The 56,361-nt window shown below is 67.1% G+C and carries 53 protein-coding genes and 1 pseudogene (1 of these 54 cut by a window edge); 38 read left to right on the plus strand and 16 right to left on the minus strand.

Translation table 11 applies throughout. The annotated features are described in order from the left end of the window. The 8 genes from rocD to gshB all read left to right on the plus strand — a co-directional run. Positions 1-1,654: the 3' portion of an ornithine--oxo-acid transaminase gene (rocD, locus tag B0E49_RS21005; RefSeq protein ID WP_077561844.1), read on the plus strand. 572 nt of this gene lie to the left of the window's left edge; 1,654 of the gene's 2,226 nt are visible here — the last part of the coding sequence; the start codon falls outside the window, past its left edge; the stop codon is at positions 1,652-1,654. A 12-nt stretch (positions 1,655-1,666) separates the two neighbouring features. Then, complete coding sequence (holA, locus tag B0E49_RS08940; protein ID WP_077561845.1) at positions 1,667-2,764, plus strand: DNA polymerase III subunit delta; 1,098 nt, start codon at positions 1,667-1,669, stop codon at positions 2,762-2,764. Further along, positions 2,761-4,152 (plus strand): glutamate-5-semialdehyde dehydrogenase, encoded by a 1,392-nt coding sequence (locus B0E49_RS08945; protein WP_077561846.1) that lies wholly within the window; start codon positions 2,761-2,763, stop codon positions 4,150-4,152. Before holA ends, B0E49_RS08945 begins: the two co-directional genes overlap by 4 nt. 77 nt (positions 4,153-4,229) lie before the next feature. Continuing rightward, positions 4,230-5,519 carry an MFS transporter gene (locus B0E49_RS08950; protein ID WP_077561847.1) on the plus strand — a complete coding sequence of 430 codons (1,290 nt, stop codon included), beginning with the start codon at positions 4,230-4,232 and terminating at the stop codon, positions 5,517-5,519. Between the two features lie 116 nt (positions 5,520-5,635). Further along, complete coding sequence (gshA, locus tag B0E49_RS08955) at positions 5,636-6,928, plus strand: glutamate--cysteine ligase (RefSeq protein WP_077561848.1); 1,293 nt, start codon at positions 5,636-5,638, stop codon at positions 6,926-6,928. Between the two features lie 164 nt (positions 6,929-7,092). Next, positions 7,093-8,961 (plus strand): potassium transporter Kup, encoded by a 1,869-nt coding sequence (locus B0E49_RS08960; RefSeq protein WP_077561849.1) that lies wholly within the window; start codon positions 7,093-7,095, stop codon positions 8,959-8,961. Between the two features lie 700 nt (positions 8,962-9,661). Further along, a complete protein-coding gene (locus B0E49_RS08965; protein WP_077561850.1) occupies positions 9,662-10,849 on the plus strand; it encodes a benzoate/H(+) symporter BenE family transporter in 1,188 nt (395 codons plus the stop codon). 29 nt (positions 10,850-10,878) lie between these two features. Beyond that, a complete protein-coding gene (gshB, locus tag B0E49_RS08970; protein WP_077561851.1) occupies positions 10,879-11,820 on the plus strand; it encodes a glutathione synthase in 942 nt (313 codons plus the stop codon). Between the two features lie 14 nt (positions 11,821-11,834). Here gshB and B0E49_RS08975 read toward each other — a convergent pair whose 3' ends face one another. Next, on the minus strand, positions 11,835-12,602 hold the full coding sequence (locus B0E49_RS08975; protein ID WP_077561852.1) for a class II glutamine amidotransferase: 768 nt from the start codon (positions 12,600-12,602) through the stop codon (positions 11,835-11,837). Between the two features lie 172 nt (positions 12,603-12,774). Between B0E49_RS08975 and B0E49_RS08980 the strand changes: the two genes are divergently transcribed. Further along, entirely contained in the window at positions 12,775-13,986 is a 1,212-nt protein-coding gene (locus tag B0E49_RS08980) for a zinc-binding metallopeptidase family protein (RefSeq protein ID WP_077561853.1), read from the plus strand. Between the two features lie 15 nt (positions 13,987-14,001). Here the strand turns inward: B0E49_RS08980 and B0E49_RS08985 are convergent, their stop codons facing one another. Continuing rightward, the gene (locus B0E49_RS08985; RefSeq protein WP_077561854.1) at positions 14,002-14,244 is read right to left on the minus strand and encodes a cysteine-rich CWC family protein; all 243 of its coding nucleotides are present in this window, start codon (positions 14,242-14,244) and stop codon (positions 14,002-14,004) included. A gap of 179 nt (positions 14,245-14,423) precedes the next feature. On the opposite strand from B0E49_RS08985, the gene B0E49_RS08990 reads away from it, so the two are divergent. The 13 genes and pseudogenes from B0E49_RS08990 (at position 14,424) to B0E49_RS09055 (ending at position 27,283) form a co-directional block, all read left to right on the plus strand. Beyond that, positions 14,424-14,738, plus strand: coding sequence for a phosphopantetheine-binding protein (locus B0E49_RS08990; protein WP_077561855.1), 315 nt, complete (start codon positions 14,424-14,426; stop codon positions 14,736-14,738). Next, a complete protein-coding gene (locus B0E49_RS08995; RefSeq protein ID WP_077561856.1) occupies positions 14,735-15,406 on the plus strand; it encodes a COG4648 family protein in 672 nt (223 codons plus the stop codon). The genes B0E49_RS08990 and B0E49_RS08995 overlap by 4 nt, the downstream gene beginning before the upstream one ends. Before the next feature lie 35 nt (positions 15,407-15,441). Beyond that, positions 15,442-17,098, plus strand: a pseudogene (locus tag B0E49_RS09000) (AMP-binding protein). Then, the gene (locus B0E49_RS09010; protein ID WP_077561859.1) at positions 17,095-18,066 is read left to right on the plus strand and encodes a lysophospholipid acyltransferase family protein; all 972 of its coding nucleotides are present in this window, start codon (positions 17,095-17,097) and stop codon (positions 18,064-18,066) included. Before B0E49_RS09000 ends, B0E49_RS09010 begins: the two are co-directional and overlap by 4 nt. After that, a complete protein-coding gene (locus B0E49_RS09015) occupies positions 18,059-18,664 on the plus strand; it encodes a LolA-related protein (protein ID WP_077561860.1) in 606 nt (201 codons plus the stop codon). The genes B0E49_RS09010 and B0E49_RS09015 overlap by 8 nt, the downstream gene beginning before the upstream one ends. Further along, positions 18,661-21,168 (plus strand): MMPL family transporter, encoded by a 2,508-nt coding sequence (locus B0E49_RS09020; RefSeq protein WP_077561861.1) that lies wholly within the window; start codon positions 18,661-18,663, stop codon positions 21,166-21,168. The genes B0E49_RS09015 and B0E49_RS09020 overlap by 4 nt, the downstream gene beginning before the upstream one ends. 3 nt (positions 21,169-21,171) lie before the next feature. After that, positions 21,172-21,987: a polysaccharide deacetylase family protein gene (locus B0E49_RS09025; RefSeq protein WP_077561862.1), complete on the plus strand. Its 816-nt coding sequence runs from the start codon at positions 21,172-21,174 to the stop codon at positions 21,985-21,987. 63 nt (positions 21,988-22,050) lie between these two features. After that, entirely contained in the window at positions 22,051-23,247 is a 1,197-nt protein-coding gene (locus B0E49_RS09030; protein ID WP_077561863.1) for a beta-ketoacyl-[acyl-carrier-protein] synthase family protein, read from the plus strand. Between the two features lie 13 nt (positions 23,248-23,260). Further along, positions 23,261-24,103: a beta-ketoacyl synthase chain length factor gene (locus B0E49_RS09035; protein ID WP_077561864.1), complete on the plus strand. Its 843-nt coding sequence runs from the start codon at positions 23,261-23,263 to the stop codon at positions 24,101-24,103. A 4-nt stretch (positions 24,104-24,107) separates the two neighbouring features. Beyond that, the gene (locus B0E49_RS09040) at positions 24,108-24,620 is read left to right on the plus strand and encodes a hotdog family protein (RefSeq protein ID WP_077561865.1); all 513 of its coding nucleotides are present in this window, start codon (positions 24,108-24,110) and stop codon (positions 24,618-24,620) included. Further along, a complete protein-coding gene (gene fabG, locus B0E49_RS09045) occupies positions 24,617-25,348 on the plus strand; it encodes a 3-oxoacyl-ACP reductase FabG (protein ID WP_077561866.1) in 732 nt (243 codons plus the stop codon). Before B0E49_RS09040 ends, fabG begins: the two co-directional genes overlap by 4 nt. 7 nt (positions 25,349-25,355) lie before the next feature. Next, positions 25,356-26,417, plus strand: coding sequence for a maleylacetate reductase (locus tag B0E49_RS09050; RefSeq protein WP_077561867.1), 1,062 nt, complete (start codon positions 25,356-25,358; stop codon positions 26,415-26,417). Between the two features lie 35 nt (positions 26,418-26,452). Then, a complete protein-coding gene (locus B0E49_RS09055) occupies positions 26,453-27,283 on the plus strand; it encodes an intradiol ring-cleavage dioxygenase (RefSeq protein WP_077561868.1) in 831 nt (276 codons plus the stop codon). A gap of 18 nt (positions 27,284-27,301) precedes the next feature. Here the strand turns inward: B0E49_RS09055 and B0E49_RS09060 are convergent, their stop codons facing one another. The 5 genes from B0E49_RS09060 to B0E49_RS09080 all read right to left on the minus strand — a co-directional run bounded on the left by B0E49_RS09060 (position 27,302) and on the right by B0E49_RS09080 (position 31,359). After that, complete coding sequence (locus B0E49_RS09060; RefSeq protein ID WP_077561869.1) at positions 27,302-28,087, minus strand: glycosyltransferase family 2 protein; 786 nt, start codon at positions 28,085-28,087, stop codon at positions 27,302-27,304. After that, positions 28,084-28,905 carry a lysophospholipid acyltransferase family protein gene (locus B0E49_RS09065; protein WP_077561870.1) on the minus strand — a complete coding sequence of 274 codons (822 nt, stop codon included), beginning with the start codon at positions 28,903-28,905 and terminating at the stop codon, positions 28,084-28,086. Before B0E49_RS09065 ends, B0E49_RS09060 begins: the two co-directional genes overlap by 4 nt. Next, the gene (locus tag B0E49_RS09070) at positions 28,905-30,269 is read right to left on the minus strand and encodes an NAD(P)/FAD-dependent oxidoreductase (RefSeq protein WP_077561871.1); all 1,365 of its coding nucleotides are present in this window, start codon (positions 30,267-30,269) and stop codon (positions 28,905-28,907) included. Before B0E49_RS09070 ends, B0E49_RS09065 begins: the two co-directional genes overlap by 1 nt. A gap of 203 nt (positions 30,270-30,472) precedes the next feature. Beyond that, positions 30,473-31,054 (minus strand): GNAT family N-acetyltransferase, encoded by a 582-nt coding sequence (locus tag B0E49_RS09075; RefSeq protein ID WP_077561872.1) that lies wholly within the window; start codon positions 31,052-31,054, stop codon positions 30,473-30,475. Next, complete coding sequence (locus B0E49_RS09080) at positions 31,054-31,359, minus strand: DUF2917 domain-containing protein (RefSeq protein WP_077561922.1); 306 nt, start codon at positions 31,357-31,359, stop codon at positions 31,054-31,056. Before B0E49_RS09080 ends, B0E49_RS09075 begins: the two co-directional genes overlap by 1 nt. Before the next feature lie 166 nt (positions 31,360-31,525). On the opposite strand from B0E49_RS09080, the gene B0E49_RS09085 reads away from it, so the two are divergent. Continuing rightward, entirely contained in the window at positions 31,526-32,434 is a 909-nt protein-coding gene (locus B0E49_RS09085; protein ID WP_502688701.1) for a LysR substrate-binding domain-containing protein, read from the plus strand. Positions 32,435-32,496: 62 nt separating this feature from the next. Here B0E49_RS09085 and B0E49_RS09090 read toward each other — a convergent pair whose 3' ends face one another. The 3 genes from B0E49_RS09090 to B0E49_RS09100 form a co-directional block, all read right to left on the minus strand. Further along, positions 32,497-32,700 carry a 4-oxalocrotonate tautomerase gene (locus B0E49_RS09090; protein WP_077561874.1) on the minus strand — a complete coding sequence of 68 codons (204 nt, stop codon included), beginning with the start codon at positions 32,698-32,700 and terminating at the stop codon, positions 32,497-32,499. A gap of 52 nt (positions 32,701-32,752) precedes the next feature. Further along, positions 32,753-33,304: a DsbA family protein gene (locus B0E49_RS09095; RefSeq protein ID WP_077561875.1), complete on the minus strand. Its 552-nt coding sequence runs from the start codon at positions 33,302-33,304 to the stop codon at positions 32,753-32,755. A 74-nt stretch (positions 33,305-33,378) separates the two neighbouring features. Then, on the minus strand, positions 33,379-35,895 hold the full coding sequence (locus B0E49_RS09100; protein WP_077561876.1) for a DEAD/DEAH box helicase: 2,517 nt from the start codon (positions 35,893-35,895) through the stop codon (positions 33,379-33,381). A 157-nt stretch (positions 35,896-36,052) separates the two neighbouring features. On the opposite strand from B0E49_RS09100, the gene B0E49_RS09105 reads away from it, so the two are divergent. Together B0E49_RS09105 and B0E49_RS09110 are read left to right on the plus strand one after the other, a co-directional pair. Continuing rightward, entirely contained in the window at positions 36,053-36,349 is a 297-nt protein-coding gene (locus B0E49_RS09105) for a toxin-antitoxin system TumE family protein (RefSeq protein WP_077561877.1), read from the plus strand. Further along, positions 36,330-36,674: an HVO_A0114 family putative DNA-binding protein gene (locus tag B0E49_RS09110; protein ID WP_077561878.1), complete on the plus strand. Its 345-nt coding sequence runs from the start codon at positions 36,330-36,332 to the stop codon at positions 36,672-36,674. The genes B0E49_RS09105 and B0E49_RS09110 overlap by 20 nt, the downstream gene beginning before the upstream one ends. 47 nt (positions 36,675-36,721) lie before the next feature. On the opposite strand, the gene B0E49_RS09115 is transcribed toward B0E49_RS09110, so the two are convergent. After that, positions 36,722-38,938: a malate synthase G gene (locus tag B0E49_RS09115; RefSeq protein ID WP_077561923.1), complete on the minus strand. Its 2,217-nt coding sequence runs from the start codon at positions 38,936-38,938 to the stop codon at positions 36,722-36,724. 11 nt (positions 38,939-38,949) lie between these two features. Further along, complete coding sequence (locus B0E49_RS09120; protein WP_077561879.1) at positions 38,950-39,681, minus strand: haloacid dehalogenase type II; 732 nt, start codon at positions 39,679-39,681, stop codon at positions 38,950-38,952. 173 nt (positions 39,682-39,854) lie between these two features. On the opposite strand from B0E49_RS09120, the gene B0E49_RS09125 reads away from it, so the two are divergent. The 3 genes from B0E49_RS09125 to B0E49_RS09135 are packed head-to-tail and all read left to right on the plus strand — an operon-like array spanning position 39,855 to position 43,206. Continuing rightward, the gene (locus tag B0E49_RS09125) at positions 39,855-40,790 is read left to right on the plus strand and encodes a LysR family transcriptional regulator (protein ID WP_077561880.1); all 936 of its coding nucleotides are present in this window, start codon (positions 39,855-39,857) and stop codon (positions 40,788-40,790) included. Beyond that, positions 40,787-41,617, plus strand: coding sequence for a ChbG/HpnK family deacetylase (locus B0E49_RS09130; RefSeq protein ID WP_077561881.1), 831 nt, complete (start codon positions 40,787-40,789; stop codon positions 41,615-41,617). Before B0E49_RS09125 ends, B0E49_RS09130 begins: the two co-directional genes overlap by 4 nt. Continuing rightward, positions 41,614-43,206: an ArnT family glycosyltransferase gene (locus tag B0E49_RS09135; protein WP_077561882.1), complete on the plus strand. Its 1,593-nt coding sequence runs from the start codon at positions 41,614-41,616 to the stop codon at positions 43,204-43,206. The genes B0E49_RS09130 and B0E49_RS09135 overlap by 4 nt, the downstream gene beginning before the upstream one ends. On the opposite strand, the gene B0E49_RS09140 is transcribed toward B0E49_RS09135, so the two are convergent. The 3 genes from B0E49_RS09140 to B0E49_RS09150 form a co-directional block, all read right to left on the minus strand. Next, positions 43,147-43,515, minus strand: a complete 369-nt coding sequence (locus B0E49_RS09140) for a GtrA family protein (RefSeq protein ID WP_077561883.1) — start codon at positions 43,513-43,515, stop codon at positions 43,147-43,149. The genes B0E49_RS09135 and B0E49_RS09140 overlap by 60 nt on opposite strands. 2 nt (positions 43,516-43,517) lie before the next feature. Beyond that, on the minus strand, positions 43,518-44,537 hold the full coding sequence (locus B0E49_RS09145) for a glycosyltransferase family 2 protein (RefSeq protein ID WP_077561884.1): 1,020 nt from the start codon (positions 44,535-44,537) through the stop codon (positions 43,518-43,520). 101 nt (positions 44,538-44,638) lie between these two features. Beyond that, entirely contained in the window at positions 44,639-44,941 is a 303-nt protein-coding gene (locus tag B0E49_RS09150) for a PsiF family protein (protein ID WP_077561885.1), read from the minus strand. A 148-nt stretch (positions 44,942-45,089) separates the two neighbouring features. Between B0E49_RS09150 and argS the strand changes: the two genes are divergently transcribed. The 9 genes from argS (at position 45,090) to B0E49_RS09195 (ending at position 54,147) form a co-directional block, all read left to right on the plus strand. Then, entirely contained in the window at positions 45,090-46,787 is a 1,698-nt protein-coding gene (gene argS, locus B0E49_RS09155) for an arginine--tRNA ligase (protein ID WP_077561886.1), read from the plus strand. A gap of 8 nt (positions 46,788-46,795) precedes the next feature. Then, positions 46,796-47,449 carry an SPOR domain-containing protein gene (locus tag B0E49_RS09160; protein ID WP_077561887.1) on the plus strand — a complete coding sequence of 218 codons (654 nt, stop codon included), beginning with the start codon at positions 46,796-46,798 and terminating at the stop codon, positions 47,447-47,449. Between the two features lie 88 nt (positions 47,450-47,537). Beyond that, positions 47,538-48,188: a thiol:disulfide interchange protein DsbA/DsbL gene (locus tag B0E49_RS09165; RefSeq protein ID WP_077561888.1), complete on the plus strand. Its 651-nt coding sequence runs from the start codon at positions 47,538-47,540 to the stop codon at positions 48,186-48,188. A 107-nt stretch (positions 48,189-48,295) separates the two neighbouring features. Further along, positions 48,296-48,937, plus strand: a complete 642-nt coding sequence (gene lptA, locus B0E49_RS09170; protein ID WP_077561889.1) for a lipopolysaccharide transport periplasmic protein LptA — start codon at positions 48,296-48,298, stop codon at positions 48,935-48,937. Then, positions 48,934-49,728, plus strand: a complete 795-nt coding sequence (lptB, locus tag B0E49_RS09175; protein WP_077561890.1) for an LPS export ABC transporter ATP-binding protein — start codon at positions 48,934-48,936, stop codon at positions 49,726-49,728. The genes lptA and lptB overlap by 4 nt, the downstream gene beginning before the upstream one ends. A gap of 10 nt (positions 49,729-49,738) precedes the next feature. Next, positions 49,739-51,331, plus strand: coding sequence for an RNA polymerase factor sigma-54 (locus tag B0E49_RS09180; RefSeq protein ID WP_077561891.1), 1,593 nt, complete (start codon positions 49,739-49,741; stop codon positions 51,329-51,331). Then, positions 51,328-52,692: a THUMP domain-containing class I SAM-dependent RNA methyltransferase gene (locus B0E49_RS09185; RefSeq protein WP_077561892.1), complete on the plus strand. Its 1,365-nt coding sequence runs from the start codon at positions 51,328-51,330 to the stop codon at positions 52,690-52,692. The genes B0E49_RS09180 and B0E49_RS09185 overlap by 4 nt, the downstream gene beginning before the upstream one ends. A gap of 74 nt (positions 52,693-52,766) precedes the next feature. Continuing rightward, positions 52,767-53,189, plus strand: coding sequence for a putative toxin-antitoxin system toxin component, PIN family (locus B0E49_RS09190; RefSeq protein ID WP_077561893.1), 423 nt, complete (start codon positions 52,767-52,769; stop codon positions 53,187-53,189). A 124-nt stretch (positions 53,190-53,313) separates the two neighbouring features. Then, positions 53,314-54,147 (plus strand): YecA/YgfB family protein, encoded by an 834-nt coding sequence (locus tag B0E49_RS09195; protein ID WP_077561894.1) that lies wholly within the window; start codon positions 53,314-53,316, stop codon positions 54,145-54,147. A 9-nt stretch (positions 54,148-54,156) separates the two neighbouring features. Here the strand turns inward: B0E49_RS09195 and B0E49_RS09200 are convergent, their stop codons facing one another. Further along, positions 54,157-54,546, minus strand: coding sequence for a CZB domain-containing protein (locus tag B0E49_RS09200; RefSeq protein ID WP_168175025.1), 390 nt, complete (start codon positions 54,544-54,546; stop codon positions 54,157-54,159). Positions 54,547-54,939: 393 nt separating this feature from the next. Between B0E49_RS09200 and B0E49_RS09205 the strand changes: the two genes are divergently transcribed. Then, a complete protein-coding gene (locus tag B0E49_RS09205; protein ID WP_077561896.1) occupies positions 54,940-56,349 on the plus strand; it encodes a class I SAM-dependent methyltransferase in 1,410 nt (469 codons plus the stop codon). The last annotated feature ends 12 nt before the right edge of the window (positions 56,350-56,361 follow it).

The raw sequence follows: 56,361 nt of genomic DNA on the forward strand, positions 1-56,361 counted from the left end.
CACCTGCGCCGTGCTGGTCGAGCCGATCCAGGGCGAGGCCGGCATCGTGCTGCCGCCGCCCGGCTTCTTCACCGAGCTGCGCGACTGGTGCACCGAACACAACATCCTGCTGGTCCTCGACGAGGTGCAGTCGGGCCTGGGGCGCACCGGGCGCTGGTTCGCGTTCGAGTACGAGGGCATCCGGCCCGACGCGCTGATCCTGGGCAAGGCGCTGGGCGGCGGGCTGCTGCCGGTCAGCGCGTTCCTGGCCGACCACGCGGTGATGGACGTGTTCACGCCCGGCAGCCATGGCTCCACCTTCGGCGGCAATGCGCTGGCCGCGACAGTCGGGCTGGAAGCCCTGCAGGTGATGGAAGACGAGAACCTGGTGGCGCGCAGCGCGGCGCTGGGCGGCCATTTGCTGGCGCGGCTGCAGGCGGTGCAGCTTGCGGCCGCGCCGCTGATCCACGCCGTGCGCGGCCGCGGCCTGTGGGTCGGCGTGGAGATGGACCCGGCGCTGGCCGATGCGCGCGAGGTGGTCGAGCGCATGGCGGCGCACGGCGTGCTGTCCAAGGAAACCCACGAGACGGTGATCCGTTTTGCCCCGCCGCTGACCATCGGCCGCGATCAAATCGACCGGGCCGTCGATGTTTTTACGCAGATTGTCCTTGCCATGCGTGCAAAGCTTGCTCTACATTCGGGAGCAAATGCGCCATCGCCACGGCCCTTGCAGGAGACCACCGCCATGAGCGATGCGCCGCCCGTCGCCCCAGAACCTGCCGCGGCGCCGGCGCCGCATCTGTTGATGAGTCCGCCCGACTACTTCGAAGTCAGCTACGCCATCAACCCCTGGATGGACCCGACCCGCTGGTCGCTCGACGCGCGGCGCCTGTCGCAGGACGCGCACACCGGCTGGGTCGCTCTCAAGGCCCGCTACGAAGCGCTCGGCGCCCGGGTGGTGGTCAAGCCCGCCGCCCACGGCCTGCCCGATCTGGTGTTCACGGCCAATTGCGCCGTGGTGCTGGACGGCAAGGTGGTGCTGGCGCGCTACCTGAATGACGAGCGCCGGGGCGAGGAGGCGCACGGCCAGCGCCTGTTCGAGCAATTGCTCGCGCGCGGCGAGGTCGATTCACTGCACCGCACGCCCGAGGGCGTGTTTTTCGAGGGCGCGGGCGACGCCATTTTCGATGCCGGGCGCGGCATCATGTGGATGGGCCACGGCCAGCGCTCCAGCCCGCAGGCGCGCCACACGATCGAGCAGGTGTTCGGTATCCCGACCCTCGCGCTGGAGCTGGCGGACCCGCGCTTTTACCACCTCGACACCTGCTTTTGCCTGCTCTCGGGCGGCGAAGTGCTGTACTACCCCGAGGCCTTTACCGAGGCGGGCCGCGCGCAGATCCGGGCCGTGGCGGGTGCGCAGCTGATCGAGGCCGGCGCCGACGATGCGCTGCACCTGGGCGTCAACTCGGTGTGCATCGCCCGCGATGTCGTGATGTGCCACTGCAGCGAGCCGCTGCGCGAGCTGCTCACCGCGCGCGGCTACCGCGTGCATGTGGTGCCGCTGGGATCGTTCAACCGCTCGGGCGGTGCGGCCTATTGCCTGACCCTGAAGCTGAACAATCTGTACCGGGGGCGCAGCGCGCAAGCCCACCAACGGTGGGCCAAGGCCGCGTAAACTTGCGCACTCATGCAGCTCGCTCCGGCCCAACTCCCGCAACACCTCCAGCGCGGACTCAAACCCCTGTACACCCTGCACGGCGACGAGCCGCTGCTGATCCAGGAGGCGGCCGACGCGCTGCGCGCCGCGGCCCGGAGCCAGGGCTACACCGAGCGTACGGTGCACACGGTGGCCGGCGCGAACTTCGACTGGAGCGAGGTGCTGGCGGCGGGCGGCTCGCTCAGCCTGTTTGCCGACAAGCAGATCGTCGAGGTGCGCATTCCCTCGGGCAAGCCCGGCAAGGAGGGCAGCGCGGCGCTGCAGCAACTGGCCGCGCAGGCGCAGGGCAATGACAGCACGCTGACCCTGGTGCTGCTGCCGCGGCTCGACAAGGCGACCAAATCCGGCGCCTGGTTCGCCGCGCTGGAGAGCTTTGGCGTCACGCTGCAGGTCGAACCGGTAGAGCGCGGCGCGCTGGCGCCCTGGATCGCCCAGCGCCTGCAGGCCCAGGGCCAGCGCGTTGGCGCGGGCGAGACCGGGCAGCGCACGCTGCAGTTTTTTGCCGACCGGGTGGAGGGCAATCTGCTGGCGGCGCACCAGGAAATCCAGAAGCTGGCGCTGTTGTACCCGCAGGGCGAGCTGACGTTCGAGCAGATCGAGTGCGCCGTGCTCAACGTCGCGCGCTACGACGTGTTCAAGCTGTCCGAGGCGGTGCTCGGCGGCCAGATCGCTCGCGTGGCGCGCATGCTCGACGGGCTGCAAGCCGAGGGCGAGGCCGAGGTGCTGGTGCACTACACACTGGCCGAGGACATTCGCGCCCTCAAGCGCGTGAAGGACGCGATTGGCGCAGGGCGCCCGCTGCCCATGGCGCTGCGCGAGCAGCGCATCTGGGGCCTGAAGGAGCGCCTGTTCGAGCGCGCGCTGCCGCGCCTGAGCGACACCGCGCTGGCCAATCTGTTGTACGCGGCGCACCAGGTCGACGGCATCGTCAAGGGCCTCAAGCAACCCGACTGGCCGGAGGATGGCTGGCAGGCGCTGCACCGGCTCGCGACCACGCTGTGCCGCGAGTGCGCGGTGCTGCCCGCCAGAGGGGCCGGCACGCCGCTGCGTGCCAAAATAGGGGCATGAACGCACCCAGTGACACCCCCACGCTTGCCGCTTCGCGTGCTGCGCTGCCCCCCGAGGGGGCGCTCGGGTCCAAGAGTGGCCCGTCGGCCCTCGACATCGCCGACTACACCCGGACCCTGGGTTTGCAGGCAAAAGCGGCTTCAGCCCTGATGGCACGTGCGGATACAGCTATCAAAAATGCAGCACTTCGCAAACTTGCAAGCCTGCTGCGCAGCAGCGGCCCGGCGCTGCAGGTGGAGAACGCGAAGGACATCGAGCGCGCCGTCGCGGCCGGCCTGGCCGCGCCGCTGGTGGACCGCCTTAGGCTCAGCCCCAAGGTGCTGGAGACCTGCGCTCAGGGCTGCGAGCAGCTGGCCGCCATGCCCGACATCATTGGCGAGATCACGGCGCTGCGCCAGCAGCCCAGCGGCATCCGCGTCGGCCAGATGCGCGTGCCGATCGGTGTGTTCGGCATGATTTTCGAAAGCCGCCCCAACGTGACCATCGAGGCCGCCAGCCTGTCGATCAAGAGCGGCAACGCCTGCATCCTGCGCGGCGGCTCGGAGGCGATCGAATCCAACAAGGCGCTTGCGAAACTGGTGCAGCAGGCGCTGGTCGAGAGCGGCCTGCCGGCCCACGCGGTGCAGCTGGTGCAGACCACCGACCGCGAGGTGGTCGGCCAGCTCATCACGATGCCGCAGTTTGTCGACGTGATCATTCCGCGCGGCGGCAAGGGGCTGATCGAGCGCATCTCGCGCGATGCCAGGGTGCCGGTCATCAAGCACCTGGACGGCAACTGCCATGTCTACGTCGACGATCCCTGCGACATCGACATGGCCGTCAGGGTCGCCGACAACGCCAAGACCAGCAAGTACAGCCCCTGCAACGCCAGCGAAGGGCTGCTGGTGGCGCGCGGCGTGGCGCAGGAATTTCTGCCGAAGATCGGCGCCATTTACGCGGCCAAGGGCGTGGAGATGCGCTGCGACCTGGAAGCCGCACAGATCCTGCGAGCGGCCGTTCAACCCGGCTCTGTTGAGGGCCGGCGTGCGCCGATAATCGAGGCCGCCACCGAGCAGGACTGGTACGAGGAATACCTCGCGCCCATCATCAGCGTCAAGGTGGTGGCGGGGCTGGACGAAGCCATTGCGCACATCAACCAGTACTCCAGTCACCATACCGACGCGATCCTGACGCGCGACCACATGCACGCGCAGCGCTTCCTGCGCGAGGTCGATTCGGCCAGCGTGATGGTGAATGCCAGCACGCGCTTCGCCGATGGCTTCGAGTTTGGCCTGGGCGCCGAAATCGGCATCAGCACCGACAAGTTCCATGCGCGCGGGCCGGTCGGGATCGAGGGGCTGACGTCGCTGAAGTACGTCGTATTGGGTCAGGGCGAAGTGCGCAGCTAGGGCATTTGTGTTTGTTGCTCGCGGCACATTTGTCGGGTGGTGTCGATATCCCGCCTCGGTACGAAAAAGGAAACTCTATGAGTGCAACCATGGCCAGCCCCGCGCCGCGGCCCAAGGCGACCTTCAAGACCATTGCGGCGATCACGATTGGCAACGGCCTCGAGTTCTTCGACTTCACGGTCTATGCGTTTTTCTCGGTGATTATCGGCAGCCTGTTCTTTCCCGCCAGGGACGCGATCGACAGCCTGATGCTGGCCCTGGGCAGCTATGGCATCGCGTTCCTGGCGCGGCCCATCGGGGGCCTCGTGCTGGGCCTGTATGCCGACCGGGTTGGACGCAAACCGGCCATGACCCTGACCCTGATCCTGATGGCGGCCGGCTCGCTCGGAATGGCGCTGGCGCCCACCCATGCGCAGATCGGCGTGCTCGGGCCGATCTGGCTCGTCACGGCGCGCCTGGTCCAGGGCTTTGCCCTCGGCGGCGAGGTCGGTGCCTCCACCTCATTGCTGCTGGAGTACGCCGACGACCACAGCCGCGGCTACTTCGGCAGCTGGCAGTTCGTCAGCCAGGGCCTGAGTTCGCTGCTCGGTGCGGGCGTGGCGACGCTGCTGACCAACACCTTGCCGCATGACGCGCTCTATTCGTGGGGCTGGCGTATCCCGTTTGCCATCGGCGTGCTGATGGTGCCGCTCGGCGTCTACATCCGGCGCCACCTCGACGAAACGCTGGGCCACCGGCCGCAAGCCGGTGACAGCTCCAGGGCCAAACTCAAGGAAGTCTTCCAGACCCACGCCGGACTGGTCTGGTCGGGCGTGCTGATGATCCTCGGCGGCACGGTCGCGACCTATATCACCGTCTTCTACTTTCCCACCTACGCCGCCCAGTTCCTGCACATGCCGCTGTCGCTGACGCTGTGGGCGAGCGTCACCTCGTCCGCCATCCTGGTGCCGGTATCGGTCTTTGCGGGCCGGCTGTCGGACCGGTTCGGCCGCAAGCCCGTGATCCTGTGGTCGCGCGCGGCGATGGTCGTGCTGGTGGTGCCGGGCTTCATGCTGCTGGTGGCACACCCCCAGGGCGCCGTGTTGATCGGCGTGGTCGCGGTGCTCTCGGTCCTGCTCGCGCTGCAGGCCTCGCCGGGCATCACCTTCATTACCGAGCTGTACCCGCGCCCGATCCGCGCCACCTCCCTGTCGGTCGTGTACAGCGTGGGCGTGGCGGTGTTCGGCGGCACCGCCCAGCTCATCGTGACCTGGCTCATCAAGGTCACGGGCAGCGACCTCGCCCCGGCGTGGTACATGATCGCTGCGGCCGTGATTTCGACGATTCCGCTGCTGTGGCTCAAGGAGACGGCCGGCAAGCCGATCTGATCCGAGCGTCGTCGCGGTGGGCGCGGCACCCCATTCCCTCTTGTAACCGGCCGCGGCGCCCTCAGGTTTTAGAATCCGGTGCAGTACTCCACCGGACGACAACCAAAAAGGGCCGCATGGTTCCCCATCTCATCACGGCGCTCACGGGCCCCATCAACGAACTCGAGCAGCGCGTTCTCGACTCCATGCCCGCCATCGAGCGCTGGTTCCGGCTCGAGTGGATGGAGCACACGCCGCCGTTCTACAGCGCGGTCGACATCCGCAACGCCGGCTTCAAGCTGGCGCCGGTGGACACCGACCTGTACCCGGGCGGCTGGAACTACCTGACGCCGGAGATGCTGCCGCTGGCAGTGCAGGCGGCGCAGGCGGCGATTGAAAAAATCTGCCCCGAGGCCAGGAACCTGCTGGTGATCCCGGAAAACCACACCACACGCAACACGTTCTACCTGAGCAGCGTGGCGCAGCTGCAGCGCATCTTTCACATGGCCGGGCTGAACGTGCGCGTCGGCTCGATCGACCCCGCCGTCAAGAAAACCACCACGGTCGAGCTGCCGCACGGCGAGCACGTGACGCTGGAGCCGGTGATCCGCACCCGGCGCCGCCTCGGCCTGAAGGATTTCGATCCCTGCACCATCCTGCTCAACAACGACCTGGCCGCCGGCATTCCGGGCATTCTGGAAGACATTCATGAGCAGTACCTGCTGCCGCCGCTGCACGCGGGCTGGTCGGTACGGCGCAAGAGCAACCATTTCCACAGCTACGAAGAGGTGTCCAAGCGCTTTGGCAAGCTGCTGGGCATCGACCCCTGGCTCATCAACCCGATGTTCGGCAAGTGCGGCGAGGTGAATTTTGCACAAGGGCCGGGCATGGACTGCCTGAGCAGCAACGTCGATGCGCTGCTGACCAAGATCCGGCGCAAATACAAGGAATACGGCATCAACGAAAAACCGTTCGTGGTGGTCAAGGCCGACAACGGCACCTCCGGCAAGGGCATCATGACGGTGCGCGACGCGAAAGACCTCGAGGCGCTCGGCCGCAAAAGCAGGGCGGACTTCAGCAAGGCCGGCCAGGAAGTGGGCGATCTCATCATCCAGGAAGGCGTGCTGACCAACGAGCGCATGAACGACGCGGTGGCCGAGCCGGTGGTCTACATGATGGACCGCTACGTGGTGGGCGGCTTTTACCGCGTGCATGCGCAGCGCGGCGTGGACGAGAGCCTGAATGCTCCGGGCTCCCGGTTCGTGCCGCTGGCGTTTGCCGAGAGTACGCGCTTACCTCAGCCGGGCATGAAGCCCGGCGCCAGCGCCCCCAACCGCTTCTACATGTATGGCGTGATCGGCCGGCTCGCCATGCTCGCCGCCAGCTATGAGCTCGAAGCCACCGATCCCGACGCCGAGATCTACGACTGAGGCGCTCGGGCATGCCCGGCGCGTCAGTTGTTGCATTGCAACAATTGCGTGATTTGCGGCGTGTAGACGTTTGTACTGACGGGATGTGGCGCCTTCCAAGTGCAGAATAGCCCCCTTCAAGGCAACGCAAGCCGGTCCGGCATCAAGACCGGGTGCATCAATTAGTGGCAGCATCCAAATCATCCTTCGCGGCGCTCACGCTCGGTGCCATCGGTGTTGTCTACGGTGACATCGGCACCAGCGTCCTGTACGCGTTCCAGACGGTCTTCACGACCGGCCACGTGGCCCTCACGCACGACAACATCTACGGCATCCTGTCGATGTTCTTCTGGACATTGACGATCATCGTGTCCATCAAATACGTGGTGCTGGTGCTGCGCGCCGACAATAACGGCGAAGGCGGCACGGCCTCCATGGTGGCGCTGGCCTCCAACGCGGTCGCCAACCGGCCCAAACTGCGCGGGCGCCTGCTCGTGATCGGCATGTTCGGGGCCGCCCTGTTCTACGGCGATGGCGTCATCACGCCCGCGATCTCGGTGCTGTCGGCCGTCGAGGGGCTGGAGGTGGTGTCGCCGGCGTTCAAGCAATACGTGATCCCGCTCACGCTGATGATCCTGTTTTTGCTGTTCGTCGTGCAAAAGCGGGGCACCACCGACATCGGCAAGTTTTTCGGGCCGATCATGCTCGTCTGGCTGGCCGCGATCGGTTTGCTCGGTCTCATGCAGATCGTCGGCCACCCGGCGGTCCTGAAGGCGCTGAGTCCGTATTACGCCGTGCGCTTCATGATCAACAGCCCGGGCGTGACCTTCGTGATCCTGGGCGCCATCATCCTGTGCGTCACGGGGGCCGAGGCCCTGTATGCGGACATGGGCCACTTCGGCAAAAAGCCGATCCGCGTGGCCTGGTTCAGCGTCGTCATGCCGGCCCTCGTGCTGAACTACTTCGGCCAAGGCGCGCTGGTACTCAAGAATGCGCAGGCCGTGAAGAATCCGTTCTACCTGATGGCGCCCGACTGGGCGTTGCTGCCCCTGGTGGCGCTGGCGACCATGGCCACCGTGATCGCTTCCCAGGCCCTGATCTCGGGGGCCTTCAGCGCCACCAAGCAGATCATCCTGCTCGGCTATCTGCCACGCATCCAGATCCTGCATACCAGCGTCAAGGAAACGGGGCAGATTTACCTGCCGTTCGTGAACTGGACACTGTTCGTGGCGATCGTGCTGGCGGTGGTGCTGTTCAGGTCGTCCGAGGCGCTGGCTGCGGCCTACGGCATCGCGGTCTGCGGCACGATGCTGATCACCACGATCCTGACGTTTTACGTGGTCCGCTACGCCTGGAACTACCCGCTGCCACTGTGCATCGCCGCCACCGGCTGTTTCTTCGTGGTGGACCTGGCGTTCCTGTCCTCGAACATGCTCAAGATCCTGGAGGGCGGCTGGTTCCCGATCGTGATCGCCGGAGGTGTCTTCACGCTGATGGTCACCTGGAAAGAGGGCCGCCACCTGCTCAATGCCAAGCTGCGCACCGATGCCATCGACCTGCCGAGCTTCCTCGAAGCGGTGTTCGTGAGTCCGCCGGCGCGCGTGGCCGGCACCGCCGTATTCCTGACCGCCGAGCCCGGCATGGTGCCCAATGCCCTGCTGCACAACCTCAAGCACAACAAGGTGCTGCACGAGCAGAACCTGTTCGTCACGGTGCGCAACCACGAAGTGCCGTGGATCGGCATGGAGAAGCGGCTGGAGGTCGAGGCGCTCGGGCACCACTGCTGGCAGGTGATCATCCATTACGGCTTCAAGAACGACCCCGACCTGCCGCGCGCGCTGCAGCAGACCCGCGGCCGGGGTTGCGACGTGGAGCCGATGACAACCAGCTATTTCCTGTCGCGCGACATCGTGATCCCCACCATCGGCAGCGGCATGGCGCCCTGGCGCGAAAAGCTGTTTGCGCAGATGCACCACGCCGCCAGCGGGGCCGCCGATTTCCTGAATCTGCCGAACAATTCGGTGGTGGAGCTGGGGTCGAAGATCGAGATTTGAGGGGTTTCTCCTCATGCGAGGGCGGGAGTCGGGATGTGCGCCCGACGGCGCAGTAACTTTTCTTTGAGTGCCCAAAGAAAAGTCACCAAAAGAAAGGGCAGCCGCAGACACGGCCCCTTCGGGGTGCCTTGCGCTGCTCGGGGCAGATGGGGTCTGGCTAAACTCGCCCTGCGGGCTCAGACAACGCCAGCCCTGATCCATCTGCCCCTGCGCTGCTCAGCCGTGCCAGGACGGCGGGAGCCGAATACCAATAACCAATACCAGTGCCAGAAGAATTCAATGCCGAGTACAAGGCTCCACAAGTACGCGCCATGGCGCGTACTTGTGGGCTTGGGTATTTGGTTGCCTACTCGCCGTAATGAGGAGGCGAGTAGCGCAGACTTGAGCCGATCAGGGGCGCGCGTGTTTGAGGCGAAGCCGAGTTTGCGCGCACCCGGCTCAAGCCGAGCAACGCAGCATGCCCGTAGCGAAGCGTAGGGCCGACGAATCCGGCTCGCCTTCTCTTTGCTTACTTTCTCTTGGCGAAGCAAGAGAAAGTGAGGCGACCGCCGGGGCGCCACCCGGCCAGCAGCTCTTGCACAGAAATACAGCCGAAATACGGCCCATACCCCCCACCACGCCAGCCGTGACCCGACCCGCCGGCGTGCCGAGCCGCCCCGGCATGACGCCGACGCCAAGGGCACTGTCAGAATCCCTCCTCATGCGTTTCTTCAAAGACCTCTCCCTCTCCGCCTTCACTGCCGGCTTCGTCGCCGTGCTGGTCGGCTTCACCAGTTCGGTGGCCATCGTGTTCCAGGCGGCGCAGGCCTTTCACGCCACGCCGGCCCAGATCAGCTCCTGGATGTGGGCGCTCGGCCTGGGTATGGGCCTGTGCTCGCTGCTGCCCTCACTGCTGCTGCGCATGCCGGTGATGGTGGCGTGGAGCACGCCCGGTGCGGCCGTGCTGGCCACCGCCGGGCTGACGGGCGGCTTTTCCATGGCCGAGGCGGTGGGTGCCTTCATGGTCTGCGCCGCGCTCATCACCGTGTCCGGGGCCACCGGCTGGTTTGAAAAAGTCATGAACCGCATCCCGGTGGCGATTGCGTCGGCGCTCCTGGCCGGCGTGCTGGCGCGCTTCGGCCTGGACGCCTTTGCCGCGGCGCAGACGGCGCTGCCGCTGGTGCTGCTGATGCTGGCGACTTACCTGCTCTGCCAGCGCTGGCTGCCGCGCTACGCGGTGGTTGTCACTTTCGTGATTGCTATTATTTTCGTAGCTAGTCGTGGAGAACTGGTAGGCGCTGGCGTCGGTTTTGACCTGGCACGACCGGTGTTCACGGCGCCGCGCTTCAGCTGGAGCGCCATCGTCAGCCTGGCCGTTCCCTTGTTTGTCGTGACCATGGCCTCGCAGAATCTGCCGGGCGTGGCCGTCATCCGGGCCACGGGTTATGGTGGCGCCAAAGGCATCCCGATCTCGAAGATCATCACGCTGACCGGCCTGGTCACGCTGGTGCTGGCGCCGTTCGGCGCCTATGCGCTGAACCTCGCCGCCATCACCGCCGCCATCTGCATGGGCCGCGAAGCCCACGCCGATCCCGCCAAACGCTACACGGCGGCGGTCGCGTGCGGCGCCCTGTACATCGTGATCGGCATCTTCGGCGCCGCGGTGACGGGCCTGCTCACCGCGTTCCCCAAGGAACTGGTGGCGGCGATCGCCGGGCTGGCCCTGCTCGGCACGATCGGCGCCGGCATGGCGGCCGCGATCCGGGACGAGTCGCACCGCGAAGCCGCCATCATCACCTTCCTGGTCACGCTCAGCGGCGTGGTGATTGCGGGCGTGGGTTCGGCCTTCTGGGGCGTGGTGGCCGGCGCCGTCGCGCTATTTGTGCAACAGTACGGGCGCGCCGACTAAATTCTTACCGCCCTCTTTTGTCTCTTTCCATGAACATTCTTTTCGTTGCCGACCCGCTGGAGCATTTCAAGATCTACAAGGACACCACCTTTGCGATGATGCGCGAGCTGCAAAAGCGCGGGCACCGCATTGCGGCGTGCGAGCCCAAACAGCTGTCGTGGATGCGCGGCGGCCTGATCGAGGCCGATGTGCGCGCCATCACGCTCACGGGGGACGCCTCAGACTGGTTCAAAGTTGATGGCACACAGCGTACGGCCCTCAAGGACTTCGGCGCTGTCTTGATGCGCAAGGATCCGCCGTTCGATGCCGAATACATCTACGCCACGCATCTGCTGGAGCAGGCCGAGCGCGAAGGCGCGCGCGTCTTCAACAAGCCCGCGGCACTGCGCGACCATCCCGAAAAACTTGCGATCATGGAGTTTGCGCAGTTCATCGGCCCGACGCTGGTCACCAGCAGCGCGGCCGACATCCAGCGTTTTCATGCCGTGCACAAGGACATCATCCTCAAGCCGCTCGACGGCATGGGCGGCATGGGGATTTTCCGCGTGCGCGCCGATGGCCTGAACCTGGGCAGCATCACCGAGACGCTCAACCGCAACGGCACGCAATCGGTGATGGTGCAAAAGTTCCTGCCCGAGATCGTGCGCGGCGACAAACGCGTGCTGGTGATCGGCGGCCAGCCGGTGCCGTACAGCCTGGCGCGCATTCCGCAAGGCAGCGAGGTGCGTGCCAACCTGGCCGCCGGCGGCAAGGGCGTGGCGCAGCCGCTCTCCAACCGCGACCGCGAGATCGCGCAGGCGCTCGGGCCCGTGCTGGCGGCGCGCGGCCTGCTGCTGGTGGGCATCGACGTGATTGGCGACTACGTGACCGAAATCAACGTTACCAGCCCGACCTGCTTCCAGGAAATCTTCCAGCAAACCGGCTTCGACGTGCCGGCCATGTTCGCCGATGCGCTGGAGGCTGCGCCGTAGCGCGGCGGATGGGGTCACTGCGCCAGTGGTGCCCCGTCCACAAACACCTTGAGCTCATTCGTTGCAAACGCGGTCCAGGTCTCGTTGCTGGTCAGCGGCGTGGTCACGACCACGGCGGCGCGGTCATCGGGCGAGTTGATGTCGGCAAAGTTGACCGTCAGGTCCTGGTCGGACAGCGTGGCGTGCGCAAACGGGTATTGGCGCACCAGGTAGTACAGGCTGGTGGAGGCATGCGCCCACAGCGCCTGGCCGTTGGAGAGCAGAAAGTTGAAGTTGCCAAAGCGCCTGATTTGCGGCACCAGTTCGTGCAGCGTGAGCGTCAGCTCGGCGACGCTGGGCATGCCGGCGTGCGACTTGGCCAGCTGCTGCATCAGCCAGCAAAAGGCGCGTTCGCTGTCCGTGGTGCCGACCGGGTGAAAGCTGCCGTGCAGATGGGGGTGGTAGTCCTTCAGGTCGCCGTTGTGCGCAAACACCCAGTAGTGGCCCCACAGCTCACGCACGAACGGGTGGGCGTTTTCCAGCAGCACGTCGCCCTGCGTGGCCTTGCGCACGTGCGCCACGATATTGCGGCTCTTGATCGGGTAGCGGCGGATCAGCTCGGCCACGGGCGACTCCACCGCGCTCTGGTGGTCGACGAAATGGCGTAGCCCCCGGCCTTCGAAAAACGCGATGCCCCAGCCATCGGCATGGTGGTCGGTCAGGCCCCCGCGCTGGCAAAACCCGGTGAAGCTGAAGGTTGCATCCGTCGGGGTTTTGCAGTTGAGTCCGAGCAGCTGGCACATGGTGGGTGGCGACAAGGTGGCAATGAGGTGGCAGGCTGGAGGTGGCCCGTGGCGGGGCTCCTTCGCTATTGTGTCATTGCGCGGGCACTGCCGGCGCGGACTTTGCGTACAGTTGCCACGCCGCAACGAGTACCCATGGCAAACTGCGATGACGACTCTGGAGGCTGGGCCCATGAATTTGCCGACTGACGTACGTGCCGACCCGCCGGGCAGCCTGTGGAAACGCCGCAAGACGCCCACCGCGACCCGCGCCTACCGTTGCCAGTGCGGCCGCCCCGTGTTCTTTCGCAACAGCCGCTGCCTGGCCTGCGGCACGCCGCTGGGCTACGAGGTGCAGCGTGAGCGCGTGCTGCCGCTGCAGCCGGGGCCGCAGCAGGGCAGCTGGCAACTGAGGGGCGACAACAGCGCTGCGCTGTACCACCGCTGCCGCAACTTCGAGACCGCTGCGGGCTGCAACTGGCTGGTGCCCTATACCCCCGGTGTGCCCGACGACCACGACGGCAACGGGCTGTGCGTGGCCTGCAATCTCGACCGCACCATTCCCGATCTGTCATTTGAAGACAACGGCCAGCTCTGGGCCAAGTTCGAGGCCGCCAAGCGGCGCCTCGTGGCGCAGCTGCTGGCGCTGGGCCTGCCGCTGGCGTCGCGTGTGAACCAGGACCCCGAGCGCGGGCTGGCCTTCGACTTTTTGCGCACGCCCGCGGGCGGCCCGCGCGTGATGACGGGCCATGCCGACGGCATCATCACGCTGGACATCGAGGAGGCCGATGACGCCAGGCGCGAGGCCCTGCGGGCCGCGCTGCGCGAGCCCTACCGCACCCTGCTGGGACATTGCCGCCACGAGGTCGGGCACTACTACTGGGACCGGCTGATCCGGGACACGCCGTGGCTCGGCGACTACCGCGCCCTGTTCGGTGACGAGCGGCAGGACTACGCCGGCGCCCTGCGTCGCAACTACGGGCAAGGGCCGCCTGCCGATTGGGCGCAGCGCTTCGTCAGCAGCTACGCCAGCTGCCATCCCTGGGAGGACTGGGCCGAAACCTGGGCGCACTACCTGCACATGACGGATACGCTGGACACCGCGCTGAGCTTTGGCCTCGACGCCGACGAGGTGGAGATTGACGACGAGCCTTTCGGCCTGGACGCGCTGTGGCGGCCCGATGATGCCGGCGCCGCGCCGTTCCTGGAGTTCGTCAACTCATGGATTCAGCTCACCAGCGTGCTCAACGAACTCTCGCGCAGCATGGGCCAGCCCGATTTCTACCCGTTTGTGCTGTCGCGGGCCGTGGTTGGCAAACTGCAGTTCGTCCACCTGGTGATTCGAGCGGCGCGCGCCGACAAGCATCAAAACGGGCCGCAGCCCACTCAAGGTATGCCAAAGTAGCTACAAAATTTATAGCTACAAAGTTGTTACGTTTGTTGCCTGCGCACTCGCACAGGCCCGGCATACGCAGGCTTGGGCGCGCGCCGACGCCGGCACGCGCGCCAGCACGGAGGCGGGAAACTGAACCTGCGTGCACCAGCAAGGCGGTTGCGGCTCGCCCGTGACGCGCTGGGTTTCCATGGCGCACCGGTTCGGCGTGCCGCACAGCGGGCAGCGGCTGGGGTCGGGCGCGGTGTCGGGCAGGGTCGGGAAGGGCATATGTATCAAAAGATGACGATGTTTCAGGGCGCCATGCGATGGCGTCGATGCGGTCGTTGACTCCAGGGTGCGCGCGGGCGATGGCCCCCATCGCCCGCTAAAATGACGCTCCCGCGGCGAGTCCATGCGTACATGGTAGTTATATTCGGCCTGAACGGGGTAACTCGATCTCACACACCATGTCCCTCTCCAACATCCATCCCCTGCCCGCGGCCGCATTGCCCGCCTCCAAGGCGGATCCCGCGCTGATGCGCGAGGTGGCCGAGTTGATGGTGTCCGCCCTCAACCTCGACACGGCCGCCGCCGACATCGCGCCCGACGAACCGCTGTACGGCGACGGGCTGGGCCTGGACTCGATCGACATCCTCGAGGTGGCGCTGGTGATTTCCAGGCAATACGGCCTGCAACTGCGTGCCGACCACGAAGACAACGGCCAGATCTTTCGCTCGCTGCGCTCCCTGAGCGAGCACATCGCCGCGCAAAGAACCAAGTGAAACCCGAATGGGCCGCACGGCTGGTACCGGTGTGCAAGGGCGCGGCGGCCGTCGCAGGGTGTATCGGCTACTCCCTTTTGGCGCACCTTGCGGCGGCGGCACCGGCACCCGGTCTGTTCGAGGCGGCCGTGGCCGTCGCGCCGGGCCTGACACTGGCGTTTTTGCTCGCCTGGCGCTCCGCGCGCAGGCCGCTCCTGCTGGCGCTGTGGGGGGCGGGCTGCCTCGGCCTGTACGGCGCCAGCGGCTGGCTGGTGGGGCACTACCACTGGGTATTTTTGCTGCAGGATGCGGGCCTGCAGGTGCTGCTGGGGCTGATGTTCGGTCGCACCCTGCGGCCGGGGCAGACCCCGCTGGTGTCGCAGTTCGCGGCCCTGCTGCACGGGTCGCTGTCGCCCGCCGCGGTGCGCTACACCCGGCGCGCGACCTGGGCCTGGACGCTGTTCTTTGCCGGCATGGCGACGCTGTCGCTGCTGCTGTTCTGGCTCGCGTCTATCGCCGTCTGGTCCGTCTTTGCGAATCTGCTGGGCCTGCCGCTGGTGGTCCTGATGTTCGTCGCGGAGTATGCGGTGCGCCTCTGCGTGGTCCCGCAGGCCGAGCGGGCCGGACTGTGGGAGGCGTTTGCGGCCTACCGACAGTCGTCGCCCGGCTTGCGGCGCCGCGCGCACTGATGCGCGCTGCAAGCGCCCGTGCGCTTTAGCCTGCCATGACCACCTTTCCGCTTGTCACGCATCGCGGCATGGACGAGGCGCTGGCGTACCGCCACGGCGAGGTCGTCACGGTCGGCCAGTTCCTGCACGACGCAAGGCGGCTGGCGGCCTTGTACCCACCGGGACGGCACGTGCTCAACGCCTGCACCGACCGCTATCACTTCACGGTGGGGCTGGCGGCCGCCCTGCTGGCGGGCAGAATCAGCCTGCTGCCGCCGACCCACACGCCGGAGATGGTGCGCCAGCTGCGGCTGTTGGCTCCCGATGTGTTTTGTCTGAGCGACGGCCTCACCACGATTGACCTGCCGCATGTCGCCTACCCCGACCCGGCGCCGCGCGGCGAGGGGCCCGAGGCCATGCCGGCCGAGGTCCCGCAGATCCCGGCCAACCAGACCGTGGCCCACGTGTTTACCTCGGGCTCGACCGGCGTGCCCCTGCCGCATCGCAAAACCTGGGGCGCTCTGGTTCGCAACATGCAGGCCGGCGCGGCGCGGCTCGGATTGGAGGGCGGGGCGCGCTACAGCATCGTCGGGACCGTGCCGCCGCAGCACATGTATGGCTTCGAGTCCACGGTCCTGCTGGCGCTGCAGGGCGGCGCCGCGCTGAGCGCCGGGCACCCCTTTTACCCGGCCGATATTTGCAGCGCCATCGCCGCGGTGCCGCGGCCCCGCCTGCTGGTGACCACGCCCGTGCACCTGCGCGCGCTGCTGTGCGCGGGCGTGGAGATTCCCGCGCTCGATCTGGTGCTGTCCGCGACCGCACCGATGCCTGCGCAACTGGCGCAGGCCGCCGAAGCCCGCCTGCAGGCGCCGCTGCTGGAGATTTATGGTTCCACCGAAACCGGACAGATCGCCACGCGCCGCACGGCCCAGGCGCTGCCCTGGACGCTGCTGCCGGACGTGCGGCTCGTCCCGCAGGGCGACCGCATGTGGGCGTCGGGCGGCCATGTCGAGGTGCCGGTGGCCTTGGGCGACGTGCTGGAATGCGTGGACGACCGGCATTTCCTGCTGCACGGGCGCAAGGCCGATCTGGTCAACATTGCCGGCAAACGCAATTCGCTGGCCTACCTGAACCATCAACTGAATGCCATCGAGGGCGTGCAGGACGGGGCTTTTTTCATGCCGGACGAGGACGACGCCGGCGCGGGCGTGACGCGCCTGCTGGCCTTCGCCGTGGCCCCGGGCCTGTCGCAGGCCGCGCTGCGCGCCGCGCTGCGCGAGCGCATCGACCCCGTGTTCATGCCGCGCCCGCTGCTGCTGGTGCAGCAGCTGCCGCGCAACAGCACGGGCAAACTGCCGCGCGAGGCGCTGCAGGCGCTGGCGCAGACCCACGACCAGACGGGACGCGGCCGGCATGCAGGATGAACCCCTGATGGTGCAAGCGCTGACGGTGCCGGCCGATCACCCCGCGTTTGCCGGCCACTTTCCGGGCGCTCCCATTTTGCCGGGCGTGGTGCTGCTGGACGCCGTGGTGCAGCGGGCGCCGGGCGCGTTGGCCGGCGTGCATCAAATCGCGTCCGCCAAGTTTTTCAGCCCGATCGCTCCGGGCGAGTCGTTGCTCATTGCGTATGCGCACACAGCCGCCGGCCTGCGCTGGGACATTGCGTGTGGCGCGCGCAAGGTTGCCAGCGGAACGCTGGTGCTGGTCACATGAGCGAATCGAGCGTGCACCCCGACGCCCCGGTGAACTGGAAGGACAGTCCGGAGCGCAGCAACCAGTTCCTGCTGCGCGTCATGTGCTGGATTTCCCTGCGCCTGGGGCGCCGGGTAGCGCGCTGCGTGCTATACGGGATTGCGGTGTATTTCCTGTTGTTCTCACCCAAGGCCCGGCTGGCCTCGCGCCGCTACCTGCAGCGGGTCTTGAAGCTGCCGGCCCCTGCCCGCGTGGGATGGCGCCATCTGTTGCGCCATTTCATGACCTTTGCCTCGGTCATTCACGACCGCATCTACCTGGTCAACGACCGCTTTGACCTGTTCGATATCGAACTGCACCGGCAGCAGCTGATCACCGACGTGCTGGCCGAGGGGCGCGGGGCGCTGCTGCTGGGCGCGCACCTGGGCAGTTTTGAGGTGATGCGCGCCGTCGGGCGCCAGCAGCCGGGCCTGCGGGTGGTGATGGTGATGTACGAGGAAAACGCCCGGAAAATCAATGCGCTGCTGGCCGCCATCAATCCGGCCGTGCAGCATGACATCGTCGCACTCGGTCACGTGAACTCCATGATGGCCGTGCATGCGCTGTTCGAGACGGGCGCCGTGGTCGGCATTCTGGGCGACCGCTCGCTGGGTCAGGACACCACGGTGTCGTTGCCCTTTCTGGACGCGCCGGCGCTGCTGCCCGTGGGCCCGTTTCGCATGGCGGCCATTTTGCGGCGGCCGGTGCTGTTCATGGTCGGGCTGTATGGCGGGGGCAACCGCTACGATGTTCATTTTGAAACGGTGGCGGATTTCTCCAGCGTTCCGGCCGGTGGCCGTGCGGCTGCGATTCAGGTTGCCATGAGCCGTTACGCGCAGCTGCTGGAGCAGTACTGCGAAGTGGCACCCTACAACTGGTTCAACTTCTTTGATTTCTGGCAGGGCGCGCCGGCGCCAGCCGCCGCACCTCACCGGACACGCCATGACTGATTCGCTGATCTCAAGACGACGCTGGTGGAGCTGCCTGCTGGCCGCTGCGGGCCTGGCCCTGGCGCTGCTGAGCGCGCCGGCCCATGCCGCCTGGGACGTGGACCGGCTCATGCAGGCGCTGGCGCAAAACAAATCGGGCCGCGCCACCTTCGTCGAGAAGAAATACATCGCGATGCTGGACAAGCCGGTGGAGTCCTCGGGCGAACTGCTCTATACCGCGCCCGACCGGCTGGAGAAGCGCACGGTCAAACCCAAGCCCGAATCCATGGTGCTGGAAGGCAGCACTTTGATGGTCGAGCGTGGAAACCGACGCTATGTGCTGGCCCTGCAGGACTATCCCGAACTGGGCGCTTTCACCGAGAGCATTCGCGGCACGCTCGCCGGCGACCAGAAAGCGCTGGCGCGCATCTACAACCTCACACTGGAAGGCAGCGAAGAGCGCTGGACGCTGACGCTGCGCCCGATTGAGTCCAAGATGGCCGCCGCGGTGCAGCGCGTTGTCATCCACGGCAGCCACGCCGACCTGCGCTCGATCGAGATCGAGCAGGCGGACAAGGACCGCTCGGTCATGACGATCACCTCGACCGCCCCGCCATGAAGCGGCCCTGGCTGCAGCGCCCCTTGCTGGCGGTCTGGCTCTGGCTCGCCGCCCTGCTGGTCTGCGGGGTCTTGATCAGCCGTGCCAGCTTTACCGCCGATCTGTCGGCGTTTTTGCCCAAGGCGCCGACGCCGGAGCAGCGGCTGCTGGTCGATCAGCTGCGCGACGGCGTGGTGTCGCGGCTGATTCTGGTGGGCATCGACGGGGCCGACGTGCCCACCCGTGCCGCGTTGTCCAAAGCCATGGCCCGGCAACTTCGGGCTGACAACCGTTTCAGCACCGTCAGCAATGGTGAGGCCGTGGCGCAGCAGCGCGACCAGGCCTTTTTGTTTGAGCACCGCTACCAGCTCAGCCCCGCGATGAAACCCGCGCACTTCACCGTCCAGGGGCTGCGCAGCGCGGTGGGCGACACGCTCGACCTGCTCGCGTCGCCCGCCGGTCTGCTGGTCAAATCCATCCTGCCGCGCGACCCGACCGGCGAATTTCCGCTGCTGCTGGAGCAGTTCGCCGGCGACGCGGCCGGTGGTGCGAGCCGGCCGCAGTCGGCGGGCGGCGTCTGGGCCTCGCGCGATGGCCGGCGCGCCCTGCTGCTGCTGCAAACGCGGGTATCCGGTTCGGACACCGATGGCCAGGAACAGGCCATGGCCGCCGTGCGCGCGGCCTTCGCCGCGGCGCAGCAGGAAGTCGCACGCCCTGCCTCGCCCTCAGCCGCCTCCGCGACGCTGGTCATGACCGGGCCCGGCGTGTTCGCGGTGAATGTCCGCGAGGTGATCAAGAAGGAAGTCACGCGCCTGTCCGCCATCAGCATTGCGCTGATCGTGACGCTGCTGCTGTTGATCTACCGCTCCGTGCGCACGCTGGCGCTGGGCCTGCTGCCGGTGCTGTCCGGGGCGATGGCGGGCGTGGCGGCGGTCAGTCTGGGGTTTGGTACGGTGCATGGCATCACGCTGGGGTTCGGCACCACCCTGATCGGCGAAGCCGTGGACTATTCGATTTACCTGTTCGTCCAGTCGGAGCAGACGGCCGCGTCCAATCGCCACTGGGTGCGCCGGTTCTGGCCGACGATCCGGCTCGGCGTGCTGACCTCGGTGTTCGGCTTTGCCTCGCTGCTGCTGTCGGGCTTTCCGGGGCTGGCGCAGCTGGGCCTGTACTCCATCACGGGCCTGCTGACGGCGGCCGCCGTCACGCGCTTTGTGCTCCCGGTGCTGCTGCCCCGGGATTTTCGCGTGCGCGACGTGTCCCGGCTGGGCCGGCGCCTGGCGCGCGTGGTGCAACGCGCCGGTGTGCTGCGCTGGGGCGTCGTCGGCCTGCTGGTGGCGGCGTGCGTGACCTTGGCGCTGCACCGGCAGACCTTGTGGAACAACGAGCTGTCGGCGCTCAGCCCGGTGTCTGCTGCGGACCAGGCGCTCGATGCGTCGCTGCGGGCCGACCTGGGCGCGCCCGATGTGCGCTACCTCGTGGTGGTGTCGGGTCGCACGCAGGAGGGCGTGCTGCGCGCAGCCGAGTCCGTGGTGGCGGCGTTGCAGCCGCTGGTGCAGGCGAACGCGATCGCCGGGGTGGACAGCCCCACCACCCTGTTGCCCAGCCTCGCCACCCAGCAGGCCCGGTTGGCGAGCCTGCCGGAGCCGGCGCAATTGAAGGAGCGGCTGCGCCAGGCGCTCGCGCCGCTGCCGATCCGGCCGGAGCGCCTGGCGCCCTTCCTGGCGGATGCACAGGCGGCACGGCATCTGCGCCCGCTCGAGCGCTCCGACCTCGATGGCACGTCGCTGGCGGTGGCGCTGGACGGCATGCTGCTTCAGCACGCTGCAGACAAAGATGGACCTGCCGGCTGGAGCGCGTTTCTGCCCTTGCACGCGCCGGTCGGTGCGGGCGGCACGGGTGTCGGCGCGATCGACCCGGCCCGCATTCGCCACGCGCTGGCCGCCTTGAATGAAGCAGATACCGGTACCCGCATCCTGTTCGTCGATGTCAAGGGCGAGGCCGATCAGCTCTACAGCGGTTACCTGCACGAGGCCATCGTGCTGTCGCTGGCGGGGCTCGCGGCGATCGCGCTGCTGCTGCTGGTCGCGCTACGTTCCTTCGCGGGCGCGTTGCGCGTGCTGGCGCCGCTGGCCGGCGCAGTGCTGACGGTGGCTGCCGGGCTCGCGCTCGCGGGCCAGCGCCTGACGATTTTGCATCTGGTCGGCCTGCTGCTGATCGTCGCGGTGGGCTCCAACTACGCGCTGTTTTTCAATCGACGCGCGCCATCGCACACGCGTCATTCGGGCGCTGCCGGGGACATCGAGGACGACGACTTGTCGGGCATCACGCCACGCACGCTGGCCTCGCTGCTGTTTGCCAATCTCACCACCGTGGCCGGCTTTGGCGTGCTGGCGTTTTCCAGCGTCCCGGTCCTGCAGGCGATGGGCGTCACGGTGGGACCGGGTGCCATCCTGGCACTGCTGTTCTCGGCCATTTTTGCCGGGCCGCGGCCGCCGGGGCGCCGTTTTTCGCAAGCCCTCTGAGCCATGGCGACGCAGACACCGGTCAAACACTGGCAGCCCGCCCCACTGCTATGGGCTTCGCTGGGGCTGCACGTCACGGCACTGATCGCCGTGCTGGCGCGGCCCGCGGTCTGGCCCTGGGCGATCAGCGCGCTGCTTGCCAACCATGCCGTGCTCAGTCTCGCGGGCTTGTTGCCGCGCTGCCAGTGGCTCGGCGCCAACTGGACGCGCCTGCCGGCCGCCGCGGCGGCGCGCGGCGAAATCGCCCTGACCATCGACGATGGCCCGGACCCGCAGGTCACGCCCGCGGTGCTTGACCTGCTGGAGCGCCACGGTGCGAAGGCCACCTTTTTTTGCATCGGCACGCAGGCCGCGCGCTACCCCGAACTGTGCCGCGACATCGTGCGCCGCGGCCACGCCATCGAGAACCACAGCCAGACTCATGGCTATGGCTTTGCGCTGCAGGGGCCGCGCGGCTTTTTGCGCGAACTGCAGACGGCCCAGCAAACACTCACGGCCATCACGGGCCGCCCGCCCGTCTTCTTCCGGGCCCCGGCCGGCCTGCGCAATCCGTTTCTGGACCCGGTGCTGCAGCGCCTGGGCCTGCAGCTGGCCAGCTGGAGCCGGCGCGCCTACGACACCCGCAATGGCAATGCGCAGGCCGTGCTGCGCATCCTGACCCGCTCGCTGCACGCGGGCGACATCCTGCTGCTGCACGACCGCCATGCCGCGCTCACCCCGCAAGGCACGCCGGTCATCCTGGCCGTGCTGCCGTCGCTGCTGCAGGCCGTGGCGGCCGCCCATTTGAAGTGTGTGACCCTGCGCGCGGCGCTGGCGTGAGCGCCCTTGTGCGGCCCCCCTGTTTGCTAAACTGGATTGACTGTCCAACACCGGCCCCGCCTCGTGCAACCCCTCTTGTTATCGCACTTCACCACGACCAGCTGCATCGGCCGCGGGCTGACCGCTACCCTGGCGTCGTTGCGCGAGCGGCGCAGCGGCCTGCAGCCGTGCGACTTCGAGGGCGCCGACCTGGATACCTGGACCGGTTCGGTGGCGGGGGTCGACGACGAGGTGCTGCGCGACGATTTGCGCGCCTACGACTGCCGCAACAACCGGCTGGCACAACTGAGCCTGCGCCAGGACGATTTTGAACAGGCCGTGCACCGGACCGTCGCACGGGTCGGGCGCCAGCGCATGGGCGTTTTTCTGGGCACCAGCACCGCGGGAATCCTGCAAACCGAACTGGCCTACCAGCGCCGCGATCCGCTCAGCGGCGCCTTGCCGGCTGACTTCCATTACGCCGCCACGCACAACCCGTATTCGGTGTCCGCCTTCGTGCGTCGCTTCTTCGGGCTCGAAGGTCCGGCCATGGCCGTCTCGTCGGCCTGCTCGTCCAGCGCCAAGGTGTTTGCTTCGGCGCGGCGCATGCTGGAAGCCGGCTTGATCGATGCGGCCATCGTCGGCGGCGTCGACACGCTGTGCCTGACCACGCTGTGCGGCTTCAACTCGCTCGGCCTGCTCTCCAGCCGCCCGTGCCGGCCGTTCGATGTCAACCGCGACGGCATCTCGATCGGCGAGGCGGCGGCCTTCATCCTGCTGGAGCGGGTCCCAGGCAGCCTGGATGCGAACGCGGTGCTGCTGCGCGGCGTCGGCGAGTCGAGCGACGCGTACCACATGTCGTCGCCGCACCCGCAGGGGCTGGGCGCGCGCCTGGCCATGCAGCAGGCGCTGGCGAGCGCCGGCCTGCCCGCCGCGCAGATCGACTACATCAACCTGCACGGCACGGCCACGCCGGGCAACGATGCGGCCGAGGGCCAGGCCGTGGCGGCCCTGTTCGGCGAGCTGGCGACGCCGTGCAGTTCGACCAAGGGCGCCACCGGCCATACGCTGGGCGCCGCGGGCGCGCTGGAAGCCGTCATCAGTGCCCTCGCGCTGCAACAGGGCCTGATGCCCGGCGGCGCCAACACCGAGCGGCTGGATGCGGCGATTGCCGTCAACTACCTGCTGGACAACCGCGCGCAGCCGGTGAGTAGCGTGCTGAGCAATTCCTTTGGCTTTGGCGGCACCAATTGCAGCCTCATTTTCGGCCGGGCCGGTTAGGGCTCCCTGCGTCATGACAGCGTCGTCTTCGTCCTCCGCATCGCCCGCGCCACTGGTCGTCTACATCGACGGCGTGGGCCTGCTCGGTCCGGGCATAGCCCATTGGGAAGAAGGGCGCCGGCAGCTCGCCGGCCTGGCGCCCGCGCGGCCGCAAAAGACCGTGCTTCCCGCGCCCGCCGCGCTGCCCCCCGCCGAGCGGCGCCGCGCCGGGGCGACGGTCAAGCTCGCGCTCGCGATCGGGCAGGGGGCCCTGCAGGCCGCGGGGCTGGAGGCGGCCCAGGTGCCTTCGGTCTTCGCCTCGTCGGGCGGCGATGGTCTGAACTGCCACGAGATGTGCGTGGCGCTGGCGTCTCCTGACAAATTCATCTCGCCCACGCGCTTCCACAACTCCGTGCACAACGCCGCCTCCGGCTACTGGGGCATTGCCACCGGGTCCATGGCGACCTCGTCGGTGCTGTGTGCCTACGACGGCAGCTTTGCCGCCGGCCTGCTGGAAGCCGTCGCGCAGGCCGTGGTGGACGGGGTGCCGGTGCTGCTGCTGGCCTACGACACCGACTATCCCGAGCCGCTGCGCAGTGCGCGGCCGGTTCCCGACACTTTCGGCGTCGCGCTGGTCCTGAGTCCGCAGCGCAGTGCGCGCAGCCTGGCGCGTTGCACGCTGCACGGCGACGCCTGCCTCACCGGTGACCCGGCCGACCAGTTGGTGGACCCGGTGCTGGAGCCGCTGCGTCGCAGCATTCCGGCGGCGCGCAGCCTGCCGCTGTTGCGCGCCGTCGCAACGCAGCAGGCCGGGCGCGTGGTGCTGGACTATCTGGACGGCTTGCGGCTGGCGCTCGACATCGCACCCTGTGCCTGATGCCATGCCGACGCCACCCATCCTGCAGCAGCTTGAGATTGCCCGGCGCATTCCGCACCAGGGCCGCATGTGCCTGCTCGATGCCGTGACAAAGTGGGACGCCGAGCGCATCGTCTGCCAGGCCAGCAGCCACCGGGCACCCGACAATCCCCTGCGCGCCGGGGGCCGGCTCGGCGCTGCCTGCGGCGTTGAATATGCCGCGCAGGCCATGGCGGTGCATGGCGCGCTGCTGGCCGAGTCCGTCGAAGCCACCTGCGCCGGCGCCGCGCCGCCGCGCGTCGGCTACCTGGCCAGCGTGCGCAGTGTGACCCTGCACGTGCAGCGGCTGGACACGATCGCATCGGACCTGACGGTCACGGCCGAGCGCCTGCTCGGTGACGCGAACCACATCCTGTACAGCTTCCGGCTCGAGGCCGGCCCGCAACTGCTGCTCGAGGGCCGTGCGGCCGTAGTGCTGGACGCGGCCCTGCTGCGCCCAGCTGACGCAGCGGCCTATTCATCAGGAGCAGCCCCTTGACCACCACCCGCAAACGAGCGCTTGTCACCGGCGGCAGCGGCGGCATCGGCGCCGCCATCTGCCGGCGGCTGGCCCAGGATGGCTTGCAGGTCATCGTCCATGCGAATCGGGGCCTGGCCGCGGCCCAGGCCTTGGTGGCGGCGATCCGGGCGCAGGGCGGCCAGGCCGAGGCGATCGCCTTCGACGTCACGGATGCGGCGGCGACGGCCGCCGCGCTGGAGCAACTGCTGCTCGAAGGCCCGATCCAGGTCGTCGTCAACAACGCCGGCATCCACGACGACGCGGTGTTCCCGGGCATGCAGCTGGCGCAGTGGCAGCGCGTGCTGGATGTGTCGCTGAATGGCTTCTTCCATGTGACACAGCCGTTGACGCTGCCGATGATCCGCACGCGCTGGGGCCGCATCATCAACATCACCTCGGTGGCGGCCCTGGCCGGGAACCGCGGCCAGGTCAATTATTCGGCGGCCAAGGGCGCCCTGCACGCCGCCACCAAATCGCTGGCGCTGGAGCTGGCCAGTCGCGGCATCACGGTCAACGCCGTGGCGCCGGGCATCATCGCCACCGCCATGAGCGAGGCGAGCTTCGACGCCGACGCCATTGCGCGGCTGGTACCAATGAAGCGGGCCGGCACACCCGAGGAAGTGGCCGACCTGGTGGGTTTCCTGGCCAGCGATCGCGCGGCCTACATCAGCGGCCAGGTAATCTCGATCAACGGCGGCATGATTTAGGCAACCTATGCAGGCATTTACCTATTCCTCCAACCCGGCCCGTGTGGTGTTCGGCGCGGGCAGCCTGCAGCACCTCGCACGCGAGATCGACGCCCTGGGTGCGCGCAAGGCGCTGGTGCTGTGCACCCCGGGGCAGCGGCCGCTGGCCGAGCGCGTGGCCGCGCTGCTCGCCAGGCGCTGCGCCGGCGTGTTCGACCGCGCCGTGATGCATGTGCCGATCGAGACCGCGCACGAGGCCCGCGAGGTGGCGCGCCGGTCCGGGGCCGATTGCGCCGTGGCCGTGGGCGGCGGCTCCACCACCGGGTTGGGCAAGGCGATTGCGCTGGATTCCGGCCTGCCGATCCTGGCCATTCCCACCACCTACGCCGGCTCGGAGATGACGCCAATTTACGGCATCACCGAAGCCGGCCTGAAGAAGACAGGCAAAGACTTGCGGGTACTGCCCCGGGTGGTGATCTACGACCCCGAGCTCACGACCGGCCTGCCCGTGGCGGTGAGCGTGACCAGCGGCCTCAATGCCATCGCCCATGCCGCTGAAGGCCTCTATGCCGCAGACGGCAACCCCATCATGGATTTGATGGCTCAGGAGGGCATAGCCGCCATCGGACGGGCATTGCCTGCTATCAAAATCAAAGCAAACGATAGGCAGGCGCGCAGCGACGCGCTGTACGGCGCCTGGCTGTGCGGCACGGTGCTCGGCCACGTCGGCATGGCGCTGCATCACAAGCTGTGCCACACCCTGGGCGGCAGCTTCAACCTGCCGCACGCCGAGACCCACGCCATCGTGCTGCCGCATGCGCTGGCCTACAACGCCGCCGCGGCGCCGCTGGCCATGCAGCGCATTGCGCGCGCACTGGGGGGCACGCAATGCGCGCCGCAAGCCGTGTTCGATCTGGCCCGAGACAACGGCGCGCCGGTGGCCTTGAAAGACATTGGCATGAAAGCGGCCGATCTCGACAAGGCCTGCGAGCTGGCCCTGCAAAACCAGTATCCGAACCCCCGGCCGCTGGAGCGCGCGGCCCTGCGCCAGCTGCTGCAGGACGCGTTCGACGGCACGCGGCCGGCCTGATTCGCTGAACCCCCAACTCCCCCCAGGAGACCACCATGCGCAACCTCAACCAGGACAACCTCACCGAGGCTGTCGTTGCCCGCCTGGCCGACACGCCGGACCCGCGCCTGAAGGAGATCATGACGGCGCTGGTGCAGCACCTGCATGACTTCGCGCGCGAGGTCAAGCTGACCGAGGCCGAGTGGCGAAGGGGCATCGAGTTCCTCACGGCCACCGGCCAAAAATGCACCGGCACGCGCCAGGAGTTCATCCTGCTGAGTGACGTGCTGGGCCTGTCGATGCTCACCGTCGCGATGAACAACGACAAGCCCCGAGGCTGTACCGAGGCCACGGTGTTCGGTCCGTTCTACGTGGAAGGCGCGCCGCACTACGAGAACGGCGCCGACGTGGCCAATGGCGCCAGCGGCACACCGTGCCAGGTGCGCGGCAGCGTGCGCGGTCTGGACGGGGAACCCGTGGCCCACGCCACCCTCGAGGTCTGGCAGGCCGATGAGGAGGGTTTTTACGACGTGCAGAAATCCGGCCTCGACCACGCACAGGCGCGTGGCGTGCTGCACGCGCGCGGCGACGGCAGCTTCGACTTCAGGACCATCGTGGCCGAGGCCTACCCGATCCCGACCGACGGCCCGGTGGGCGACCTGCTCAGGGCCACGAAGCGTTCCCCGTGGCGGCCCGCGCATCTGCACTTCATGATCCGGGCCGAGGGTTACGAGACGCTGGTCACCCATGTCTTTCGCAATGGCGACCCCTACCTCGATTCCGACGCGGTGTTCGGCGTGCGCCAGTCGCTGGTGGCGGATTGGGCGAAGCAACACGATGGCAGCTACCTGCTGGAATACGACTTTGTGCTGAACCCGCTCCATTGAGGCCCTCGGGGCGACCTCTTAACGGCCTCTCAGGCGCCGCACCAGCAGCCAGGGCAGGCGCAGGATAAAGCCGAGCAGCAGGCGGCTGTGCATCCAGGTCAAGAGCGCGTTGTCGCGCCAGTAGTTGAAGTGCGAGACACCGCCTTCGTCCGCGCTGAAGTACTGGACGCGGGCCGGCAGATTCACCGGCGGCACGCCACGCCAGCACAGGCGCACCACGACCTCGGGGTCGAAATCGAAGCGCCGCATCCAGCGCCGCCCGTGCATCACCTGGCGCAGCGGCGCGATCGGGTACACGCGAAAACCGAACAGCGAGTCGCCAATGCCGGCCCACAGGGTTTCCAGGTTGGCCCAGCCGTTGGAGAGCTTGCGGCCCTGCACGCGCAGGCGCGGCGCGCTGGCGTCGAACACCGGCACGCCCAGCACCATGGCCTGAAGCTGCCGGGCGGAGGCGGCCATGAAGGCCGGAATCAGTTCGGCCGGATGCTGGCCGTCCGAGTCCAGGGTCAGCACATGCGTGAAGCCCTGGGCGGCGGCGGCATCGATGCCGTGCAGCACGGCGGCGCCCTTGCCCCTGTTGCGCGGCAGTACGAGCACGCGCAAGCCGGCGTCCTGGCTGGCGAGGGCCTGCAAGCCCTGGGCGCTGCCGTCGGTGCTGCCATCGACCACGACCCACACGGGGGTCCATCGGGCGCGCGCGGCGCGCACGGTGTCGTACACCTTGGGGCCCGGGTTGTAGCTCGGAATCAGGACCAGGTGCGTGCTGGAGGGTGCTGGCGGCGTGGCGCCCAAATCATCCGTCATGCGCTGCCGCCATGCGACCAGTCGCGCGCTCGCTGCCCGTCGCGCGCGGCCGTGCCAGCCGGCCGGTCCGTGAGCGCAGCATCCGCCAGTTCGGCCTTGAAATACTGCTCCAGTTCCCGCGCGAAAGCCGCCACGTTTTTCGGCGGATCGAAGCGCTTGCCGAGTCGGACGCGGTAGCGCACCGGCATCGGCGTGCGGCGAAACAGGGCGGATTCCTTGCCCAGGAAGGCGGCATCGGTGGTTTCGATGAACACGGTCTGCACCGGGGCTCGTGCGTATTTGGCGATCAACCCGGCGGTGCCCTGCAGCCGGTTCACGGGTGCGCGCGTGGTGCGCGTGCCCTCGGGGAACAGCAGCAGATGGCTGCCGCCGCGCACCTCCGTCACGGCCCGGCGCACCATGGCGTGCAGCGAGTCGTTGCGGATATAGCGCGCCAGCCGCGCCCCTGCGCCGAACAGGATATTGCGCATGAGCTCGGCCTTCATGACGCAGGCCACATGCGGCACGCGCGAGATGACCATCAGCGCGTCGAGCAGGGAAGGATGGTTGGGCGCGATGATGCAGGCCGGCTGCTTGCGCAGCGCGTCCAGCGCGCGCAGGTCGAAGCGGCACGCGCCGATCCACGTCAGCAGCCGCAGGTACACACGAAAGGTCAGGCCGGCGCTGTAGCGGCCCAGCCGCAGCCCTGGCGCGCGGGGCAACAGGTAACTCAGCGGCAGCGCCAGCAGCGACCAGGCCAGGCCCATCACCGCCAGCAGGCCCAGGCCCAGGCGCAGCCGGACGGCGTCAACCAGCACGCGCCAGTGGGCCGGTCGCATCAGGGGGTCCCGGGCCCGGCCACGGCCGCGGCTTCATCCAGGGTGCGGATGTTGGCGCGGCGACGGCGCAGGGCCTGCCAGCTGCGCTTGAAGTGGCGTGCGCAGGCGGCGTAGTAAATGCCCTTGAGGACCAGCAGCGAGCCCCAGATCGGCGTCTTGCCGAAAATATCACCCGCCAGCATCGACAACAGCGCCTCCTTGACGCGCAGCACATTGCGCGGGCCCATGAACAGGTCGCGCATGCTTGGGTTGGTGACCCGATAGATGAACCAGGAAAACTCCTTCGGGCCCAGCCGGGCCTGCCGGTCGAAGTGTTTGAGCGCGGCGCGTGCGCGCGCCGGCTCGCGCAGGCAGACATCCACCGTGTCGGCCGCGCAAAAGCCGTTCTGCATGGCCAGCATCACGCCGGACGAAAACACCGGGTCGATAAAGGCAAACGCGTCGCCCAGCAACAGGTAATTGGGGCCGTGGGTCTGGTCGCAGGCGTAGGAGAAATTCCCCGTGGCCTCGACCGGCGTGACGCGCGCGGCCTCCACCAGCCGCCCGGCCAGCGCCGGGCACAGGGCGATCGTGTCGAGAAAGAAATCATCGAGCGGCTTGTCGCGCGTTTTCAGGTAGTACGGCCAGACCACCGCGCCCACGCTGGTGGCGCCATCGGCCAGCGGGATGAACCAGAACCAGCCATGCTCGAACCAGAACACCGTGATGTTGCCGGCGGCTTTGCCCGGCTGGCGCCGCGCCCCGCTGAAGTGGGCATACAGCGCCGCGCTGTTGTGCTTGGGGTTGCGCCGTTTGGTGTCGAACTTTTTACCCAGAAAGGTGTCGCGCCCCGACGCATCGAGCACGAAGCGCGCGCGCCAGGTCTGGCGGCGCCCGTTGTCGTGCTGGGCCTCGACGGTGGCGCCCCGGTGGTCCGCATCGAACGCGACGGCCTGCACCCGGCAACCCTCGATCACCTCGGCGCCCTTGCGGGCGGCGTTGCGGATCAGGATGTCATCGAACTCGGAGCGCCGCACCTCGTACGAATGCGGCATGGATTTGTCCCAGGCCTCGGCAAACTGGAAGGTCTGCGATGATGGCGCATGCCAGGGCGACACAAATTCGGCGCCCCATTTTTCGATCGACACCGCCCGGACCGCGTCGGCCACGCCCAGCTTGTCGAGTAGCGGCAAATTCGCCGGCAGCAGCGACTCGCCGATGTGAAAGCGCGGGTGATGGGCCTTTTCCAGCACCGTCACCTGGTGGCCGCGCTGCGCCAGCAAGGCGCCTGCCGTGGCGCCGGCCGGGCCGCCGCCGATGATCAGGACATCGCATTCGCGAGCCGGCGGGGCGGTGGCGGCCGCGGATGAATGTTGCTCGACCATCGGGCGTCCTGTCTGGTGGGTAGTGTCCGCAGGCCCCGCGGGCCACACAGCCATTTGTTTGGTCGCTGCAGAGCGCGAATTGGGTCGATTTTACCGTGCCGTTCGCGCCCGCTTCGGCGCCGAAGCTGCAACAGAAAGAAAACGGCTGCCGGGGCGGCCGTTTGCCCGGTTTATGCATCAAATCACCTTGTAGCCCTTGCCAGTCATGCACAATCAGCTATCAATTCAGGAGTCGCCGGAGCCACCAGCGCGCGCTGTACGCGCACCAGCCTCGCGTCGCCCGGGTGCCGCTGCACGGCAAATCCATTGGCCTGGGCCAGGGCCAGCATGGGTGCGTTGCCGCGCAGCACGTCGCCATACAGCTGCGTCACGCCTTGTGCGCGGGCGGCGGCGACCAGCAGGCACAGCAGGCGCCGGCCAATGCCGAGCCCGTGCCAGGCGTCGGCCACCGCGATGCCGAATTCGGCCACCTCGGGCGCGCCGCCGACGCGCACGAAGCGCGCATCGCCCAGTTGCGTCTGCTGGCCGCCCGCGAACGATTCGGCCACCAGCGCGAAGTGGTCGTGGTAATCGATGTGCGTGAACGCCTGCGTCAGCGCATCGGGCAGCTCGCTCAAACCCACCTGAAAGCGCAGGTAGCGCGACTGCGAGGTCAGGCCGTGCGCGACGAACGCGCGCTCTTGCACATCATCCTGCGGCAGCACCGGGCGCAGCGTGACCCAGTCGCCGCCGGCGAGCTGCAGCCGGTCGATCCATTCGACCGGGTAGCGCGCTGCGGCGTCCATCACACCAGCACCTGTTCGAACATCAGGCCGGGGCGGCGCCGGTTGCGCTCGTGCAGCGACGGCGCTGGCGCGGGCGTTGCCGACACCGTGATGCACGATGGCGCCAGCGCCGTGATCACGGCGTGCCGGTGCTCGGTGCTGGCAAAGCGGTCGCCGGCTTCGAGCACGATGTCGCGCCGGTCGCTGTCGAGCGTGATCCACACGGTGCCGTCGCGGCAGTCGATCTGCACGCTGGCCGCATCTGGCAGGCGCAGCATCGCGTCCTTGCGCAGGCTCAGGTCGAAACGGTTGCTATCGGGTTTCATGGCAGATCCTTTCGCATTCATGGTACGAATGAATATACTGAGTGAATCTCCTCCTCTCAAACGGTCAATTGGAATCATTGGCATGCGTACAGGGAATGCGAAGCCTTCATTCACGGCGCCGCTGACGGGCGCCATCCCGCGCTCGGAGCTGCCCCGGCTCGACCTGCTGCGCAGCTTCGAGGCGGCCGCGCGTACCCTGAGCTTCACGCTGGCCGCCAAGGAGCTGTTTCTCACGCAGTCGGCGGTGAGCCGGCAGATCCAGCAGATCGAGGCCGGCCTGGGCGTGCCGCTGTTCGAGCGCCGGCACCGCGCGCTGGTGCTGACCGAGGCCGGCCAGGTGCTGCAGCGCGCCGTGGTCGACTGCCTGGAGCGCCTGCGCGATGCCACGGCCCGCGTGCGCGCCAGCACCCAGCTGCGCCAAGTGGCCATCACCACCACCGCCGGTTTTGCCTCACTGTGGCTGATTCCGCGGCTGGAGCGCTTCACGGCCGACCACCCGGGCGTGGATGTGCGGGTCTCGGCCACCAACGAGCTGCTGGATCTGGCGCGCACGCATATCGACGTGGCCGTGCGCTTTTGCCGCGTCAGCGATGGCGTGGGCCAGCCCCTGTTCGAGGAGACGGTGTACCCGGTGTGTGCGCCGCAACTGCTCGGCAACCCCGTCAAGCCCTTGCAGACGCCGGCCGACCTGGTGCAGCACACGCTCCTGGCGATGATGGAGACGCCGCAGGAATCGGCACTGAACGCCGACTGGGCGCCGTGGCTGAACATCATGGGCCTGCCCGAGCTGCGCACGAAGAATACCCTGCGCTTCACCCAATACAGTGATGCCATTGCGGCCGCGGTGGCCGGCCAGGGCGTGGCGATCGGCCGCCTGCCGCTGGTCGCCTGGCTGCTGCGCGACGGGCGGCTGGTGGCCCCGTTCGGCGGCACGGCCGCCTCGCAGCGCGGCTACTTCGTGGTCGCCGCGCCGCGCGCCGCCTGCAACCCCGATGCGCAGGATTTTGTGCGCTGGCTGCGGGCCGAGGCCGAGGCGCCGGTGGTGGCAAGCGCTCCGCCTCAGGTTTTTAGTTAAATCACGTGCTAGCCCTTATAGGATCTTCGCATGATGCTATTGATTAAATAGCGACCTGGTATTCAGGCGGGTGTGGCCGGGCGCGGCTCCGACCACAGCTTGCCGCCGGTGGCCCAGTTTCCGCGCGGCACATCGATCAAGAGAATGTCGACCGCCTCGGGCGAGCCGCCCAGCACCTCGACCGTGACGCGGGTGATCTCCGTGACCAGTTTTTTCTTTTGCTCGGGCGTGCGGCCTTCCAGCATTTCAACGTGAATGGTGGGCATGGGGATCCTCGGATGGAAAAGTGGGTGAGGCGAGGATCATAAAAGCTCGCGCCTACCCACGGGCGCGCAGCGCCCGGTCAATCGCCTGATGCAGGTGCTGCATGCCGAAGGAAACGTCCGTGACCTTGCCGTTCACATAGAACGTCGGCGTCGCGCGCACGCCCAGGTGTTGCGCGCCGGCCAGGTGCTCCTGCACGCGCTGCAGGTACACGTGATCGCTCATCTCGTTCTGGTAGCGCAGCAGGTCCAGGCCGATGTCGCCGGCGTAGTCCAGCAGCTGCTTGTCCTGCAGATGCTGTTGATGTGTGAACAGGAGGTCATAAAACGGCCAGAACATATGCTGGGCGCCCGCCGCCTCGGCGGCCTCGGCCGCGAGTTCGGCGTGAGGATGGATCTCCCGCTGCGGGTAGTGGCGGAACACAAAGCGCAGCTGCGGGCCGAAATGATCGAGCATGATCTTCATCGCCGCATAGGCCTGGCCGCAGGACGGGCATTCGAAGTCGCCATATTCAATGACGGTCACCTCGGCGGAAGCCGGGCCCAGGATATGGTCGGTGGCCGCATCGGGCTTGAGCAGCGGGTCGCGTTTGACGGGGGCAATCATGGTTTTGCCTTTCGTGGAGGTCGCATCAGCTTAGCCAGATTGGGCTCGAAAGAAAAGCCGCCCGCGTGCGCCGGTTAGCGCAGCCAGGGCTCGAATGCCCTGGCCAGCTGCTGTAACAGGGCCGGCTCGGGTAGCGGTAGCCGCACGCTGGCCTGGCCCGTGAGGGGATCGCGTTCGATCGTGATGGGCGCCATGCCAGGCAATGCGCCGCCAGCGGAGCGCGCGCTTGCCAGCCCCTGCAGCAACGCAGCACCCGCCTCAAGGAAGGCGGCCCACGGGTCCGCAAGCTCGGTGCGTGGCATCACGACTTCGGCGCTGGCCTCGGTATCGGTCGTGACCGGTGTCGCGTCCTGCGCCTGAGACAGGTCGACCGGTGCGGGTGGCAAATCGGCCGCGCCCGCTGTTGCAGGTGGCTCCGCTGCCGTATCCGCGTCGGCCTCGCCCATGGCTCCGGCCACCTGCTCGACGCTTTTCATGAACTGGGACAAGCGCGTGCCCTGCAGGAATACCTCGTGCTCGCCGCCGTCGAGCACGCCCGTGAACAGCGACTTCTTGAAGGCCAGTACCGACAGCATGCCCTCCTCGATGCTGCCCTGGCCGACGAAGTCGATCACCTGTACGCCGCGCGACTGGCCCATGCGGTGCACACGGCCGATGCGCTGCTCCAGCACCGCTGGATTCCAGGGCAAATCCATGTTGACCACCACGGCCGCCGCGTGCTGCAGGTTCAGCCCCACGCCGCCGGCGTCGGTGGAAAGAAACAGGCGGCAATCCGGATCGCTGTGGAACCGCTCTACCAGCGCACCCCGCTGGTCGCCCGGCACGCTGCCGCTGAACAGCACATGGCCCCAGCCGCGCCGGCCTTCGCCCGGAACCCGCTGTGCCAGGCGGCGGCGAATCAGCTCATGCGTACCCAGCCACTGGCTGAACACCACGGCCTTGGCGGCCGGGTCTTCGAACAGCTCGTCCAGCAAAGTCATTAACTCATCGACCTTGTGCCCGTGGTCGGTCTCGTGATCGAGCAGGAAGGTGCTGTTGCAGGCCATGCGCATGTTCTGCAAGGCGCACTGCAGGCGGCGTTGGTCGCCGTCCGACAGGTAGCCGGTCTTGCGCCAGCGCGAGACGATGCGCGTGACGATGGCGCCGTTCTCGTCGTGGTGCACACGCTGCTCGGGCGTCAGCGGCACGAAGATGCGGTTGTCCACGCGCGCCGGCAGTTGCGTCAGCACCTCGGCCTTGCGCCGGCGCAGCATCACTGGCGCAAGGGTCTGGCCGATGCGGTCCAGCGCGCGGTAGCCGATGACGCGGCCGGCCTCGTCGCGCAACTGGTGCTCATCGAGCAGCCGCCAGGTCGGCCCGAGCCGATGCTGGTCGACGAACTGCACGATCGAGATCAACTCCTCCAGCCGGTTTTCCAGCGGCGTGCCGGTCAGCACCACGCAATACGGGCTGGTAATGCGCTTGAGGGCGCGCGCGGCGATGGTGTTCCAGTTCTTGATGCGCTGCGCTTCGTCGGCAATCACGAGTTCCGGCCCCCAGGCATCGATCAGGTCGGCATCGCGCGCCAGCGTTTCGTAGTGGGTGATCTTGCAGAACGCTTCTTCGCGGTACTGACTCTGGCGCTGCGCGCGCAGGCCGTGGATCACCTGCACCTCGCGCTCGGTGCAGCGCGTGAACTCGTTCTTCCACTGGTGCTTGAGCGAGGTCGGGCACACCACCAGCACGCGCCGCACGCCGAAGTGGTGCGCGAACAGCTCGGCCGCGGCGATCGCCTGGATGGTCTTGCCCAGGCCCATCTCGTCGCCGATCAGCGAGCGGCCGGCGCGCGCGGCAAACAGCGCGCCTTCGGCCTGGTAGGGATAGAGCTTGACCTTCAGGAGCCGGGTGAGCGCCTTGTCCCGGATGCCCTTGGGATAGGCCTCGACCAGGGCCGCGTGGCGGCGTTCGCCGTCGCGGATCTGGGCAACGAACTGCCAGACATCATCGTGGCAGCGCAGCTCATGGCCGCAATCTTGCGCGGCCCGCATCAGTCGCTCCAGTCCGCCCTGCCTGTGTCGCACCAGGGCCCCACCGGCAGAGGCGTCGAACAGTTTTCCGGCCTGGGCCAGCAAGGCCGGCGGGCAGCCCGCCCCGGCGCGAAAGCGCACCTGGCGCGCGCCCGTGTAGGCTAGCCAGATCTCGCTGTACTCGGACTGGAACCCGCGCGCCAGCGCCGCCTTGCCGCCGCGCCTGGCCTGCAGCCGGGCGAGGGTGAACTCGATGTGCTTGCAGGTGCCCAGGTCGTTGGTGGCGTAGTCGGGGCAGGTGCAGAAGTTCTGGCCCGGGGCCTGGCCGCGGATGGCCACGCGGTAGTGCGTGCCGCTTGCGGGGTTGTGCACGCGGAAGTCGGAAAACACTGGCGCCTGCCCCAGGTTTTCCAGGCCAAAGTTTTGCTCGCGGCCGAACTGGCGGCGCAGCGCGGTCTGCCAGTCGGCGACCTCGAGTTCGGCAGGGCGGCGCGTGCGCGAGAGGCGGAGTTCGGCCGGCCGGGCGGCCTTGGCCGTCCTGGCTTTCAATCGGGGCTTGCGCAAGGTAGGGGTGGAGGTCGGCATCGGTGGGACGCTGCGGTGCGGGTGGTGAATGGGGGTCCTAATTCTCACTTATTACCCGGAGTCCTCGATGCTTGCTGACTATGCGCCAGCCTTCACATCATGAGTATTTTTGTTGGAGTAATTGACAACACTGCGACATGTTGTCAAAATCTCCAACATGAGAGCCAAGCAACTGGTGAAGCAACGTGTCGAAGTCCATGCACGGGCCTTTGCCGAACTGGTGATCTGGCAGTTGGCCGCGCCGTTGGCCGGGAGCTCACATACGTTCAAGTACCGTCTGGCTTATGTGGTGGCTGGCATTTGCGTGCTGCGTTACGACAACGAAGCCGGTAAAGGCAATCACCGGCATTGGGGATCGACTGAAGCCACCTACGAATTCAGCAACCCGCGCCAGTTGATGGCTGATTTTTTTGAGGATATCCGGAGGTACAACCATGAGCACCCTGAAGATTGATGTTCGTTCCCTCGCAGGCAGTCTGACCGATGCGGTCCAGGCGATGGAAACCGGCCACGCCCAGCCGCCAAGGTACAGCTTCTCTTCCGCGCAAGCGCTGATGCGCACCCTGGGCGGCAAGCGCTTTGATTTGATACAGGCGCTGGCGGGTGCTGGTGCCGTCACCATCCGCGAAGCGGCCCGCCGCGTCGATCGCGACGTGAAGGCAGTCCATGGCGATGTGCAGGTCCTGCTGGCCTGCGGCGTGCTGGACAAGACGGCAGACGGAAAGATCGAGTTTCCGTATGACGCGGTGCATGTGGACTTTTTGCTGAAGGCGGCGTGACCGCATGCCTTCTTCCGCTGCCTTAATCCTTAACCGTTACGCCGTAGTTACGCCGCTGCCTTCACCTTCAACCGCCACCCATGCAGCAGCGGCTCGGTATAGCCGCTGGGCTGCACCAATCCCTTGAACACCAGGTCACACGCCGCCTGATACGCCATGGAGGTGTCGAAGTGGCCCGCCATCGGCTTGTACAGCGGATCGCCCGCGTTCTGGCCATCCACCACGGCGGCCATGCGCTCGAAGGTCTCGCGCACCTGCGCTTCGGTCACCACGCCATGCAGCAGCCAGTTGGCCATGTGCTGGCTGCTGATGCGCAGGGTGGCGCGGTCTTCCATCAGCGCCACGTTGTGGATGTCGGGCACCTTGGAGCAGCCCACGCCCTGGTCCACCCAGCGCACCACGTAGCCCAGGATGCCTTGCGCGTTGTTGTCGAGTTCCTGCTGCTTCTCGGCCGCGCTCCAGTTGGGCGTGGCGGCCACCGGGATCTGCAGCAGGCCGCCGAGCAGGGCGTCGCGCGCGGCCACCGGGTCGGTCTGCGCGTTGGCCTTTTCCATCTGCGCCTGCACTTCGGCCACGTTGACCTGGTGGTAGTGCAGCGCGTGCAGCGTGGCGGCGGTGGGCGAGGGCACCCAGGCGGTGTTGGCGCCGGCGCGCGGCTGCGCGATCTTTTGCTCCAGCATCGCGGCCATCAGGTCGGGCATGGCCCACATGCCCTTGCCGATCTGTGCGCGCCCGCGCAGGCCGCAGGCCAGGCCGACCGCGACGTTGTTCTTCTCATAGGCGGCGATCCACGCGCTGGCCTTCATGTCGCCCTTGCGGATCATCGGGCCGGCGCGCATGGCGCTGTGCATCTCGTCCCCGGTGCGGTCCAGGAAGCCGGTGTTGATGAAGGCCACACGCGCGCTGGCGGCCGCGATGCAGGCCTGCAGGTTGATGCTGGTGCGGCGCTCCTCGTCCATGATGCCGAGCTTGACGGTGTTCTCGGGCAGGCCCAGCAGCGCCTCGACGCGGCCGAACAGCTCGGCGGCGAACGCCACTTCCCTGGGGCCGTGCATCTTGGGCTTGACGATGTAGACCGAGCCGGTGCGCGAATTCTTGATGCCCGCCTGGCCCTGGCGCTTCAAATCATGGATCGCGATGGCGGTGGTGACGACCGCGTCCATGATGCCTTCGGGGATCTCGTGCGTGCTGCCGTCCCTGGCCGTGTACAGGATGGCCGGATTCGTCATCAGGTGGCCGACATTGCGCACGAACATCAGCGAGCGGCCGTGCAGCGTGACGGGCTTCCCATCCGCGCCGGTGTACACGCGGTCCGGGTTCAGGCCGCGCGTGAAGGTCTTGCCGCCCTTGGTGACTTCCTCGGTCAGCGTACCCTGCAAAATGCCGAGCCAGTTGCTGTAGGCCAGCAGCTTGTCCTCGGCGTCCACCGCGGCGATCGAGTCCTCGAGATCGAGGATGGTGGAGAGCGCAGCTTCCATCACCAGGTCGGATACGCCCGCCGCATCGCTCTTGCCGATCGGCGTGTTGCGGTCGATGCGGATGTCGATATGGATGCCGTTGTTTTGCAATAGCACCGAGGATGGTGCCGCGGCATCGCCCTGGTAGCCGATGAACTTGGCGGGGTCTTGAAGGCCGGTGCTCGATCCGCCCTTGAGCGCCACCACCAGCTTGCCGCCGGCGACCGTGTAGCCGGTCGTATCCTGGTGCGAACCACTCGCGAGCGGCGCGGCCTGGTCCAGCACCTTGCGCGCGAACTCGATGACCTTGGCGCCGCGCACCGGGTTGTAGCCCTTGCCCTTCTCGGCGCCGCCGGTCTCGGGGATGGCATCGGTGCCGTACAGCGCGTCGTACAGCGAGCCCCAGCGCGCGTTGGCCGCGTTCAGCGCGTAGCGCGCATTCAAAATCGGCACCACCAGTTGCGGGCCGGCCTGCACGGCGAGTTCGGCATCGACGTGGGCCGTGCTGGTCTTTACGCCGGCGGGCGACGGCACCAGGTAGCCGATCGTTTCCAGGAACTTGCGGTACGCCACCATGTCGCGGATCGGGCCGGGGTTGGCCTGGTGCCAGGTGTCGAGTTCGGTCTGCAGCCGGTCGCGCTCGGCCAGCAGCGCGATGTTCTTTGGCGCCAGGTCGGCCACGATGGCGTCGAAGCCCTGCCAGAAGGCGCTGCTCGCCACGCCGGTGCCGGGCAGCACCTTGTCGTTGATGAACTGGTGCAGCTCGGTGGCCACTTGCAGGTTGTGAACAGGGGTGCGTGCGGTCATGGGGTTCTCCATCAAGCTTCAAAAAAAGAGAGGACATCGCGCAGGCTGGCGCCGATGCGGGTGGGCGGGGTGCCGAGCTCTTCGAACGGCATCTGGTAGCGATTCACCCACAGGGTCTGGTAGCCGAACCAGGTGGCGCCCAGCGCGTCCCAGCTGTTGCTGCTCACAAACAGGATGTTCGCGGCCTTCAGGCCGGTGGCCTGCTCACCCAGGGCATAGGCCTCGGGGTGGGTCTTGTACTTGCGCACGGCATCCACGCTGATCACATGATCCAGCAGACCTTCCATGCCGGCGCTGCGCACCGCGATGCCGAGCATCTCGGGGTCGCCGTTGGACAGGATGCCGGTGGCGATGCCCCGGGCCTTGAGCGCCTTCAGCACGGGCTTGTTCTCGGGAAAGGCGCTCAGGTGCCGGTACTGGTTCATCAACTGGTCGATTTGACCATTAAAAGTGGCTATGGCCTCCGCCGATGCTCCGGGAGGTGCTATTTTTTTAATAGCGTACGCGAGCGCGGCCCGGGTCAGTGCCCAGAACGGCTGGTAGTGCGCGCCGTGGTTGCTGGTGGTCACGAGCCGCGTGTATTCGATCTGCTTGTCGCGCCAGAGCACGCTCAAGGCCTGGCCGCGGCCCGGAAACAGCTGCTCGGCCAGCAGGCCCACGCTGTACACGTCGAACAGCGTGCCGTAGGCATCGAACAAAACCGCTTGGGGCTTTTCAACGGGAGTAGTACAGGCTTGTTCCATGCATCTACTGTATTCGATACTTTGTGGTGGACTTATTAAGTCAAAGTCGTTTTATTCATGACTTTTATGGTTGTAATCAAGGCTGGGCGCCGAGACCATCAAGGCCGGGCCGATCCGCCACGCGGGCATCAAGCGGGAGTGGTTTGTGACTTCCATGCGCATAATCTGGCGCCATGGACAAGCTCAAGGCCATGGAGTCGTTTGTGTCGGTGGCGACGCGGGGCAGCCTCACGGCTGCGGCCCAGGCCGAGGGCGTGGCGCCGGCCATCATGGGGCGCCGGCTCGACGCGCTGGAGGAGCGGCTCGGCGTCAAGCTGCTGGTGCGCACCACGCGGCGCATCACGCTCACGCATGAGGGCAGCGCCTTTCTGGAAGACTGCCAGCGCCTGCTGGTCGAGGTCGCCAACGCCGAGGCCAGTGTGTCGGCCGGCGGCGTCAAGGCCAGCGGGCATCTGCGCATCACCGCGCCGGCGGGCTTTGGCCGGCGCCACGTGGCGCCGCTGGTGCCGCGCTTTCGCGAGTTGCATGCCGACGTGACGATTTCGCTGAATCTGAGCGACCGCGTGGTCGATCTGGCGGCCGAGGGGCAGGACTGCGCGGTGCGCGTGGGCGATCTGCCCGATTCCTCGCTGGTCAGCGTGCGCCTGGCCGAAAACCGGCGCCTGTGCGTGGCCACGCCCAAATACCTGCGCCAGCATGGCACGCCGCAGCACCCGAGCGAGTTGGCGCGCTTCGACTGCCTGACCCTGTCCAGCGGCGCCTCGCAAAGCCGCGGCTGGGCGTTCCGCGTGCCGATCGCCACGGGCGAGCGCGCCGGCGACGCCGAGGTGATCCACCTCAAACCCGGCGGCCCGCTGGACTGCACCGATGGCCAGGTGCTGCACGACTGGTGCCTGGCGGGCGGCGGCATCGCGTGGCGCAGCACCTGGGAAGTCGAGTCCGAAATCGCCAGCGGCCAGCTGGTCGAGGTGCTGGCCGATTTTGCGGCGCCGCCGAACGGCATCTACGCCGTGTTTCCGCAGCGCCGGCACCTGCCGCTGCGCGTGCGCCTGTGGATCGATTTTCTCAAGCACAGCTACGGCCAGCCGGGCTACTGGCAGGCCGCGTGAAGTCGCTGGTGCTGTGCGCCGACGATTTCGCGGTGCACGCGGGCGCCTCGCAGGGCATTGCGGCCCTGGCGCGCCAGGGGCGGCTGTCCGCCACCAGCGCCATGGTGCTGTCGCCGCGCTGGCCGCAGGACGTGGCGCTGCTGCAGGAGTTGCGCGGGCGCATCGATATCGGCCTGCACCTGGACTGGACCAGCGAATTCGCGCAGGCCGCCGGCCATGGCCTGTCGCTTGGCGCGGCGATGCGCCGGGCGCTGCTCGGCGGCTTCGACCGCAGCGCGGCGCGCACCGTGATCGAGCGCCAGCTCGATCTGTTCGAGGCGCAATGGCAGGCGCCGCCCGACCATGTGGATGGGCATCAGCATGTGCAGCAGTTCGCCGGCATCCGCGAGCCGCTGGTCGAGCTGCTGGCGCGGCGCTACCCGGGCCGACTGCCGTATTTGCGCGTGTCGCAGGTGCGCTCTGGTGTCGGCGAACGCCTTGGCTTCAAGTCCCGCGTGATCTCGGCGCTGGGCTCCAATGCTATAAAGAAGATAGCTGATGGCGCAGGTGTAACAAGGGCTGATGCCTTGTTGGGTGTCTATGATTTCGCAGGCGATACGGCCCGCTATACCGCGCTGATGGACGGCTGGCTGGCGGGCGCGCCGGCCGGCGCCCTGCTTATGTGCCATCCGGCCGCTGCAGCCGACCCGGATGACGAGATCGGCGTGGCGCGCCTGCGCGAATACGCCTACCTGGCAAGCGGCGATTTTGCTGCGGCGCTGGCGCGCGCGCAGGTGGAACTGGTGCGCGGGGCGCGCGCTCTGCAGCCACTACACTCCCCGCCATGACCCTTCCCGCATCGACCCAAGAACAACGTCGAAAATCCTGGCTCCGGCTCGTCGTCCTGTGGCTTTTGCTGCTGCTGCTGGCCGCGCTGCGCCCGCTGGCCGTGCCGGATGAGGGGCGCTACGGCGAAGTCGGCCGCTGGATGCTGCAAAGCGGCGACTGGCTCGTGCCGCGCCTGGACGGCCTGCCGTTCTTCCACAAGCCGCCGCTGTTGTACTGGCTGGAGGCCGTGTCGCTGGCCGTGTTCGGCAGCCATGTGTGGGCGCTGCGGCTGGTGCCGGCGCTGCATGCCGGCATCATGCTGGCGGGCCTGTACCTGGCGGCCCGCGCCATCGCCGGCGAGCGTGTCGCGCGCCGCGCCGGCCTCATGCTGGGCACCAGCGTGGCGTTTTTGCTGGGCGGCCAGTACGTGAACCACGACATGATGGTGGCAACCTGGATCGGCATCGCGGTCTGGTGTTTCGCGTTCGCCTTCATGCACGGCGCGCGCCCGCATGCGAACCTGGCCCGGCTCGGCTTTGTGGCCTGCGCGCTCGGAGTGCTCAGCAAGGGACTGATCGGCCTGCTGCTGCCCGGCCTGGTGCTGTTTTTGTGGCTGCTCTGGACGCGCCAGTTCCGCAAGGTGCTGGCGCTGCCCTGGGCGAGCGGCCTGTTGCTGTTCAGCGCAATCACCGTGCCCTGGTTCGTGCTGATCGCGCAAAAATACCCCGGCGCGATGGACTACCTGTTCGGCACGCAGCAGTTCACGCGCTTCACGGCCGATACCTTCAACAACGTCCAGCCCTGGTGGTTCTATATCGCCAGCCTGCTGATCCTGCTGTTTCCGTGGGCCTTTTTTGCCGGCAAGCCGCTGTGGGACGCCGTGAAGCGGACCCCGGCGCCCGACGGAGTGGCCCGGGAATGGTCCAGCCTGTGCTGGATCTGGCTCGCCGCCATCCTCGCGTTCTTCTCCATCCCCGCCTCCAAGCTGATCGGCTATATCCTGCCCGTGACCCCGCCGCTGGCGTTGCTGGCGGCGCTGGGCTGGGAGCGCACGCTGGCGCACAGCCGGTTTGCGGGCCGGGTGTTTGCCGCCCTGGCGGCGCTGATCATGGCACTGGCGCTGGCCGTCAGCCTGCTGGTGACCCGCTTCACCGACGACAAACTGAGCGGGGATGTCGCGCAGACCCTGGCCTGCGACGCGAGTCCGGCGGACACGGTCTATGCGGTCGGCAACTATCCCTACGACTTGCCGTTCTACGCCCAGGTCCGCCGGCCCATCGTGGTGATCCAGGATTGGCCCCGGCAGCGCAAAACGGCCGGCGACGTGTGGCAGCGCGAGCTGTTCGAGGGCGCCGATTTCGACCCCGTCGCCGGCCGCGTGCTGCAGACCCCCGATGTTCTACCGGCGGCCAGCGCGCAACCCGGCAACTGGCTGCTGGTCCGGCGCGGCCGTGAGGGCGCGTTCGGCCCGCCCGCGTGGCTGCGGGTTCAAACCGGCACCGGCTGGGTGCTGTTCAAGTCGGGCGCCAGCGCCGCGCCGGCGACTGCGTCAGCGCCGGAAGGCCCAATAGCGGCTCAGCAAAAAGGTTTGCCCGGCTGCAAACACTAGCGCGGCGAACAGCGCGACAAACGACGGCCAGCCCAGTTCTCGCAGCAGCAGCACAAACACGATCTCGTTGGTCGCAAAGCCGGCCAGCGCGGTCATGAGGAAGCGGCTGAAGCTCTGCGTCACGCTGGTGCCCGCATCGCTGAAGCTGAGCCAGCGGTGGCCCGAAAAACTCACGAAAAACGCCACCGTGAAACCGATGGCGTTGGCCACTTCCGGCCACACATGGGCATGCGTCAGCGCAAACACCAGCATGTGGGTGAGCGCCGCGGCGCTGCCCACGGCGATGAACCAGAAGCCGGACTTGCCCATGTTCAGAGCAGCGAGGCGTCCTGCAGCCGGGCCGCTCGGGGTTCGTCGTCCCCGCGCGCGCCCGCGGCGATCAAGCCATCTCCCGTGCGCTGGCTGAGCAGATAGGCCGGGCGCTGCTTGACCTCTTCGTAGATGCGCCCCACATACTCGGCCAGGATGCCCATGCCGAGCAGCTGGATGCCGCTGAAGAACATCAGGCCGGCCACGATGGTGGCGTAACCCGGCACCTCGACGCCCGTGATGAAGTATTCGATCACGACCCAGACGCCGTAACCCAGCGCGCCGACCGACAGCAGCAGCCCCAGCGCCGTGAGCAGACGCAGCGGCGCGGTGGAGAACGCCACCATGCCGGTCAGCGCGAGCCGGAACGAGCCGCCCAGGCCGAAGTTGGTCTGGCCATCGGCGCGCGGCAGCGGCTCGTAGTCGATCGCCGTGCTGTTGAAGCCGACCCAGGCGTACAGGCCCTTCATGAAGCGGTTGCGTTCGGGCAGCGACTTGAGCGCCTGTACCACCTTGCGGTCCATCAGGCGGAAGTCGCCGGCATCGGCCGGAATCTCGATATGGCTGCCCCAGTTGACGAGCTTGTAGAACAGGCCGGTGAGTCCCGCCTGCAGGCGCGACTGGTCTGCGCGGGTCTTGCGCACGGCATACACCACGTCCGCGCCTTGCTTCCATTTTTCCAGCATCTCGCCCAGCAGGGACGCCGGATGCTGTCCATCCGCATCCATCATGACGACCAGGTCGCCGCACGCCGCGTCGATGCCGGCGGTCAGCGCGGCCTCCTTGCCGAAGTTGCGCGAGAGCTGCAGCAGCACTATCTGCGGATGCGCCGCGCACAGGCGCTGCGCGACCTGCACGGTCTCGTCGCGGCTGCCATCGTCGACCACGATCAGTTCCACCTGGGGCGAGAGCGCGGCCAGCGCGGCCAGCACCTGCGGCACCACGATATCGAGGTTGCGCGCCTCGTTGAAGGCGGGCATGACGCAGGAAAGGGACGGGGTCTGATCGGCGCGAGAGGTCATGCGCGCATCATGCCAAAAGAAAACCCCGCCCTATGGCACGGGCGGGGTTTTTTTGCGCAGGCAAAGACGGGCTGATGCCGCCCGGCCTGGCCGGGCGACGTTTATTTCGCGTCGGCCATGCACTTCTTGAGGAAGCTGGCTTTGGCGGCGCCCGCCAGCTTCTTGTCGGCGGCGGCTTGGTCGCAGGAGGGCTTCGCGGCCGGGGCTGCGGCGGCCGGCTTGGCGCTCAGGCAGTCTTTCATGAAGGCCTTGCGCTCATCGCCCTTCTTGCCGGCGGCATCGGCGTTGCAGGTGGCCATCTTGGTCTGCTGCGCCGTTTTGGCGCCCTCGGCAGCGTGGGCCACGCCCATGCCCATGGACAGAGCCAAACCCATGGCGGCGATCAGGGGAAGAAGTTGTTTCATGGAATCTCCTGGAGAGGAACGTGTTGAAGGGAAAGGCATCCTGCAGGGAAGAAAAAATCCCTGCAGGATTGCAACACACAACGTTCGGACCGGCAATATGGATGACGCGAGCCCCTGGGTGAGCGCCGCCGCCCCGTAAAATCAGCCGATGCTCTCTGTCAAACAGGAATTGCTCGCGGCGCTGGCCGGCGAGCTGGAAAAACTCTCGCCCGGTGCGGGATTGAGGGCGGCCTTCGAGTCGCCCAAGGTGGCCGCGCATGGCGACCTGGCCTCCACGGCGGCCATGCAGCTGGCCAAGCCCTTGAAGCAAAACCCGCGCCAGGTCGCGGAGAGCCTGCGTCAGGCGCTGCAAAATTCAGAGCCCTTCAAGCGCTGGGTCGGCGCCATCGAGATCGCCGGGCCGGGCTTCCTCAATATCCGGCTCAAGCCCGAGGCCAAGCAGCAGATCGTGCGCGAGGTGCTGCAGGCCGCCGACCGCTTTGGCGTGCAGGGCAGCAACGGGCAGCGCGTGCTGGTGGAATTCGTCTCGGCCAACCCAACCGGGCCGCTGCATGTGGGCCATGGCCGCCAGGCGGCGTTGGGCGACGCCATCTGCAACCTGTTCCAGACCCAGGGCTGGGACGTATACCGCGAGTTCTACTACAACGACGCGGGCGTGCAGATCCAGACGTTGGCTAACAGCGTGCAGCTGCGCGCCCGGGGCTTCAAACCCGGCGATGCGCAGTGGCCCAGCGGCGAAAACGCCCCCGCCTACAACGGCGACTACATCGCCGACATCGCGGCCGACTTCCTGGCGAAAAAGACGGTCAAGTCCGACGACCGCGCGGACACCGCCTCGGGCGACGTAAACGACCTCGATGCCATCCGCCAGTTCGCCGTGGCCTACCTGCGCCACGAGCAGGACCTGGACCTGCAGGCGTTTGCGGTCCGGTTCGACAACTACTACCTCGAATCGAGCCTGTACACCAGCGGCAAGGTCGCGGCCACGGTCGCGAAGCTGCAGGCGGCCGGCAAGACCTACGAGCAGGACGGCGCGCTGTGGCTCAAGTCCACCGAGTATGGCGACGACAAGGACCGTGTCATGCGCAAGGGCGACGGCAGCTACACCTACTTCGTGCCCGACGTGGCCTACCACATCGCCAAGTGGGAGCGCGGCTTTCACAAGGTGGTCAACATCCAGGGCACCGACCACCACGGCACCATCGCGCGGGTGCGCGCCGGCCTGCAGGCGGCGAATGTGGGCATTCCCACGGGCTACCCCGACTATGTGCTGCACACCATGGTGCGCGTGATGCGCGGCGGCGAGGAAGTCAAGATCAGCAAGCGCGCCGGCAGCTACGTCACGCTGCGCGACCTGATCGAATGGACCAGCAAGGACGCCGTGCGCTTCTTCCTGCTGAGTCGCAAGCCCGATACCGAATATGTGTTCGACGTCGATCTGGCGGTCGCCAGGAACAACGACAACCCGGTGTATTACGTGCAGTACGCGCATGCGCGCATCTGCTCGGTGCTGGCCGCATGGAAGGACAAGGAAGGCGGCGACGCGGCCCGGCTCGCGAGCGTCGACCTGGCACCACTGCAAAGCGCCCCCGCGCTGGCGCTGATGCTGCAACTGGCCAAATACCCGGAGATGCTGGGCGCGGCCGCGCAGGATTTCGCGCCGCATGACGTCACTTTCTACCTGCGCGATCTGGCCGCCACCTACCACAGCTACTATGATGCCGAGCGCATCCTGGTGGACGACGAGGCCGTCAAACTGGCGCGGCTGGCGCTGGTGGCCGCCACCGCGCAGGTATTGCACAATGGTCTGGCAGTTCTGGGCGTGTCGGCGCCCGCAAAAATGTGAGCAATTCAATGAAACAGCAATTCGGCGGCACCATCGTCGGCTTTGTCATCGGTGTCGTGGTGGGTCTGGGCGCGGCGCTGGCCGTCGCCGTGTACGTCACCAAGGTGCCGATTCCGTTCGTCAACAAGGGCGTGAGCCGTGCCCCGGACCAGGATGCGGCCGAGGCCGTGAAGAACAAGGACTGGGATCCCAACGCGCCGCTGTATGGCAAGAACCCGGTGCGCCCGGCCTCGGCCGCGGCCGGCGGCGCGGTCGACAACACGGGTGCGGGTGCCGGTGCAACGCCCGGTGCGGCCACGGCCCCCTTGCCTCCCGCGGTCGTGGGCGGCAGGACCGCAGCCGTCCAGCCGCCGGTTCCGCCGGCGGTGTCGGGCGATCCGCTGGGGGATCTGGCGAAGGCCCGCTCAGGCAGCAGTGGGGCCGATCCGTTCACCTACTTTGTGCAGGCCGGCGCGTTCCGGACCGCCGAAGATGCCGAGTCGCAGCGCGCCAAGCTGTCGCTGATGGGGATCGAGGCCAAAGTCTCCGAGCGCGAACAGGCCGGACGCACGGTCTGGCGCGTGCGGGTCGGGCCGTTCGACACCAAGGGCGATGCCGACAAGGCCAAGGAGCAGCTCGATGGCAGCGGCATGGAAACAGCGCTGGTGCGCGTGCAGCGTTAAATGGCCGCGCGCCTTCGCGTGACGTGCCGCATGGGAACTTCAGGCCGGGTCGGCCCTCTGACTCTGATATTGACAGGAGCGTAACTTGATGAAACGTCGTGAATTCTCGCTGGCCGCCGCCTCGGCGCTTGCCGCCTCCACCCTGACTGTGCCGGCCGCCCATGCCCAGGGGAAAAAATTCGTTGCCGGCACGGACTATCTGGTGCTGGACAAGCGCGCCATGGTCGAGACGCCCCCCGGCAAGGTCGAGGTCATCGAATTCTTCTGGTACAGCTGCCCGCACTGCAACGCGTTCGAGCCGGCGCTGGACAATTGGGTCAAGCGCCTGCCCAAGGATGTCAATATGCGCCGCGTGCCGGTGGCGTTCAATGCGAGCTTTGTGCCCGAGCAGCGCCTGTACTACACGCTGGAAGCCATGGGCAAGCTCGACGAGCTGCACGTCAAGGTGTTCTATGCGATTCACGTCGAGCGCCAGCCGCTCGACCGCGACGCCGGCATTACCGCCTGGGTGCAAAAACAGGGCCTGGACACGGCCAAGTTCGCCGAGATCTACAACTCGTTCTCGGTCGCCACCAAGGTGCGCCGCGCGACCCAGCTGCAGGACGCCTACAAGGTGTCGGGCGTGCCCGCGCTCGGCGTGGCGGGGCGCTTTTATACCGATGGCGAGCTCGCCCACAGCATGGAGCGCGCCCTGCAGATCACCGACTACCTGATTGGCGAGTCGCGCAAGAGCGCCTGACGCCTGCCCCGGGGCGCCACGAAAAGCCCGCTTTGGCGGGCTTTTCTGTTATTTTTGGGAGGGCTTTCGTGGTCGCGCCTTACAATGCCAGCAAGATTCATGCCTCTATGAAAAAAACTTTCACCTCGCTTTTGCTGCTACTCGCCTGTGCGCTACTCCCGCTTGGCGCGCTGGCCGAAAAAGCCGACAGCAACAAGCCGATGAATATCGAGGCGGATGCCCTGCGCTACGACGACCTGAACCAGACCAGCGTATTCACCGGCCGGGTGGTCGTCACCAAGGGCACCATCATCATTCGCGGCGCCCGGGTCGATGTGCGCCAGGACCCCGAGGGCTATCAATACGCCACCGTCACGGCCGAGCCCGGCAAGCTGGCGTTCTACCGGCAAAAGCGCGAGGGTGTGGACGAGTACATCGAGGGGGAGTCGGAAATCATCGAGTACGACGGCAAGGCCGACGTCGTCAAATTCATCAAGCGGGCCATCCTGCGCCGCTACACCGGCGCCACGCTGAGCGACGAGACCACGGGGGCCTTGATCACCTACAACAACGCAACCGACGTGTTCACCGTGGATGGCACGGTCACGAATCCGACGGGCGGCGTCGCGGGCGGCCCCGCGCGCACGCGCATCCGCGCCATGCTGGCGCCCAAGGCAGCCGCCTCGGCGCCGGCGGGCACGGCGCCAGCGCCTGCTGCGCCAGCACCCGTGCTGCGTCCCAGCAGCACGCTCGGCGGGGATCCGAAGTGACGGGCGACACGACGACGGACGCCGTGCGCGACGTGCCGAGCCGGCTCGAAGCGCGCCACCTGCAAAAGTCCTATGGCAGCCGCATGGTCGTGAAGGATGTGTCGCTGTCGGTGCAAAAAGGCGAGGTGGTGGGCCTGCTCGGGCCTAACGGGGCGGGCAAGACGACCTCGTTCTACATGATCGTGGGCCTGGTGCGGGCCGACGCCGGCGAGATCACCATCGACGGCGGCCCGGTCGAACACATGCCGATCCACCGCCGCTCGCGCCTGGGCCTGAGCTATCTGCCGCAGGAGGCGTCGATTTTCCGCAAGCTCACGGTGGAAGAAAACGTGCGCGCGGTGCTGGAGCTGCAGCGCCATGGCGCCGATGGCGACCAGGCCGGCCGTGCGCTGTCCAAAAGCGAGATCGAGGAGCGTCTGACGACGCTCTTGCAGGACCTGCGGGTGGAGCACCTGCGCGATTCGTCCGCGCTGTCGCTGTCGGGCGGCGAGCGCCGGCGCGTCGAGATTGCGCGCGCGCTGGCGACGCAGCCGCGCTTCATCCTGCTCGACGAGCCGTTTGCCGGCATCGACCCGATCGCGGTGATCGAGATCCAGCGCATCATCGTGTTTCTCAAGAGCCGGGGCATCGGCGTGCTCATTACCGACCACAACGTGCGCGAAACCCTGGGCATCTGTGACCACGCCTTCATCATCAATGATGGCCACGTGCTGGCGCAGGGCACACCCTCGGAGATCGTCGACAACGCCGATGTGCGCCGGGTGTACCTGGGCGAGCACTTCAGAATGTGAGGCCTCCCGCATGAAGCAGGGCCTGTCACTTCGCATCTCGCAGCATCTGGCGCTGACGCCGCAGCTACAGCAGTCGATCCGGCTGCTGCAGCTCTCGACGCTGGAGCTGAGCCAGGAAGTGGAGCAGATGCTCGATGACAACCCGTTCCTGGAGGTCGCCGAAGTGGAGGCGCCGCGCGAGGAATTCGGCCTGGCGCAGTCCGACACGCGGGTGCGCGAGGATGATCGTGACGCCGAGCTTGCTATTAATTCGGTAGCTGGTAGCCAGGATGACATAAGGGCTACAGCTCAAAATGATGCTGAATCCCCGCTGTCGGGCCGCGACGACGAGCAAAGCTGGGACGGTGACGGCACCAGCGAGGTCCGGCCCGACGACAGCGAATGGGGCGGCGATGCGCCCGCGCGCAGCAACAACCTGGGCGACGCGGATGCGCTGGACGCCACGGAGCTGGCGGGCAGCCAGGAATCGCTGCAGTCGCACCTGCACCGCCAGGCGCTCTCATTGCGCCTGTCGCAGGAAGATCGCGCCGCGCTGCACTTCCTGATCGAATCGCTGAATGACGACGGCTACCTGGAAGACACGCTGCAGTCGCTGGCCGAAGGGCTGGCCGGCACTGACGAGGCGCAGGTCGAGGAACTGGTGCAGTGTTTCACGGTGGCGCTGTCGCTCTTGCAGCACCTGGAGCCCGCGGGCGTCGGCGCGCGGCATCTGGGCGAATGCCTGGCGCTGCAGCTGCGCGCACTGCAGGGCTTCGATCACGGCGACCCGGCACGCCAGGATGTCGTCGAGGTTGCGCTGCGCCTATGTGCCCAGCCCATGGATCTGCTGGCGCGGCGCGACGTGCGGCGCCTGGTGCAGCTGTGCGGCGCCACTGAAGCGCAGGTCAAGGCCGCCATGGCGCTGATCGGCCGGCTCGAGCCCAAGCCGGGGCGCCGCTTCATGCAGGTGGAGCGCAATATCGTGGTGCCGGACGTGATCGTGACCAACGTCGGGCGCGGCGGCCAGCCCAAGTTTCGCGTGCAGCTCAATCCCGACGTGATGCCGCGCCTGCGCGTGCACGACATCTATGCGAATGCACTCAAGCAGCACAAGAGCGGCGGGCGCGATGCGTCGAACCACGCGGCGCTGCAGCAGCGGCTGCAGGAGGCGCGCTGGTTCATCAAGAACATCCAGCAGCGTTTCGACACCATCCTGCGCGTGTCCAACGCGATCGTGGAACGGCAAAAGAGCTTCTTCGTGCACGGCGAGCTCGCGATGCGCCCGCTGGTGCTGCGCGAGATCGCCGACGAGCTGGGCCTGCACGAGTCCACCATCTCGCGCGTGACCACCGCCAAGTACATGGCCACGCCGTACGGCACCTTCGAGCTCAAATACTTCTTTGGCTCGGGCCTGGGCACCGAGACCGGCGGCAATGCCTCCAGCACCGCGGTGCGCGCACTGATCAAGCAGTTTGTCGCGGCCGAAGATCCCTGCAAGCCGCTCAGCGATAACCAGATTGCCGACATGCTGAAGGAGCAGGGCATCGAGTGCGCGCGCCGCACCGTGGCCAAATACCGCGAGGCGCTGCGGATTGCCCCCACCAACCTGAGAAAAACCCTGTGAACCAGTTGCAACTTTTTCTGCCCTGCGCGGCCGGCGTGGAAGCCTTGCTGGGGGCCGAGGTGCAGCGTATCACCGGCGCCGCCGACCGGGATCTGCAGACGCTGCGCGGCGGCGTGCAACTGGGCGCGTCGTGGCGCGATGCGCTGCTGCTGAACCTGCACAGCCGGCTGGCCCAGCGCGTGCTGGTCGAGCTCTCCAACACCGAGTATCGCAACGAGCAGGACCTGTACCACGCCGCCGCCAGCGTGGCGTGGGAGATCTGGTTCACGACCCGGCAGACCTTCAAGGTCGAGGTCACCGCGCAGCACAGCCCCTTGACCAGCCTGAACTTTGCCGCGCTCAGAATCAAGGACGCGGTTGCCGACCGCTTCCGCCACAAGAGCGGCGTGCGCCCCGACGTGGACACCCAGTGGCCCGACGCGCGCATCTACCTGCACCTGACGACCGACCGCGCCCTGCTCTACATCGACACCTCGGGCGAGCCGCTGTTCAAGCGCGGCTGGCGCGAGGACAAGGGCGACGCCCCTTTGAAAGAAACGCTGGCCGCCGCCATGCTGGCCGCCAGCGGCTGGGATGCCGCGACCCCGCTGTACGACCCGTGCTGCGGCAGCGGCACGATCGCGATCGAGGCGGCGCAAATCGCCTGCCATATCGCGCCCGGCTCGCTGCGCCGCTTCGCCTTCGAGAAGCTGCTGCCGTTCCAGAGCCACGTCTGGTCGGCCATCAAAAACGAAGCGATAGCGCTGCAGACCGCACCGTCCGCGCCCATATTTGGCAGCGACGTGGCGCACCGCATGGTGGATTTCGCGCAGCGCAATGCGGCGCGCGCCGGCGTCGGCGCCGCGGTGGAATTCCGCGGCGGCGATGCGCTGCAGCGCCTGCCACCGGCGCCCAGCGGCGTGATGCTGGTGAATCCGCCGTACGGTGAGCGCATCGAGGTCGCCGGCGTGGCCGGGGGCGGTGCGCGCGGACGCGTCTTCGTGCAGGACATAGCGCGCTTCGGCGCGCGCGAGAGCGCACAGATGGACAGCGAGGAAGGCGGCGAATTCTTCAGCCGTCTCGCCGCCCACTGGAAGAAAAACTACGCCGGCTGGACCGCCTGGGTGCTGACGCCCGACCTGAAACTGCCCAGCCGCATGCGCCTGAAGGAGTCGCGCCGCGTGCCGATGTGGAACGGCCCGATCGAATGCCGCTTGTTTCGGTTTGACATGGTCAAAGGATCCGCAAGGAGAAATGGCCCCGACTCACCACGCGAAGCTGGCGGAGACGAGGTCGGATCAAGGCCCGAAAACGGTGGCGAATCACCAGGCGGAAAAATGGGGTCGGACCGCGAAAATCGGGTCGGATCACCGGGAGCGTAGCGAACGTGTGCTCTGACCCCGTTTTCGCGGACCCCGTTTTTTCGCCGGCCTGCGCAGCAGGCCACGGGGCCGCCATGCGTGCCACCAACATCGTCCTTGACACCAACATCACCCTCGACCTGTGGGTCTTCAACGACCCGGCCGTGCAACCACTGGCGCAGGCGCTGGACGAGGGCCTGCTGCACTGGCTGGCGACCGCCTCCATGCGCGACGAACTGGCGCGCGTGCTGGGCTACCCGCACATTGCGGCGCGGCTGGCGGCGGCCGTGCAGGGTGCTAGCGCCGTGCTGCAGGCGTTCGACCGCCACGCGCACCTGGTCGACGCGGCGGTGCGCGCCGGCGTCACCTGCGCCGACCCCGACGACCAGAAGTTCATCGACCTGGCCGTCTTCCATCGTGCGCGGCTGCTGAGCAAGGACAAGGCCATTCTTTGCATGAAAAAACAGCTGCTGGCCCTTGGTGTACAAGCACAGGCAGCTATTGAATTCGTAGCATAACGTGGTCGGGAGATGCCTGCCCCGCGTCGCAGGGGCAGACATTTCGCCCCCGTCGGCAAAAAGGCCTCAAGCCCCAGCGGTAACAATAGGGTGAATTCACCCCAAGCGAACGACGAGTCGAACCATGAACCCAACGCCCCCTTCCTCCGATCCTGCGGCACCCGGCGCCAGTGCCGCCGAGCCGCTCGACGCAGCGGTGTTCGACGAACTCGACGCCATCCTGGACGAGTTGCGCACACGCGACGACGAGACCCCGCAATGGGAGTTTTGCGAGGGCTTCATGGCGGCCCTGCTGTGCTGCCGCCGCCCCATCGCGGCCAGCGAGTATCTGCCGGTGCTGCTTGGTACCGGTGAGGCGCCGGAGGGAGACACTGGCGCGCACGGCTCGTTTGCCGACGCGGCCCAGCAGCAGCGCTTCATGCAACTGTGGTCGCAGCGCTGGCGCGAAGTAGCGCAAGCCCTGAGCGCCGACGTGGAGTCGCTCGACGACGACCGCGCCTACCAGCCCGAGGTGATGGATGTGCGCGGCGCCGTGGCCAGCCTGCCACCGGCAGAGCAGGCCGCGATGGCGGGGCAGGAGCTACCGTCCTTCGGCCAGGTCTGGGCGCTGGGCTTCATGTTTGCGGTGGAAAGCTGGCCCGAGGAATGGGTCGCGCCGCGCGACAGGCAGGCCGCCGGGCGGCTCGACGAGGCCTTGCAGGCCATGGTCGCGATGACGGAAGACGATACCGGAGCGCCCGCGCTGTGCATGTACAGCGCGGACGGCCCCGCGAGCGTGAGCGAGGCGCGCCTGGACGCTTTTGGCGAAGCGCTATGGGGCGTCTACGACCTGTATGAGCTGTGGCGCAGCATCGGCCCGCGCGTCGAGACGGTGCACAAGGTGGCAACGCCGGGCCGCAACGATCCCTGCTGGTGCGGCAGCGGCAAGAAATACAAGAAGTGCCACGGCGCGGGCTGACCGGGCCGCTCAGGGCTCCCTGAGCAGGTTCAACAATTCCACCACGCGCGCGCTGCTGCGCTCGAAGTCCGTGGTCAGCAGGTTGACCGCCTTGTCGAGGCGGCCGGACTCGACAAAACTCACCACGTTCGCAGCGTGGTAATGGAAATTCTTGTGCTCGGCCACCAGCAGCTTGAACGAGGTGTATTTGCCCAGCCGCGCGCGCCCCGGGCCGTGCAGCCACTTGCCGAGCTCGCAGCGGTCGTCGAAGCAGATCACCTCGGGACGAAAATCCTCGGTGGATTTGCCCGCCAGGTAGGCGTCCAGCCGCACCTTCCAGCTTTCCTCGGCGGCAATGGCGGCATCGATGTCCAGCCGGCGGACTTCAGCCTCGATCTCGGCCGCGGTCCCGGTCGTCATGGTGGTGAGCACTGAATCAGGCGAGCGCCCAAAGCGCAAAAACTTGAGCATCGTGAATCTTCGGTTGGCGTTGTTGTACTGGAAGAAAGGTCCCTGCCCGGAATAATAGCTTGCGCAGACGGGATGTCGCGCACCATGACGCCCAAAAAAAACCACAAAACGTGGCGTAGTGCGCAGTTGGCTGCCTGCTGGTGCGACTGTCGCTGTCTCGCCACAGCCGCCATGTATCCGCAGATACGGCCTGCTCAACAGTGACAGAATGTAGCCCCAGCGCTTGACCAAATCAAAACGGGAGGCAAGCCATGTAATCCTTTTGGGTCAATCTGCCTCGCGTGGTACGCTGACCAATTCCTTGAGACCGTGAATCCCTCCCCTTTCTGATCGTCAGACGCCGTGCAGACCCTCCGCCAAATAGACCCTGTCATCACTTTTCGCAACAGCCAGGGCGACTCCGTCCGCGGCACGCTGACCAATCACCAGCGCCACTCGCTGGTGATGGAAATCTACAACCCGTACTCCATCGTGCAGGTCAGCGAAGTGCTGCGCGATGTCACCGTGCGTGCCGGCGACCGCACCATCTACAAGGGCAACGCGGTCGTCGTCAGTATGCTCAACACGGGCCTGATGGCACTGGTGTCCGTCACCCTGACCGACGACTGGTCCGAGTTCAATGCCATCCGGGGCGATTTGTCGCGCGTCGAGGCGGAGGCCAAAACCTTTGTCGAAGAGTGGAACGCGCGTTTTCGCATCAGCCGAAGCTACCAGGTCGCGATCAGCGAGGCACGCACCTTTTTATCCGAAACCTCGCGCTGGGCCGACCAGGCCGACATGTCGGATGTGCTGCCGCGCGATGCGCAGGGGCGGATCCGGGAAGACATTTTCTATGAACTGGCCACGCCCATCATGCAAAAGGGCAAGGAGTACCTGGTCTGGCTGGAGGAAGAGGCGAAACTGATCGACGTGGAAGACAGCGTCGCGCACCGCAACTTCGCCCAGACGGCGCTGCATCCGCTGCTGCTGCGCGCCCCGTTTGTGTACCGCACGTTCGCCAAGCCGATGGGCTATGCCGGTGACTACGAGATGGTGAACCAGATGTTGAGCGACCCGCGCCAGGGCAACAGCACTTATTTCCAGATCATCAACACGATGTTCATCCGCTGTATCGTGGCCCAGGCGCACCGCAACCGGATCGACATCCTGGTCGGCTACCTGAACAAGGCTGCCGAGCGGGCCGAGCGCGAGCAGCGTGACATCAGCATCCTGAACGTGGGCTGCGGTCCGGCCGTGGAGATCCAGCGCTTCATCGCCCAGCATCCGCACCCGGAGCGCCTGATGTTCAAGCTGATGGATTTCAGCGAAGAAACGCTGGCGTACACGCGTTCCTGCATTGAGAAGAGCTGCCAGGAGCACGGCAAAAAGGTCCAGGTCGAGTACATCCATGAGTCGGTGCACCAGTTGCTGAAACGGGCCTCGAAAAAGGATGACCCGCTCGACGCGCAGACTCAGTTCGACTTTGTCTATTGCGCGGGCCTGTTCGACTACCTGTCGGACAAGGTCTGTTCACGGCTGCTGCAGTATTTCGTCTCACGCAGCAGCGTAGGGGGCACCGTGCTGGTCACCAACGTGCACTCCAGCAACCCGGAGCGCCATGGCATGGAACACCTGCTCGAATGGCATTTGATCTACCGCGACGAGGTCCAGCTGGAAAGCGTCCTGCCCACTAACCGGGAAAACACCCGGCTCTACACCGATGACACCGGAGCCAACATTTTTGCCGAGTTTCAGGTCACCGCCGGTGCCTGAGCACGTGGCCGG

The organism is Polaromonas sp. C04 (assembly GCF_002002705.1).
In the GTDB taxonomy this organism is placed as follows: Bacteria; Pseudomonadota; Gammaproteobacteria; order Burkholderiales; family Burkholderiaceae_C; genus Rhodoferax_A.

Excerpts from the sequence above, each read along its gene's own strand:
- B0E49_RS08980 (WP_077561853.1), top strand. The coding sequence starts at position 12,775 with ATGAATTTGCCGACTGACGTACGTGCCGACCCGCCGGGCAGCCTGTGG.
- B0E49_RS09100 (WP_077561876.1), bottom strand. The coding sequence starts at position 35,895 with ATGCCGACCTCCACCCCTACCTTGCGCAAGCCCCGATTGAAAGCCAGG.
- B0E49_RS09060 (WP_077561869.1), bottom strand. The coding sequence starts at position 28,087 with ATGACGGATGATTTGGGCGCCACGCCGCCAGCACCCTCCAGCACGCAC.
- B0E49_RS08990 (WP_077561855.1), top strand. The coding sequence starts at position 14,424 with ATGTCCCTCTCCAACATCCATCCCCTGCCCGCGGCCGCATTGCCCGCC.
- B0E49_RS09120 (WP_077561879.1), bottom strand. The coding sequence starts at position 39,681 with ATGGAACAAGCCTGTACTACTCCCGTTGAAAAGCCCCAAGCGGTTTTG.
- B0E49_RS09125 (WP_077561880.1), top strand. The coding sequence starts at position 39,855 with ATGGACAAGCTCAAGGCCATGGAGTCGTTTGTGTCGGTGGCGACGCGG.
- B0E49_RS09020 (WP_077561861.1), top strand. The coding sequence starts at position 18,661 with ATGAAGCGGCCCTGGCTGCAGCGCCCCTTGCTGGCGGTCTGGCTCTGG.
- B0E49_RS09080 (WP_077561922.1), bottom strand. The coding sequence starts at position 31,359 with ATGAAACCCGATAGCAACCGTTTCGACCTGAGCCTGCGCAAGGACGCG.
- B0E49_RS09035 (WP_077561864.1), top strand. The coding sequence starts at position 23,261 with ATGACAGCGTCGTCTTCGTCCTCCGCATCGCCCGCGCCACTGGTCGTC.
- B0E49_RS09160 (WP_077561887.1), top strand. The coding sequence starts at position 46,796 with ATGAAACAGCAATTCGGCGGCACCATCGTCGGCTTTGTCATCGGTGTC.
- B0E49_RS08965 (WP_077561850.1), top strand. The coding sequence starts at position 9,662 with ATGCGTTTCTTCAAAGACCTCTCCCTCTCCGCCTTCACTGCCGGCTTC.
- B0E49_RS09190 (WP_077561893.1), top strand. The coding sequence starts at position 52,767 with ATGCGTGCCACCAACATCGTCCTTGACACCAACATCACCCTCGACCTG.
- B0E49_RS09195 (WP_077561894.1), top strand. The coding sequence starts at position 53,314 with ATGAACCCAACGCCCCCTTCCTCCGATCCTGCGGCACCCGGCGCCAGT.
- B0E49_RS09165 (WP_077561888.1), top strand. The coding sequence starts at position 47,538 with ATGAAACGTCGTGAATTCTCGCTGGCCGCCGCCTCGGCGCTTGCCGCC.
- B0E49_RS09025 (WP_077561862.1), top strand. The coding sequence starts at position 21,172 with ATGGCGACGCAGACACCGGTCAAACACTGGCAGCCCGCCCCACTGCTA.
- B0E49_RS09135 (WP_077561882.1), top strand. The coding sequence starts at position 41,614 with ATGACCCTTCCCGCATCGACCCAAGAACAACGTCGAAAATCCTGGCTC.
- B0E49_RS09055 (WP_077561868.1), top strand. The coding sequence starts at position 26,453 with ATGCGCAACCTCAACCAGGACAACCTCACCGAGGCTGTCGTTGCCCGC.
- B0E49_RS09105 (WP_077561877.1), top strand. The coding sequence starts at position 36,053 with ATGAGAGCCAAGCAACTGGTGAAGCAACGTGTCGAAGTCCATGCACGG.
- B0E49_RS09095 (WP_077561875.1), bottom strand. The coding sequence starts at position 33,304 with ATGATTGCCCCCGTCAAACGCGACCCGCTGCTCAAGCCCGATGCGGCC.
- B0E49_RS09115 (WP_077561923.1), bottom strand. The coding sequence starts at position 38,938 with ATGACCGCACGCACCCCTGTTCACAACCTGCAAGTGGCCACCGAGCTG.
- lptA (WP_077561889.1), top strand. The coding sequence starts at position 48,296 with ATGAAAAAAACTTTCACCTCGCTTTTGCTGCTACTCGCCTGTGCGCTA.
- B0E49_RS09010 (WP_077561859.1), top strand. The coding sequence starts at position 17,095 with ATGAGCGAATCGAGCGTGCACCCCGACGCCCCGGTGAACTGGAAGGAC.
- B0E49_RS09145 (WP_077561884.1), bottom strand. The coding sequence starts at position 44,537 with ATGACCTCTCGCGCCGATCAGACCCCGTCCCTTTCCTGCGTCATGCCC.
- B0E49_RS08975 (WP_077561852.1), bottom strand. The coding sequence starts at position 12,602 with ATGTGCCAGCTGCTCGGACTCAACTGCAAAACCCCGACGGATGCAACC.
- B0E49_RS08950 (WP_077561847.1), top strand. The coding sequence starts at position 4,230 with ATGAGTGCAACCATGGCCAGCCCCGCGCCGCGGCCCAAGGCGACCTTC.
- B0E49_RS09015 (WP_077561860.1), top strand. The coding sequence starts at position 18,059 with ATGACTGATTCGCTGATCTCAAGACGACGCTGGTGGAGCTGCCTGCTG.
- B0E49_RS09050 (WP_077561867.1), top strand. The coding sequence starts at position 25,356 with ATGCAGGCATTTACCTATTCCTCCAACCCGGCCCGTGTGGTGTTCGGC.
- B0E49_RS08985 (WP_077561854.1), bottom strand. The coding sequence starts at position 14,244 with ATGCCCTTCCCGACCCTGCCCGACACCGCGCCCGACCCCAGCCGCTGC.
- B0E49_RS09150 (WP_077561885.1), bottom strand. The coding sequence starts at position 44,941 with ATGAAACAACTTCTTCCCCTGATCGCCGCCATGGGTTTGGCTCTGTCC.
- B0E49_RS09090 (WP_077561874.1), bottom strand. The coding sequence starts at position 32,700 with ATGCCCACCATTCACGTTGAAATGCTGGAAGGCCGCACGCCCGAGCAA.
- B0E49_RS09070 (WP_077561871.1), bottom strand. The coding sequence starts at position 30,269 with ATGGTCGAGCAACATTCATCCGCGGCCGCCACCGCCCCGCCGGCTCGC.
- B0E49_RS09065 (WP_077561870.1), bottom strand. The coding sequence starts at position 28,905 with ATGCGACCGGCCCACTGGCGCGTGCTGGTTGACGCCGTCCGGCTGCGC.
- B0E49_RS09200 (WP_168175025.1), bottom strand. The coding sequence starts at position 54,546 with ATGACGACCGGGACCGCGGCCGAGATCGAGGCTGAAGTCCGCCGGCTG.
- gshA (WP_077561848.1), top strand. The coding sequence starts at position 5,636 with ATGGTTCCCCATCTCATCACGGCGCTCACGGGCCCCATCAACGAACTC.
- B0E49_RS08945 (WP_077561846.1), top strand. The coding sequence starts at position 2,761 with ATGAACGCACCCAGTGACACCCCCACGCTTGCCGCTTCGCGTGCTGCG.
- argS (WP_077561886.1), top strand. The coding sequence starts at position 45,090 with ATGCTCTCTGTCAAACAGGAATTGCTCGCGGCGCTGGCCGGCGAGCTG.
- B0E49_RS09140 (WP_077561883.1), bottom strand. The coding sequence starts at position 43,515 with ATGGGCAAGTCCGGCTTCTGGTTCATCGCCGTGGGCAGCGCCGCGGCG.
- holA (WP_077561845.1), top strand. The coding sequence starts at position 1,667 with ATGCAGCTCGCTCCGGCCCAACTCCCGCAACACCTCCAGCGCGGACTC.
- B0E49_RS09110 (WP_077561878.1), top strand. The coding sequence starts at position 36,330 with ATGAGCACCCTGAAGATTGATGTTCGTTCCCTCGCAGGCAGTCTGACC.
- B0E49_RS09180 (WP_077561891.1), top strand. The coding sequence starts at position 49,739 with ATGAAGCAGGGCCTGTCACTTCGCATCTCGCAGCATCTGGCGCTGACG.
- gshB (WP_077561851.1), top strand. The coding sequence starts at position 10,879 with ATGAACATTCTTTTCGTTGCCGACCCGCTGGAGCATTTCAAGATCTAC.
- B0E49_RS09040 (WP_077561865.1), top strand. The coding sequence starts at position 24,108 with ATGCCGACGCCACCCATCCTGCAGCAGCTTGAGATTGCCCGGCGCATT.
- B0E49_RS09075 (WP_077561872.1), bottom strand. The coding sequence starts at position 31,054 with ATGGACGCCGCAGCGCGCTACCCGGTCGAATGGATCGACCGGCTGCAG.